Annotated in this window: 41 protein-coding genes (1 of these 41 running past the window's edge); 23 read left to right on the top strand and 18 right to left on the bottom strand. The window is 31.2% G+C overall.

The features are described 5' to 3' along the window. The 4 genes from HY951_10710 to HY951_10695 form a co-directional block, all read right to left on the bottom strand. Positions 1 to 958, bottom strand: the 5' portion of a protein-coding gene (locus HY951_10710; protein ID MBI5540519.1) for a glycoside hydrolase family 16 protein. The gene continues 197 nt to the left of window position 1, outside the view; the window shows 958 of its 1,155 coding nt (coding positions 1–958); the start codon lies at positions 956 to 958; the stop codon falls past the left edge of the window. A gap of 20 nt (positions 959 to 978) precedes the next feature. Then, a complete protein-coding gene (locus HY951_10705; protein ID MBI5540518.1) occupies positions 979 to 2,277 on the bottom strand; it encodes a tail fiber domain-containing protein in 1,299 nt (432 codons plus the stop codon). Positions 2,278 to 2,695: 418 nt separating this feature from the next. Beyond that, complete coding sequence (locus HY951_10700; protein MBI5540517.1) at positions 2,696 to 3,757, bottom strand: amidohydrolase family protein; 1,062 nt, start codon at positions 3,755 to 3,757, stop codon at positions 2,696 to 2,698. A gap of 77 nt (positions 3,758 to 3,834) precedes the next feature. Then, positions 3,835 to 4,158 (bottom strand): hypothetical protein, encoded by a 324-nt coding sequence (locus tag HY951_10695; GenBank protein ID MBI5540516.1) that lies wholly within the window; start codon positions 4,156 to 4,158, stop codon positions 3,835 to 3,837. 150 nt (positions 4,159 to 4,308) lie between these two features. Here HY951_10695 and HY951_10690 point away from each other — a divergent pair, with 150 nt between their 5' ends. The 3 genes from HY951_10690 (at position 4,309) to HY951_10680 (ending at position 7,529) form a co-directional block, all read left to right on the top strand. Beyond that, positions 4,309 to 4,923 (top strand): sigma-70 family RNA polymerase sigma factor, encoded by a 615-nt coding sequence (locus HY951_10690; protein MBI5540515.1) that lies wholly within the window; start codon positions 4,309 to 4,311, stop codon positions 4,921 to 4,923. Next, positions 4,883 to 5,635, top strand: coding sequence for a hypothetical protein (locus HY951_10685; protein MBI5540514.1), 753 nt, complete (start codon positions 4,883 to 4,885; stop codon positions 5,633 to 5,635). The genes HY951_10690 and HY951_10685 overlap by 41 nt, the downstream gene beginning before the upstream one ends. A 667-nt stretch (positions 5,636 to 6,302) precedes the next feature. Next, positions 6,303 to 7,529: a membrane dipeptidase gene (locus HY951_10680; GenBank protein MBI5540513.1), complete on the top strand. Its 1,227-nt coding sequence runs from the start codon at positions 6,303 to 6,305 to the stop codon at positions 7,527 to 7,529. 301 nt (positions 7,530 to 7,830) lie between these two features. Here HY951_10680 and HY951_10675 read toward each other — a convergent pair whose 3' ends face one another. Continuing rightward, the gene (locus HY951_10675) at positions 7,831 to 11,061 is read right to left on the bottom strand and encodes a CHAT domain-containing protein (GenBank protein ID MBI5540512.1); all 3,231 of its coding nucleotides are present in this window, start codon (positions 11,059 to 11,061) and stop codon (positions 7,831 to 7,833) included. 134 nt (positions 11,062 to 11,195) lie between these two features. Between HY951_10675 and HY951_10670 the strand changes: the two genes are divergently transcribed. Continuing rightward, positions 11,196 to 11,363: a hypothetical protein gene (locus tag HY951_10670; GenBank protein MBI5540511.1), complete on the top strand. Its 168-nt coding sequence runs from the start codon at positions 11,196 to 11,198 to the stop codon at positions 11,361 to 11,363. Between the two features lie 128 nt (positions 11,364 to 11,491). Then, on the top strand, positions 11,492 to 13,360 hold the full coding sequence (locus tag HY951_10665; GenBank protein ID MBI5540510.1) for a T9SS type A sorting domain-containing protein: 1,869 nt from the start codon (positions 11,492 to 11,494) through the stop codon (positions 13,358 to 13,360). Between the two features lie 101 nt (positions 13,361 to 13,461). On the opposite strand, the gene HY951_10660 is transcribed toward HY951_10665, so the two are convergent. The 6 genes from HY951_10660 to secA form a co-directional block, all read right to left on the bottom strand. Next, positions 13,462 to 14,511, bottom strand: a complete 1,050-nt coding sequence (locus tag HY951_10660) for a hypothetical protein (protein MBI5540509.1) — start codon at positions 14,509 to 14,511, stop codon at positions 13,462 to 13,464. 3 nt (positions 14,512 to 14,514) lie between these two features. Beyond that, positions 14,515 to 16,662, bottom strand: a complete 2,148-nt coding sequence (locus HY951_10655; GenBank protein ID MBI5540508.1) for a PDZ domain-containing protein — start codon at positions 16,660 to 16,662, stop codon at positions 14,515 to 14,517. Between the two features lie 179 nt (positions 16,663 to 16,841). Further along, entirely contained in the window at positions 16,842 to 17,246 is a 405-nt protein-coding gene (locus HY951_10650; protein MBI5540507.1) for a hypothetical protein, read from the bottom strand. A 134-nt stretch (positions 17,247 to 17,380) separates the two neighbouring features. Further along, complete coding sequence (locus tag HY951_10645) at positions 17,381 to 18,373, bottom strand: aspartate-semialdehyde dehydrogenase (protein MBI5540506.1); 993 nt, start codon at positions 18,371 to 18,373, stop codon at positions 17,381 to 17,383. A gap of 10 nt (positions 18,374 to 18,383) precedes the next feature. After that, positions 18,384 to 19,157 (bottom strand): toxin-antitoxin system YwqK family antitoxin, encoded by a 774-nt coding sequence (locus HY951_10640; GenBank protein MBI5540505.1) that lies wholly within the window; start codon positions 19,155 to 19,157, stop codon positions 18,384 to 18,386. Positions 19,158 to 19,163: 6 nt separating this feature from the next. Beyond that, complete coding sequence (gene secA / locus HY951_10635) at positions 19,164 to 22,466, bottom strand: preprotein translocase subunit SecA (protein ID MBI5540504.1); 3,303 nt, start codon at positions 22,464 to 22,466, stop codon at positions 19,164 to 19,166. Positions 22,467 to 22,586: 120 nt separating this feature from the next. On the opposite strand from secA, the gene HY951_10630 reads away from it, so the two are divergent. After that, positions 22,587 to 23,111 (top strand): hypothetical protein, encoded by a 525-nt coding sequence (locus tag HY951_10630; protein ID MBI5540503.1) that lies wholly within the window; start codon positions 22,587 to 22,589, stop codon positions 23,109 to 23,111. A 12-nt stretch (positions 23,112 to 23,123) separates the two neighbouring features. Here HY951_10630 and HY951_10625 read toward each other — a convergent pair whose 3' ends face one another. Next, a complete protein-coding gene (locus tag HY951_10625) occupies positions 23,124 to 23,612 on the bottom strand; it encodes a 6,7-dimethyl-8-ribityllumazine synthase (GenBank protein ID MBI5540502.1) in 489 nt (162 codons plus the stop codon). 44 nt (positions 23,613 to 23,656) lie between these two features. Beyond that, positions 23,657 to 24,352: a tetratricopeptide repeat protein gene (locus tag HY951_10620; protein ID MBI5540501.1), complete on the bottom strand. Its 696-nt coding sequence runs from the start codon at positions 24,350 to 24,352 to the stop codon at positions 23,657 to 23,659. 175 nt (positions 24,353 to 24,527) lie between these two features. Between HY951_10620 and recF the strand changes: the two genes are divergently transcribed. The 4 genes from recF (at position 24,528) to rplS (ending at position 28,267) form a co-directional block, all read left to right on the top strand. After that, a complete protein-coding gene (recF, locus tag HY951_10615) occupies positions 24,528 to 25,631 on the top strand; it encodes a DNA replication and repair protein RecF (protein MBI5540500.1) in 1,104 nt (367 codons plus the stop codon). Continuing rightward, entirely contained in the window at positions 25,628 to 25,918 is a 291-nt protein-coding gene (locus tag HY951_10610) for a DUF721 domain-containing protein (protein ID MBI5540499.1), read from the top strand. The genes recF and HY951_10610 overlap by 4 nt, the downstream gene beginning before the upstream one ends. Before the next feature lie 117 nt (positions 25,919 to 26,035). Beyond that, entirely contained in the window at positions 26,036 to 27,721 is a 1,686-nt protein-coding gene (locus tag HY951_10605; GenBank protein MBI5540498.1) for a C69 family dipeptidase, read from the top strand. A 165-nt stretch (positions 27,722 to 27,886) separates the two neighbouring features. After that, the gene (rplS, locus tag HY951_10600) at positions 27,887 to 28,267 is read left to right on the top strand and encodes a 50S ribosomal protein L19 (protein MBI5540497.1); all 381 of its coding nucleotides are present in this window, start codon (positions 27,887 to 27,889) and stop codon (positions 28,265 to 28,267) included. Between the two features lie 81 nt (positions 28,268 to 28,348). Here rplS and HY951_10595 read toward each other — a convergent pair whose 3' ends face one another. The 4 genes from HY951_10595 to HY951_10580 all read right to left on the bottom strand — a co-directional run bounded on the left by HY951_10595 (position 28,349) and on the right by HY951_10580 (position 37,203). Then, the gene (locus HY951_10595; GenBank protein ID MBI5540496.1) at positions 28,349 to 30,391 is read right to left on the bottom strand and encodes an OmpA family protein; all 2,043 of its coding nucleotides are present in this window, start codon (positions 30,389 to 30,391) and stop codon (positions 28,349 to 28,351) included. Further along, the gene (locus HY951_10590; protein MBI5540495.1) at positions 30,391 to 33,270 is read right to left on the bottom strand and encodes an AsmA family protein; all 2,880 of its coding nucleotides are present in this window, start codon (positions 33,268 to 33,270) and stop codon (positions 30,391 to 30,393) included. The genes HY951_10595 and HY951_10590 overlap by 1 nt, the downstream gene beginning before the upstream one ends. A gap of 97 nt (positions 33,271 to 33,367) precedes the next feature. Then, positions 33,368 to 34,528 carry a SpoIIE family protein phosphatase gene (locus tag HY951_10585; protein ID MBI5540494.1) on the bottom strand — a complete coding sequence of 387 codons (1,161 nt, stop codon included), beginning with the start codon at positions 34,526 to 34,528 and terminating at the stop codon, positions 33,368 to 33,370. 287 nt (positions 34,529 to 34,815) lie between these two features. Next, positions 34,816 to 37,203: an MMPL family transporter gene (locus tag HY951_10580; protein ID MBI5540493.1), complete on the bottom strand. Its 2,388-nt coding sequence runs from the start codon at positions 37,201 to 37,203 to the stop codon at positions 34,816 to 34,818. A 259-nt stretch (positions 37,204 to 37,462) separates the two neighbouring features. Here HY951_10580 and HY951_10575 point away from each other — a divergent pair, with 259 nt between their 5' ends. From HY951_10575 to HY951_10535, 9 genes are all read left to right on the top strand, one after another. Next, on the top strand, positions 37,463 to 40,003 hold the full coding sequence (locus HY951_10575) for a PAS domain-containing protein (GenBank protein ID MBI5540492.1): 2,541 nt from the start codon (positions 37,463 to 37,465) through the stop codon (positions 40,001 to 40,003). A gap of 15 nt (positions 40,004 to 40,018) precedes the next feature. Further along, positions 40,019 to 41,134, top strand: coding sequence for a serine hydrolase (locus HY951_10570; protein MBI5540491.1), 1,116 nt, complete (start codon positions 40,019 to 40,021; stop codon positions 41,132 to 41,134). Positions 41,135 to 41,311: 177 nt separating this feature from the next. After that, positions 41,312 to 41,542 carry a 4Fe-4S dicluster domain-containing protein gene (locus tag HY951_10565; protein ID MBI5540490.1) on the top strand — a complete coding sequence of 77 codons (231 nt, stop codon included), beginning with the start codon at positions 41,312 to 41,314 and terminating at the stop codon, positions 41,540 to 41,542. A 25-nt stretch (positions 41,543 to 41,567) separates the two neighbouring features. Next, positions 41,568 to 42,650 (top strand): 3-methyl-2-oxobutanoate dehydrogenase subunit VorB, encoded by a 1,083-nt coding sequence (locus HY951_10560; GenBank protein ID MBI5540489.1) that lies wholly within the window; start codon positions 41,568 to 41,570, stop codon positions 42,648 to 42,650. 4 nt (positions 42,651 to 42,654) lie between these two features. Further along, on the top strand, positions 42,655 to 43,431 hold the full coding sequence (locus HY951_10555; GenBank protein MBI5540488.1) for a 2-oxoglutarate oxidoreductase: 777 nt from the start codon (positions 42,655 to 42,657) through the stop codon (positions 43,429 to 43,431). A 21-nt stretch (positions 43,432 to 43,452) separates the two neighbouring features. Then, complete coding sequence (locus tag HY951_10550) at positions 43,453 to 43,995, top strand: 2-oxoacid:acceptor oxidoreductase family protein (GenBank protein ID MBI5540487.1); 543 nt, start codon at positions 43,453 to 43,455, stop codon at positions 43,993 to 43,995. A gap of 82 nt (positions 43,996 to 44,077) precedes the next feature. Then, positions 44,078 to 45,142, top strand: a complete 1,065-nt coding sequence (locus tag HY951_10545; GenBank protein MBI5540486.1) for a TerC/Alx family metal homeostasis membrane protein — start codon at positions 44,078 to 44,080, stop codon at positions 45,140 to 45,142. 52 nt (positions 45,143 to 45,194) lie between these two features. Further along, complete coding sequence (locus HY951_10540; protein MBI5540485.1) at positions 45,195 to 46,067, top strand: lysophospholipid acyltransferase family protein; 873 nt, start codon at positions 45,195 to 45,197, stop codon at positions 46,065 to 46,067. A 115-nt stretch (positions 46,068 to 46,182) separates the two neighbouring features. Beyond that, positions 46,183 to 47,463 (top strand): replication-associated recombination protein A, encoded by a 1,281-nt coding sequence (locus HY951_10535; protein MBI5540484.1) that lies wholly within the window; start codon positions 46,183 to 46,185, stop codon positions 47,461 to 47,463. A 156-nt stretch (positions 47,464 to 47,619) separates the two neighbouring features. Here the strand turns inward: HY951_10535 and HY951_10530 are convergent, their stop codons facing one another. After that, positions 47,620 to 50,298, bottom strand: a complete 2,679-nt coding sequence (locus HY951_10530) for a T9SS type A sorting domain-containing protein (GenBank protein ID MBI5540483.1) — start codon at positions 50,296 to 50,298, stop codon at positions 47,620 to 47,622. A 197-nt stretch (positions 50,299 to 50,495) separates the two neighbouring features. Here HY951_10530 and HY951_10525 point away from each other — a divergent pair, with 197 nt between their 5' ends. The 4 genes from HY951_10525 (at position 50,496) to HY951_10510 (ending at position 57,420) form a co-directional block, all read left to right on the top strand. Further along, entirely contained in the window at positions 50,496 to 51,995 is a 1,500-nt protein-coding gene (locus tag HY951_10525; GenBank protein MBI5540482.1) for a glycosyltransferase family 39 protein, read from the top strand. Between the two features lie 89 nt (positions 51,996 to 52,084). Further along, positions 52,085 to 53,803, top strand: a complete 1,719-nt coding sequence (locus HY951_10520) for a SulP family inorganic anion transporter (GenBank protein ID MBI5540481.1) — start codon at positions 52,085 to 52,087, stop codon at positions 53,801 to 53,803. 28 nt (positions 53,804 to 53,831) lie between these two features. After that, positions 53,832 to 54,185, top strand: a complete 354-nt coding sequence (locus HY951_10515; protein ID MBI5540480.1) for a hypothetical protein — start codon at positions 53,832 to 53,834, stop codon at positions 54,183 to 54,185. A gap of 130 nt (positions 54,186 to 54,315) precedes the next feature. Further along, positions 54,316 to 57,420: a T9SS type A sorting domain-containing protein gene (locus tag HY951_10510; protein ID MBI5540479.1), complete on the top strand. Its 3,105-nt coding sequence runs from the start codon at positions 54,316 to 54,318 to the stop codon at positions 57,418 to 57,420. The last annotated feature ends 251 nt before the right edge of the window (positions 57,421 to 57,671 follow it).

Here is a 57,671-nt window from a genome sequence, read left to right as displayed (position 1 = left end):
GAATTACTGCATTTGTATCGCAACCACATTTTAGTTGATTTACATGAACGTAATCAATGGTCATATTATTTGGATATGTGGCAATAACACTTGGAATAGGTATTTTAGTATAATAATCTAAAGCCCAAGCGTCAACTGCATAATTAAGAATTATTTTCATATAATTTTCTGGAACCGAATCACCCAGATATTCTGAAATAACTTTATTATCGAAATACCAGATAACCCTTTTAGGGGACCATTCGGCAGCATAGGTATGCCAACTGTACATGTCGGAATCAGGTGGTGCAACATAATAACAATGGTCGCCATAACGATTAATTACATTAGGAACATTGCTATAATATAATCCACCATTAAAAATACGGGCAGAATCTGATGTCGGATGCTGATATGTAAATAACTGTTCCCATGAATGCTCCATTATGTCAATTTCTCTGTAACAATCGTTACAATACCAGTTAAACAACCAAAAGGCTGGAAATGCACCCCTATTTGAAGGTAATTTGCAACGTGCCTCGAAATAGCCATATTTAAATGTTTGAACAGATGTAAGAGAACCTGACCAATAATAAAGAAGGGTATCTACAGTATCCCGACTATGACCCGGCACTAAATCATATGTTCTCCAAGGGATAAGCCCACCATTGTATTCTGCATGCAATATAGCGTTACCATTTGTTGTATCAATTATAGCATTTGCTTTTCTAAAGACTTCATGTTCCCAAGATGCTTGCATATGTATGGTATTTCCATCATATGCAGCCTGCCACTTATTTTGATAAACAGAATCAACCCAATAATAACTCCATGGAGAGCGCGGTCCATTAAATTCATCACCGAAAACCGGAGTTGTATTCCAGTTTTTATCGTTAGTTATCAATTGCGCTTGCATATTTTTTATTAATGCAGTTAAAGCAAAGGTAATCAATAACAAAAACAAAATCAACTTTTTCATATTCTATTATTTTTAGTTGATTATTCTGTTAAAATCATTTTCTTTGTATCGACCTCTTTGCCATTTGCAATAAGACTGTACATATACATTCCGGGTTGCAGTTCGCCTCCATTTATTTCAATATTTCCATTACCTGTTGAATTAATAGGATATGTTTTAATTAGTTTTCCGTTCATGTCAAAAACAAGGAGTGATGCCATGGTGCTTTCATTTGGCAAATAATATCGTATAGTTGTTTTTTCTTTAAATGGGTTTGGTATATTTTGGTATAGAGATGGATTTGAACTTCCATTTTGTTTTTCTATTGAATTATTTTCACCGTTACCACCAGAAATAATTGTTGATTTTTCAGTACTACTTGGTTTAATGTTACAACAGTTAACAAGGTCGGTTTCCACAGTATTTAAGCGATATTCCTGATTTTTTATTGTAACTTGTTGTTCTTTTATAGCTTCAATCAAAATTGGTATTAATCCATCATAGTTTACAGCAAGATAACCTGTAGAATCGGTCTGAACTAATTCCGGCAATATTGCTTGAACTTCCTGTGCAATTACTCCATAAGTGAAACCTGATGGAAAATTCATTTGAGGAAATGCAGCACTGTTATAAGAATATCTTACACCGTTAAGTTGGTTCAATTTGTCAATTGCTGTTGCAACAGGGGTAATGTTTTGTTTATATTGAATATCAGAACTATAATAACCTTGATAGCTATAAGTAGTCCCCCAAACAGTCAACATATGAGGTGTTGGAGAAAAAACGGCACCAATTTGAGTTTTTCCGTTTCCAAAAACACAGAATTTATCGACTCCTGAAATTTGTGATACTATTGATTTAGTTGCAGTATCTAAAACTTGAGAAACAAAATTGTAACCAAATGTTCCCGTTGCGTTTTTAAAAACTCGCAAACTTGTAGCATTGTAATTGGTTTGTTGGATATAAACTTTTCCCTGATTACTTGAAGATGTTACTCCAATACAAACATCCCCATCAGACTCCACTCTTAATTTTTCGGAACCTCCTATTGTGAAACCTAAAATATTGGTTGCAGGATGAAAAATTCCGGTTGTTGAATCATTTACCCAAGAATATTCAGGCGAAGAAGCGGTTGTTGTACCGTTTTTTCCCCTTATGTATGGAGAAAAAGAACTGATTGTTGTACCTGATGTGAAAACTGCGCTACCAGTTACGTGAAATGGTCTTGAAGGATTAGTATTTTTAATACCAACATTTCCATTTGTTAATACTTTTAATTGTGCAAAAGAAATAGCTGTAGTAGCTAAACAGATAAACGAAATCAAAAATAGTTTTCTCATAGTTTGAAATTTTAGGGTTAATATTAAAGACATAAATAATTTCCTTTCTAACTATAGTCGTTTATGTATTCAAAAAGTAACCCAGTCATTTCATTTTTTTACAAAAAAAAGGGCATGGGAATTACATTAAATGAAATAAAGGCTCTCGCGAAGCCCGCATACAAATAAGCAACCCCACGCCTTTGGCGTGGCGTATTACTTATTATTCCTGTATGCTTGAAAAACTGCGAGATTTTTATTTCAGAATAACAATAAACGCTACAAATATTATTTAAAGAACGTATTCTAACATTTTCATGTTCAAGTTTCAAATTTACAATACTTTTATTTGAAAGACAAAATATTTTAATAAAATATACATAAAAGTATTTGAAAATTGTTATTACATAAAAGTACATTTTAAACTTAATGCTACATTTTAAACAAAAAACACTTTAGGATTATTTACTGCAATAGCTGTAAAGTTTTCTTCGCCTATATATGCACGCAGATCGAGTGCAAAGCGGCGTTCGGTAGCTTCGGTTTCTACCATATAATAATCGGAGCCAAAAAGTATTTTGTTTTTAAGCACAGTATCGCTTAACAATACTTTTAATAATGGGAAATATTCCTGTTCGCTAAGTGTAAAAGAAATATCGGTATATAAATTTTCGTATTTTGGTATCATATCTTTTATTGTAACAAACCAATTATCGTTACTACCGGGGTTTTCTAAATATTCATTCCAGAAATATGAGGAGCCAAAATGTGCCAGACATAATTTAAGAGTTTTAAAATCATTTAAAACATATTCCCAGTTTTTTGGGTTAGTAAAATTGGCACAAAGCTCTTTTCGTTTTTTACCTTTATAATCTATAGGTATTTTAGATTTTGATAACAACGTACGCAATTCTTTATCCTTTCCTTTAAAATGAACAGGATTATAAGGACTGCAATGAGTAATTACAGGCAAATTATTTTTAACACAATATTCGTAAACAGGATAAAGCCTTTCATCGTATGGGAAAATACCAAGTGAAGGATAAATTTTTACTCCCTTTATTCCCCACTCTTCAACAGATTTTTTAAGAAGTTCCATAAATCCCTCTCTACGCGGGTCGATATGAATAAAAGGAATTATCTGAGGATATTTTTTTGTTAAATCAGAAAGCTCTATTATTTGCTCGTCGTATTTTCGTGGTACATCGCCTGCTCCCATAAATGCCATATCCATGGGCAGAATTGCAAATTTTGTGTCATCTGGATAATACCTTCTACATTCGTTAAAAATATTTTCCTGCGAGCCAAGTCGTCCAATCCTAACAAATTTCACATATCTGTCATATGTATCTTTATCCGAAAACGGATTCAGGTAATTTAATGCTTTTGAGATTAAATTAAAACCTACAGTAGTTGAAAGAATTCTAACCAGTCCCAACGGTAAAAATTTACGTGGCACATCGGTATCTTTAAACGTATGAATGTGGCAGTTGTAGAACATAGTTTGTTGTTTTTTTTATTTATTTTTAATTTCTGCAATTTATATATTTTATTTAAAATACTTTAAATATTAAACAATTAGTCTTTATCATTAAAATAAAGATCCATTAATCTTTCATATACAATATTTGCAGTTTTAATATCTTTTGTATACAAAATCTTAAATTTATTGTCGCTATTTTTCTTATTACTAAAAAAATTAATAACAATATCTTTTAGTAAACCTTTGTCGGCAACTGTAATTTTCTGCACTTCATGCAAAATATTTACAATAATAATTACAGCGGTGCCATTTCTGTATTTGCATACTGCATCTACATTAAACCATTCGGTAGTAGTTTCAATTTCTGACTGATACTCCAAATCAGAAATCCATTCTTTTTTGCTGAATACATTTGCCATAACCATATTTTTAAGTTATTAAAATGAATTATACCTATTAAATAATTCCTATAGTCGAAGATGATATCAATTAGTAACCATTAAAATTTAAAAAAAATAAAAAAAAATATTTATTTACTTTTGGGGTTACTATTTCACTTTTCATCGACTATGGGGTACGGAACTGATATGACAAATGACAAAATAATTGAAGGATTAAAGTCTAACAGTTCTGAGGTTCTTAACTTTATATATCAAAACTATTACCCGGTGATTGAAGAGATTATATTATATAAGTATTATGGCAATAAGGATGATGCAAAAGACATCTTCCAAGATGGCCTATTAACGGCTTATTCAGCTTTAATGGCTGATCCTCCTTTAATACTTCAGTATAAATTCATCACTTTTCTGATAGCCGTATGTAAAAGAAGAATGATTGATAAAATAAGAACCACTAAAAGAAAATTAATAATTGATGAGAATATAGAAATTGAATCGGACACTAATATTATAGGTTATATAACTAATGAAGACAGAAAAAGACTAATAGCAAAGCATTTTAGTAAGCTGGGCGAAAAATGTAAAGAACTATTAAGATTATTTATTGAGGGAAATTCAATAACTGAAGTCACTCTAAAATTAAACATGAGTAGTGAACAATTTACAAAAAACAGAAGACTAAGGTGTAAACAAGAATTATTTAAGAAGATTTATAATGATCCACTATTAAAAGAATTAAGCGATGGAAAACCATGGACTATTCGAGAGATACCTAGATGGTAGTATGTCGGAAACAGAAAAAACCGATTTTTTAAAACAATTATCAACCGATAAAGTCTTAGAAAAAGAGTTTGCATTATATAATGAAGTAAACAATGTTATATATGACTATAATAAAAGAGCCGATTTTAAGGAGGCATTAAATAATGCCGAATCAAGATATTTTTACTCAATGGCTCCTGAAAAGAATATAGAAAAATCAAAAAATAACAGGTTCTTCATTTATAAAATTGCAGCTTCTGTTGCATTAATTGTTTCAATTTCGGTATTCGGCTATTACATTTTTTATTCTAAACAATCCAATAAGGAATTATATGCACAGTATTATAAACCTTTAAATATTGATGCAATTTCGCGTTCTGCAGATGATTCGTTATTAAATATAGAAAAAGGATTTATTGCATATCAGAATGGCAAATATGATGAAAGTATAAAACTGCTTTCGCACGAAAACAGCAGTAGCAATATATTGGTAAATCTGGTAAAAGGTTTGTCGTACATGGAACTTGGCAATTTTACCATGGCAGAAAGTTTATTACTTGATGCATCAAAAGATGAAACTAATGGTATGCACGAAGATTGCCTTTGGTATCTTTCTTTGACATATATTCAGCTAAACAAACCTGAAAAAGCAATTCCGGTTTTGCAAAAACTTATTGACAATAAATCAGTTTATGTAAAAGAGGCTGAGAAATTGATTAAGAAGATAGAATAAATAACAATTTTCAAAAATTATGTAATGTGGTCTGTAGCGCACAGACCAGAGGATTCATTTGATGTCGGGTCTTTTGACCCGACATTCAAATATTAAAACAGTCAGGTCGAAAGACCTGACTGCAGATACAAAATCCTGGTTGTTACTTCGTCCGCCGCGGCGGAGCGAAGCGTATCGAGAAGTAACAGAACCAAAATTCCTGAAGTTCTCGATAAACTCTCCACCGCGGCGGACTAGCATAATTGATAATTTCAACCAATAATATTGCTATTTAGCCCACCGCTCCGCCGCTACGGAGAAAGCGAAGCATATCGAGAAGTAACAGAACCAGAATGCATATAGTACTCAACAAACTCGAAAAGCAACACGATAAGCAAAGCAATATGAGATTGCGTGTCGTAGCACGCAATGACGAAAAATGTAGAGTAGAGATCAGTCCTTACACCCAGACCACAGGTACAGAAAAATCCCGGTTGCTACTTCGAGTGCGAAGCATATCGAGAAGTAACGAAACCAGAATACATATAGTGCTCAACAAACTCGAAAAGTAACACATTAAGCAAAGCAATATGAGATTGCGTGTCGTGGCACGCAATGACGAAAAATGGAAATAAGATTTATTTTATACTTTTACATTCAGAAAAGCAATCCTACTAAAAAATTATTTATGACTTCAATTAAATTATCTTCATTTTACGTAATATATTTTCTTATTTCTACACTTGTTTTATTAACATCGTGCAAATCTATAGAAAAAAGAACTGAACTTATTCACAAAAAAGCTTTCACCATCGACTCTCATTGCGACAGTCCATTAGTATTAATGAGTGAAGACTTTGACATTGGGAAATCGCATAATGCAAAAGAAACAGGAACCAAATATGATATTCCACGAATGGAGGCAGGTGATCTGGATGCTTCGTTTTTTGCAGCATTTGTTGGACAGGGAAATCAGGATAGCATAGGATTGGAAAAAGCATTTAATCAGACCAACCAGATTATTGATGCAGTTTATAAAGCAATAAATGCTTATCCTGCCAAAGCTGAAATTGCGATTACTCATGAAGATGGTTATCGTTTAGAAAAAGAAAATAAACGAGCCATTTATTTAGGAATTGAAAACGGCTATGCTTTAGCAGACAAAATTGAGAATATTGATTATTTCTACAAAAAAGGTATTCGCTACATAACATTAGTTCATACAAGAAATAACCACATAGCAGATTCGTCAACAGACACTACTTTATTTAAAGGATTATCCCCATTTGGTGAGCAAGTTGTTAAAAGAATGAACAATCTGGGTATTATGATTGACGTATCACACGCTTCCGACAGCACATTTTACGATGTTCTTAAATTATCAAAGACACCGGTTATTGCTTCTCACTCTTGCTCCCGTGCATTATGTGATAACCCACGAAATCTTTCAGATGAAATGCTCATTGCACTTGCTAAAAATGGTGGTGTAATTCAAATGTGTATTTTAAGTGATTATGTAAAAAAGATGCCTTCTTATCCTGCAAGAGATAGCGCACATGCAGCATTTGAAATTAAACACAGCAATTGGGCAAACTATAACGATGAACAAAGAAGAAACGGGATTAGGGAATGGCATCAGCTTGATGTAAATTATCCACCTATTTTGGCTAATGTTACAGATGTTATTGATCATATTGATCACATGGTGAAGATAGCTGGAATCGATCATGTTGGCATAGGAACTGATTTTGATGGAGGTGGCGATGTTATTGGTTGTTACGACGTATCTGAAATGAAAAACATAACAAAGGAACTTGTAAAACGTGGCTATACCGAAGAACAGATTATTAAAATATGGGGTGGTAATTTTATGAGGGTTTTTAAAGAAGTAGAAAAATTTAAAACAAGTAATTAAGATAATTTATACGAAGTGAGGAGCCTCACTCGCAAGATGCGAGCGAGTGAAAAGAAAATCCCGGTTGCTACTTCGTCCACCGCTCCGCCGCTGCGGAGGAAGCTAAGCATATCGAGAAGTAACAAATGAGATTGCGTGTCGTGGCACGCAATGACGAAAGAAGAACATCATGGCTAGCATGACCCGCCATCTCACTAACAGTGACATGAAGATATAAACCATTTAAAATAATTACAAATACCTAATCGCTTCGCTGCCGCAGCGGATAGAGCAAAGAAAATCGAGAAAGAACTCAGTTTTACTACTTAAATCTTCTTCTAACAAAAACAAAAGCCAGTGCCAATATTGCAAGAGAAACTGACGAAGTATAAAACATTTTGTTTATATGCGAATCGATTTCAACCGGTGACTTATCGCCTATAACAACATATCCTGCCCAATAATAAGGATGAGATTTCATAGGACTGGTTTGAGTAATATATTCAGTTTTCGCTTTCTGCAAGGCCTCCGCTTTATTATCTCCAAGTGACAAATTACTATAAAAATATTTCATCAAATCAGTACTGCTTAAGTCGCTTATAGACCATAGTGTCATTACAACACTTGGGCAACCTGCATAAGAAAAAGATCTTGCTAAACTCATAACACCTTCACCTTTTCTAAGTTTACCAGTTCCAGTATTACATGCACTTAATACTACCATATCAGGGTTTAAATTCATATTATAAATTTCCCATGCATAAAGAAAACCATCATTTCCTTTTCCGCCATTCTCGAATATTAACCTCGAATTACCCGAATCATCAGCATCAGCCTGACCGTGCATTGCCATATGAATAATTGAATAATCATTTGCCCTGTTTTTAAATTCTGTTTCGGTTGCTTCGTTATTAAAAAAATAATCGCCATTTAAAATACCGTTAAAACTATTTACTTCCTCTTTTGCTCCCCTTAACGGTGAATAGAATGAACGTGTTACAACTTCAGCTATTGCCGAATTTGACGAAGTATAACCTGGGGCAAAAGCAAGAATATTTTTAGGTGTTTTATTATCAGTCTTCCCTGAACTGCAGTATAATGTAGCAGAATTAGCATAGCTTACAGATCTTTCCTTTATTAAATATGGCAGATAACGATAATCTACATGTGAGTTGTTATAGTTATTTGTTAGCAAAGTTTCAAAAGGCAATAAATTCAGTACACCATCAGAAACAATAATAAGTGAGTTCTTCTTTATAAGATTCTTTACAGGTTTAAGTATTACTGAATACAAGCTATAAGAATTCTGAATAAAGGAATTAAAACCTTTAATAGTTGTGGCATCAGCACCTGCACAAGAAATCTCATCAATGTATTTATACATATTTTCTTTAAAATTACCGGGTAAAACCGTTTTAATAAAATCTTTTCCGGTTTTACTAATAATTATTGTGTATAATGTTGAATCTGCAAGAATATATTCAACCAGACTTTCAGTATTCAATAACTTTTTTTGTACAGCAGCAATACTCATACATTCAGAAGAAATCCACGAATCGTATAATTTCGGATATTTATCTTTTAACATCGTGAAGAATGCTTCCTGATCATCATACAATTTATAAAGCTGTTCTTTTAATTTTGATGCCTCTATTGAATTTGACATTGGTATTTTACGTTCCAGACTAGAAATTTCTTTTCGTAATTTCTGGTCCTTCTGATATAGTGAGTATTGTTGTGAGCCTTCAGGGAATTTATTTAACAATGAAACTTTTTCACGTAACACAGTTGCTTTATTTCTCTCCGAAATATTAAAAGCGGTGTTTAAATATTCATCTTTGCCAGATATTTTATACAGCTCATATGCAACCTGTACAGCCGAATTATAAATTGAGTTCTCATTTTCTGTTAGCAATAGTTTATCTTCATCAAACTGGTTTGCACTTCTTATCTTTTCTAACAAATAAATAGCTTCATTATAACAAAGAAGGCTTTTTTCAAGTTGTGCTTCCTTTCCTTTACTCATAACAAATAATGCAGAAGCTTTTCCTTTTAATGCTTTTAAATATGCCACAGGGTATACAACAGAAGCCGATTTTGGAAATAATTTTTTCTCGCTTATTAATGATTCTGAACTTGCAGCTAACAAAGCTTTATCAAAATTTATCAGAGCATTGTTATAATCCTTACTATCCAGATAAATATTTGCAATAGATGTTAATGCTATTGAACTAGAACTACTTTTTTGTCCCATTACCTGTTGAATAAGCTTACATGACTTTTTCCCCATTGCAATTGCTTCTTTAGACCTACCCATTTTCATTAGTAGTTCAGAATAATTCTGATAGTCTTTAGAAAGATTATGAATATTTATTGGATTTTGTTTTTGTCTGAAGAAAAGTGCTTTTTTAAAATGTTCATTGCTCTTTGAATATTCACCTAAAGCAGAATATGCTAATGCATAATAATCATACAAGTTTGCCTTTGCGTCAGGAGTAATATTTTTTGAATAAACCAAAGCCGAATCAAGAAATTTAATAGATTCTAAATAATCTTTTTTTAAGAAATAATTAACTCCAACTGAACAAAATAATTCAAAATCATCTATATTATTAGATGATCTCAACCTTTTTTTATACAATAATATTTTATTATAAAACATCTCAGCTTTTGAGAAATCACTTATTTTAGAATAAATATTAAGCAAATTATGACTAAGTGAAATTAAAGAAAGATATTTAGTATCGTCATTAATTGCATTACATTCATCGTAGGCAATTTTAAGATACTTCAAGCTTTTTGAATAATCCTCTAAGTACCTATATACCAAACCCAAACACTGATAATGATATGCTCTAGCTTTATTACTCGAAAAAGTATCCTTTTTTTCTAAAATACTTAAAAAAGGGAGAATGTTAATATCATTATTACAAATATTATTTTTAAAATTCAATTGAGCTATTTCTAATAATGCATAATCAAAACTCATTGAATAAATCAACCACAAAGAATCTGAAATTAAATCAATTTTATTTAAATAAATACTCGCATCTTTTAGTTTATTTTGTTTTAAACAACTTCTTTCCAATTCCAAAATAATTGAGAAATCATTATCTTTTTTATAAAATAATGCTTTCTTATATGCTATTTCTGCTTCAACAAAATCGCCTTTACAATAATTATAATAACCTAATGAAAAAAAGTAATCTGATTTTAATTCATTTTTTACATTAATTGAATTTAAAATAATTAATGAATAATTTAATTCATCTTTTGCTTTATTAAATTCTTTAATCGAAGTATAACAATTTGAAATTATTAAATGAATAGATAATTCCTTTTTGCTTAACTTATTTTGTTTGCTGATTACAAGCGCTTCGGTAAAATAAAACAATGCACTATCTATTTCAAAAACAGATAAACGAATATTTCCTTGTTCTATTAAACTATTAACTTTCTTTTCATTATTAGAATAAATATTTCTCGCAATAATATTCTTAGTATTAATACTAAGAATTAAAAGACAAAAGAATAAAATCATTATTGCTTTCATTCTCAAATAAAAAGTGCAACTCCAAAGATACGGAATTTAGACTTTCAACATAATTTTTTAATAAAAAATAGATTATCGTGGTTACTAATTACATCTCATTCGACTATGGGTTGTAATTAAAAAAATAATCTATTATGAAAAACATTCTTAAAACTTTCAGTATAATAGCAATAGTTGCTATTATAAACTTAGGATTTTCAAACATTATAAAAGCAAACACAGAAGATCCTCCTATTGGAACAGAAAATCCTCCTCCTCCACCTCCTCCACCTATTAAACCTCCTACTCAATTAACTTTCTAATTTATAAAGCCAAAGAAAATTCTTTGGCTTTATTGTTTACAACAAAAATAAAATGCTAATAAACATTTGAAAAAGAAGTTAAAACAAAGTATTTTTATAAATATTTATTTACTTCTTAATTAAAAATCATGAAAATCAGACAATTCATATTTACGTTAATAATGCTATTGTTTGCAACAAATATTTTTGCAGGTACTCAATACTACAGGCTTTCTTTTCGAGATGACCCATCAACAACTATGGTAATTGGCTGGAGTGATCTTGGAACTTCTACAAATGCAATAGTTTATTATGGTACAACAGACTTTGGAACAAATTACCTAAGCTACCCTTTAAATAAAATGATTGACAGATCTGTTAATTATAAAGGCTTAAACAATAGGTTTGCAAGACTTACAGGATTGTCGCCAAATACAGTTTACTACTTTGTTATACACGATGATGAAGGCACAAGCACAAGAATGATTTTTAAAACCTTACCCGATAATGCAAATACTCCTATAACCTTTGTTTCAGGTGGCGATAGCAGAACTGGAATAATTGGCGAATTTGAATATAGTCAGTGCAGAACAAGAAGACAGGATGCAAACAGACTTGTATCAAAAATACGCCCTTCATTTATTGCATTTAGCGGAGATTATGTTTTTTCTATTCCTGACATTTATATTTCATCAACAAATGCAGCATGGGCAGATTGGTTTGCCGACTGGCAGCTCACTTTGACAACAGACGGTCAGCTGACACCACTTGTTCCTGCTTTTGGTAATCATGAACTAACAGATGATGTTTATAATATGTTTGATGTACCAAATAACAACACATACTATTCTTTAAGTATTGGCGGTAAATTACTTCGTTTATATACATTAAATACAGAACTAAATTGTGATGTGTCGCAACAATCATGGCTTTCAACCGATTTACAATTGCATACAAATAACAGCAGTGAACCATATTGGAAATATGTTCAGTACCATTATCCATTTGTTCCACATGCATATTACACTCCAAACACAACACTAATTAATTGCTGGGCTTCATTATTCCAGTTAAATAAAGTAAGACTTATATCAGAATCACATGCTCATATCATTAAAGTTACATGGCCAATTGTTACATCTTCTGCTACCGGAAACGACAATGGATTTATAAGAGATGATGCTAATGGCATTGTATACATCGGAGAAGGAAGCTGGGGTGCTCCGTTAAGAGATTTATACACTAATTTTTCAGCTGATGCAGCATTCAACTGGACAAGAAATCAGGAAAAAATGCCGGGCTTTCAGATTATTTGTGTAACAAAGCAAAAAATTGAAATAAGAGTTGCCAAACTTGAAAATGTAATTAATGTTGGACAGGTTCAATTAAATGATCCACCATGTACACTACCACCAAATATTGTATTATGGGCTCCAACTAATGGAAGTGTTGTAACAATTTACAACAATAATTTATCATCTGATGCTTCTTTAATGACACTGCAAACAAGTTCAGGCACATTAAACCCTGTTTTTAATTCATCAGTATTAAGTTATAATGTTAACCTTCCTGCAGGAACAACAATTGTGCCTACTGTTACTGCTACAATAAGTAATCCAAATGCCACACTACAAATAACTCAGGCAAATAACTTAACCGGAACAATTGCAGACAGAACAGCCACAGTTCAGGTTATTGCAGAAGACGGTATAACAATTAACACATATAGTGTACTGTTTAACGTTAACCAATCAGGAATTAACGAAATTACTGCAGGGAAATATGCAATAGTATATCCTAATCCGGGTAAAGACATTTTCAATATTGAGTTTTTTGAAAAACAACATAAAATTGATATAGAAGTATACAACTCAATGGGAAGATTAATAAAATCCGATAAAGTTTCTAAAATTTCTAATTATAAACTGAATCTTTCAAATGAAGAAACAGGTACTTATTTTATTATTATTAAAAATGAAAAATTATTAGATAAGTTCAAGATAATTCTGATTAAATAAATAATTCATAACATTTTGTTATTACTGTAACAAAGTATATAGAGATTAACAAATGGAATTCCAGTAGTTCTCGAAAACTCTGCACTGCGGCAGACTAACGGTTATTTTTTCGGAACATGCTTATCTAAAAATGCCTGAGCTACTTTATTCCAATTTTCATTATTCTGGGAACGGGAATTATTAAGTTCGTTATTAATAACATTTGAGTCTGCTGCAGCTTTATTAAATGCATTTACAGCAGCATTAAACTGATCAACATCCTGCTTGGTTCTTGAACTTTGTGACTTTGCATCAAATGCAGATTTAATTTTATCAAACTTTTCTTTCTCTAGATAGTAATTAGTTAATTTTTGCATTTTAACTTCTGACTCATCAATATAAAATTTTAGACTCTGCTTTGTTACATTATTCATAGACAAATCGCCACTATAACTTTTTGCAGCTTCAAGTTTTCCTAATCCTTCTTTTGCATATTTTGCAAGAGTAGTTCTATTTTGTTCAATTGAATTTAAGTCAGCTTTATTCAGCGCCTCCATAAGATATGCCTCCTGTTTTGAGCTTTTAAAATAAATAAGATAAATTACATTATAATATTTTATTACTTCACTAGCCTTCTTCATTTTTATTGCAAGTGGATCTTTATTCTCTAATAATGTTATATTATGAGCAGCAGCAAAGTTTTTTTGCTCCTGAACCATCATTTCTTCAGCTAAATCCATTTTTTGATTAGCAATTTCCTGTGCCAGAAGATATGCCTCCATAGCATCATATGACTGTTCTGCAATGGCTTCCATATCTACAATTTTACCATAATTTTCGGTTAATACAATATGGCTTATGTTCAAATATGACAAAACTGAATCGCGATAACTAGCATCGTTACCAAAGGGTTTTAATTTACCTACTGTTTTTTGTGCATCTTCAACTGCTTTAATTACTTCTTTTCTACGTTTCTCTACCTTTCTGGCACTTTTACCATGTGATACAGAACTGGTATAATCCCAGATATTCTCCATTATTATCTGATGCTGATTTCCTATTTGTCCCATATATTCCGAGGCAGATTTAGAATCCTGAGAATATACCCATGATGTTGTAAAAATAAAAAATAACAACATGCAATTTTTAACAATTTTAGATATTTTTTTCATATTTTATTTTTGTTTCATGAAGTTAATTAAATCCGAAATAATATTATAAGCTTCATCCAGCAGAGCATCTTTTTCGAGAGACTCTGTAAATTGCTTATTCATCTCTCTGTTATAATCATCAATTTTAAATATTTCTTTATTCTGTTCGTAATTTATTAGTTTAACATTATTATTATAGGAAGTCTCTAAAGTATCAATTGCATTTGTAAAATTATAAATTTTTCTTTTAAGCTTAATATATGAATTAATATCTAAAGGAATTTTTTTAATATCAAGACACGAATTAAGTGAATCTAAAAATGTACCCATTTGCTTAATAAATACATTATTTTCACAACGCTTTTTACTTAAAACTGCAAGTTGTGTAACCGGTAGGGATGGTAAAGTAGTTAAATATACTTTCTTTACAACAGAATCATTTGACAGTGCATTTTTATTTGAAATCTCACGATCGTTATTGGTACGATAAAAATCAGGTAAAGCAATATCAGGGATGACTCCGGTAAGTTGATTCGAATTTCCTTTTACACGATAAAACTTGAAAGTTGTTGTTATAACATAGCCATATTTAGGATCGGAATTTGGAAAAATATTATTTGCAACATTTGTAGCAGTATCATTTGGAAGAACAATCTGACCTGATCCTTTGCCATAGGTTGGATTTCCAATAATTAATGCACGGTTATAATCCTGTAAACTACCCGAAATAAATTCTGAAGCTGATGCACTACCAGCATTTACCATTACTACCAAAGGGCCATCATATATTGTTCCTCTGTTCATATCTTTCATTGTAACCGGCTTTGCTCCTCTTGAATAATATATTCCTAATGGACCTTCATCAATAAATATTCCGGCAAGATTTAAGGCTTCTGTCATTGATCCACCTCCATTAGAACGGATATCCAGGATTAAACCATCAATACCATTTTGTTTAAGCTTAATAACTTCTTTAGCAACATCATTTGCACATCCGGGATCATTTTGATTATTCCATTCTGTATAAAAACCTGGAAGAGAAATATAACCTATCTTTTTCTCGCCACTTAAAATAATTCCTCTTACAAGATTTTCTTCTGACTTAATTTTTTCTTTTGTTAAAACAACCTCTTCCACAAGTTCGTTTGACATTCTAATTTTTAAAGTTAACTTATCGGTATTTGACTCATTAAGCATCAGGTAAACTTCCTCTTCTGAAGCACCTGTTAAATCTATAGGCTTTTTATCACCCCATTTCAATTCAAGTAAGACATCACCTGTGTGAATTAAATTTGATTTCCAGGCAGGACCACCAGGAATAAGACTTGCAATCTCAATTTCATAATCAGTAGTTTCTTTAATTGTAAAACCAAAAGAAAGAGAATTGGGAGATATTGCAGATTCAAAATTCTTTTTATCATTGGGAGTAAAGAAAAATGTGTGAGGATCAAAACATGTAGCAAAAGCATTCATATAAATAGAAGCAATAACACTTTCATAACCTGACGGATGTAAAAGCATGCGTTGAAAAAATCGTTTTTGCGACTTCTTAACTTTTTCTCTGAAAACAGGTTCTTTTTTTAATAAAGAGTCTATTTGATTATCAGAATATTCTTTCCCCTCACCAATCATTAACTTAAGCTCCCTATGCTTAATATACTTAACCCATCTTCTTTTTTGCTCATCACGGTTTTTAGGATATGATAAAGTATCATTAAAATAATAAATTATGTAATCTTTCTCATTAAAATTTGGAGCAGTACTACAAATAACATTTATCAAAGAATCTGTTTCATTTAATCTTTTTTCGTAAACAGAAGTAACCTTTGACAAAAAATCGGAACGTTGATTCATCGTCTCTTTGCAAAGAGATGTTTTAAATTCTGAGAATGCTGCAATATCATTATCAAGAAAAACGAAATGATAAGGATCTAAATAGTTAATAAATTTCAGCCATACTTTCTTTGAAAGTTCATCATCTATTTGTTGTGGACTAAAATGATTTTTCTCAAGAAGTGTAAGCATATTAAATGCCGTTTTGCCATACAAATTCTCTTTTTGACAGTATGCCTGATTATAGTTTGTTAAAAGAGATGTAATTGATAATACAAAAACAAATTTCAATAGTTTATTTACACAAATAATTATTTTCTGGTGCTTTAGATTACACATTTAGTATGAAGTATTATCTAATAAAAGTAATGAAAGAAAAATTTTAATTTCTATATATAATTTAAAACTAAAAAAAATAAAGTTTATAAAACTATAACAAATTAATGAATACACAAAAAATATTACCTGTATTAGAGTAAATTCTGTTGAATAATACTCATTTTATATAGAAAGTTATATTAGAAAGTTGTACACTTAAAAAACTTGAACTCACGATCGATTAAATCATCAGGATGTACAGTAACAAAATTATCATCAGAGACATAAAACATTGTATCTGGCATTATATAATAACTTCCCGGAGGAACCAGTAAAGAGAATCCACCATTTTTAGCTTCTGTAACATATGACAATGTTTTAAGTGAGTCATAATGATTTTCATCAAAAGCAAGCGCTAAACTTCTTTCAACAACGTACACATTACCATTGTATAAATCAAAAGTTCTGGCAGCAACATTTACCGGAGGCATACAATCTCCTTCGCCATAATAAACTATACTGCTTATACCACTTGGCGCACGATTATCGATACAGGACGATACCAATACAGTTAAGAAAATAAATATGAGAAATTTGTTATACATTCTTTAATTAAAAAACACTTTTAAAATTATGAGAATAGCGAAGAACTATTTTCTTACTCTACAACATCGGAGTAAAATCTAGTTTGAGCATTAGGTACCAGATGTTTCGCTTCTCTCAACATGACAATTAAATTTTATTTAACCCATTCCTGTTTATAAAGAAATTCGGCAATCTGGATTGCATTTGTTGCTGCACCTTTTCTTAAATTATCAGCAACAATCCACAAATTTAAACACTTCTCACGCGACAAATCTCTTCGGATTCTACCAACAAAAACCTCATCTTTTCCTTCTGCGTTTATTGGCATTGGATACTCATTAGCATTAGGGTTATCAATAACTACAATACCCGGCATTGATTTTAACAAAGAATTTACTTCTGCTAAATCAAAATCATTTTCAAATTCTATATTTACAGCTTCTGAGTGTCCGCCAATTACAGGAACTCTAACAACAGTTGCCGTAATCTGTATAGTTTTATCGCCAAGAATCTTTTGAGTTTCTTTTACCAGTTTTTGCTCTTCTGTTGTACAACCATCAGCTAAAAATGTTCCTCCATGTGGGAAACAGTTTAAATCAATCTGATGAGGATAAGCCATTTCACCTGCAATTCCTGCTCTTTCATTTTTAAGTTGCTGAACTGCCTTTACACCAGTGCCTGTAACCGACTGGTATGTTGAAACCACCAATCTTTTAATTTTATATTTTTTATGCAAAGGCGCTAAAGCTAAAACCATTTGAATTGTTGAACAATTCGGATTTGCAATAATTTTATTTTCGTGCCTTAAAACGTGTGAATTTACTTCAGGAACTATCAATGGGACATTTGGAAACATTCTCCATTGCGAAGAGTTATCAATAACTGTTGTTCCCAATTTCGCAAACTCCGGTGCAAATGTTGAAGAGGTTGAAGAACCTGCTGAAAAGATAGCTATAGCAGGATGCGCATTTATCGCTTCTTTTACGCCAATAACAGAAATTTCCTGACCTTTAAAAAGCACTTTTTTCCCAACAGATTTTTCTGAAGCAACAGGTAATAATTCGGTCAAAGGAAAATTATGCTCTTCTAAAACTTTAAGCATTACACCTCCAACTAGTCCGGTAGCACCAACTACAGCAACTTTCATATTTTAGTCTTTATTCGGCCGAAAATGAATTTATAAGTTTTCCGTTTTCGTCCCATTCTTTATTTTGTTTTACAAGTTCATCTTTAAATATAACTTCTGACTTTTGTTTTCCATTGTCATAATAATATTTCCATATACCTGTTTTCTTTCCAAGTTTATAGGTTTCGTCAGAAATCACCTGATCGTTTTCATTCCAAACTTTCCAGTTTCCGTCAAGCTGTCCATCCACATAATTTCCTTCAATTTTCACTTTTCCACTTTCGAAAAAAACCTTAAACTGACCTACCCGCTTATCATTTTTGTAAGTTGATGTTAATTCCAATTTACCATTTTTATACCATTGCTCAGATTTACCAGTAAGAACATTATCTTCCATATGTTGTTCTCCACTTTTAGTTCCATCTTCAAACCAACGGGTAACAACCTGCTTTTTGCCATCATCTGTTTTCTGAGCTTTTAGTTTTCCGCTTTCATAGTATTGTTTATAGCCACCAATGGGTTTACCTTTAGAATAAATAACTTCAACACTTTTCTGTCCGTTTTCATAAAACCTTAAAAAACTTCCATCAGCCAATCCATCAACAAATGTCTTTTCAGACTGAACATCTCCGTTATCATATAAATCGCGACAAATACCAGTAAATGGAACACTATCATTTATTGTGCAGGTTATTCCAGAAATATTAGTTAGTTCTTTACTTGTAACAGTTTCCTGAGAACAACTTAAAGTAAAATATACTAAAGCTGCAAACAAAAAATATATAAAGTAATTTTTCTGTAACATAGTTTCTTATTGAGGTACTCCTACACCATGACAACTTTTAAATTTTTTACCACTACCGCAAGGACATGGATCATTACGTCCTACTTTTTTCTCAACTCTTATTGGTTGAACCTTTTGCTCTTCTGGTTTTGGTTGCCCACCACCGGAATTTTCAACAGCATCAGGTCTGCTGGTATCAAACTTACTCATATCAAGTTTTCGTGGAGCTTTTGCCTCACGTACCTGCTCAGGATCCTGAATTGGAATATGTCCTTTTGTAAGTAATGATACAATCTCACGATTTGCTTTATCAATCATACTTCTGAATAACTCAAATGATTCAAATTTATAAATCAATAAAGGATCTTTCTGTTCGTATGCAGCATTCTGTACAGATTGTTTTAATTCATCCATTTCACGAAGATGCTCTTTCCATGCTTCATCAATAGTAATAAGTATTGCCATCTTTTCGAATGAACGAATAAGTTCCTTACCCTTTGATTCGGTAGATTTTCTTAAATTAGTAACAATTTGAAAAACTCTAACTCCATCACTAACTGGCACTACAATATTTTCATAAACCTGACCGCTCTTTTCAAACACATCTTTTATTACAGGATAAGCCTGATTTGCCATTTGCTGACATTTACGAATATAATTATCATAAACCTGTTCGTAAATTTTCTCAGTAAGCACATTTGGCGACAATGCTTTATATTCTGCTTCAGAAAATGGTGCTTCAGTAGCAAGATATCTTATTAAATCAAGATTAAAATTATCAAATGTTGTACTACCATGATTCTGACCTACTATAGATTCGCAAACATCATACATAGTATTTGAAATATCCACACTCACTTTTTCACCAAAAAGTGCATTTCTTCTACGGCTGTATACAACTTCACGTTGTGAATTCATAACATCATCATACTCCAATAAACGCTTTCTGATTCCAAAGTTATTTTCTTCAACTTTTCTTTGTGCACGTTCAATGGATTTTGTTATCATTGAATGCTGAATAACTTCACCTTCTTTAATACCTAATCTATCCATCATTCTAGCAATACGATCTGATCCAAAAAGGCGCATTAAATCATCTTCTAGACAAACATAAAATTGTGATGAACCAGGGTCACCCTGTCGTCCTGCACGACCACGCAACTGTCTGTCAACACGACGGGACTCGTGACGTTCAGTACCAATAATAGCCAAACCTCCCGCAGCTTTAACTTCAGGACTAAGTTTAATATCGGTACCACGACCTGCCATATTTGTAGCAATTGTTACAACACTACTTCTACCTGCATCAGCAACAATATCAGCCTCACGTTGATGCAATTTCGCATTTAAAACAGAGTGTTTTATTCCACGAAGTTTTAACATTCTGCTTAATAATTCAGAAATCTCAACAGAAGTTGTACCTACAAGTATTGGTCTTCCTGCATTTGTTAACTCTACAATTTCTTCGATTACTGCATTATATTTTTCGCGCTTTGTTTTATAAACCTTATCCTGCATATCCTTACGAACCATTGCACGATTTGTAGGAATTACTACAACATCAAGTTTATAAATATTCCACAACTCACCTGCTTCGGTTTCAGCAGTACCAGTCATACCGGCAAGTTTATGGTACATTCTGAAATAATTCTGAAGAGTAATTGTTGCAAAGGTTTGTGTAGCTGCTTCAACTTTTACATTCTCTTTTGCTTCAATAGCCTGATGCAAACCATCAGAATAACGACGACCTTCTAAAATACGACCTGTTTGCTCATCTACAATTTTAACCGCATTGTTCATAACAACATATTCTACATCCTTTTCGAACATTGAATAAGCTTTTAGTAACTGGTTAATTGTATGAACCCTTTCAGATTTTACAGAATAATCGCGAATCATTTCATCTTTAGCAACTATTTTTTGTTCGGCTGTTAATCCTGATTTTTCTATTTCTGCAATTCTGCTTCCGATATCTGGAAGAACAAACATTTGAGTATCATCAGTGGTATTTGTTATTAAGTCGATACCCTTTTCTGTAAGCTCAACAGAGTTGTTTCTTTCATCAATCACAAAAAATAATTCCTCAGTAATTTCAGGCATCCTTTTAGCATTTTCCTGAAGATATACATTTTCAGTTTTATGCATTAAGGTTTTCATTCCAAGCTCACTTAAGAATTTAATAAGTGCTTTATTTTTAGGGAAACCTTTATGAGCTTTTAATAACAATATACCTCCTTTTTCGGTATCGCCAGCCTGAATAAGTTTTTTTGCCTGGTTCAGAAAATCATTAACAAGATTTTTTTGAGCATTTGAAAGTTTTTCAACTTTTGATTTATACTCATTAAAAAGTTGATCTTCACCCTTAGGAGTTGGACCACTGATAATAAGTGGTGTTCTTGCGTCATCAATCAAAACGGAGTCAACCTCATCAACAATAGAATAATGATGTGTTCTTTGAACAAGATCTTCTGGTCCGATTGCCATGTTATCACGAAGATAATCGAAACCAAATTCGTTATTTGTACCAAATGTTATATCGGCCAAATATGCGTTACGTCGGGCAACAGAATTTGGTTGATGTTTATCAATACAGTCAACTGATAATCCATGGAACTCATAAATTGGTCCCATCCACTCACTATCACGACGAGCAAGATAATCGTTTACTGTTACTATATGAACACCCTTACCGGCAAGTGCATTTAAAAATACAGGAAGTGTTGCAACTAAAGTTTTTCCTTCACCTGTGGCCATCTCAGAAATCTTTCCCTGATGTAGTACCATACCTCCAATAAGCTGCACATCGTAATGAACCATGTCCCATGTAATTTCATTTCCTCCTGCAAGCCATTTATTTAACCAGATTGCTTTAGAACCTTCTATAACAACACTACTTCTTTGAGCTGCGATGTTTCTGTCAAATTCAGAAGCAGTAACTTCTACTCTTTCATTTTCTACAAACCTTCTTGCAGTATCTTTTACAATTGCAAAAGCTTCTGGCAAAACTTCCAATAAAATTTCTTCAATTTTATTATTTATTTCTTTCTTAATCTTATCAATCTGATTATAAAGATTTTCTTTTTCATCAACCTTAATATCATCGCCTTCAACTTTTGCTTTAAGTTCCTGAATTTCCTCTTCCTCAGCTTTATAATAATTATGAATCTTCTCTTTTAAAGCAGCAGATTTCTGACGTAACTCATCATTTGAAAGTTGTTGCAATGTCACATAAACCTGTCTAACCTGTTCAACTACAGGGAAAATAATTTTAATATCTTTATCGGACTTTGTACCGAAAAATTTCTTCAATAAATCGTTAAATGATGCCATTATATATTTTTTAAAAAGCTAACAAAGTTAGTGTCTATTTCGGCAATCACAAAATTTGAAATCTTAATAATAAAATTTTGGCAAATAACTTGTATAACTTACATTTGTAAAAAAGAACAAATGGCTAATAAAATATTATTTTTTTCGGTTTTTATTATTGTTTTTAATTTTTGCAGTAATAAATCATTTTCACAGGATAGTACAAAAATCGCAAAAAGATATTTTGGATTAAGTCTTCAACCTAATTTTCAGAGTATAATTACTTTTGCGATTATAGAAATTTCAGATAAAGGTGTTGTTACACGAACATTTTTAAGTCGTCGCGACTGGCTTCATCAAATTGTCGGTATTCAACAATCGTCAGCAAATGCTGAAGGAAAAAATCTTTTAAAAGATGCAGGTATTGAAGGACCGGAAATTTTGGATGAATTGTGGAAATTAAGATACTCTGAACCTCCTTACGATGGTTCACCACCCGAAAAAGGTTGGGCAGCAAAACCCAGAATGGCATCAGAGGGACAAATGGATATGTTAAGACAATTTGGAATAAAAACTATTAATGATTATTTCTTCGGTGAAAATTTGTATAAGCTTTTAAATTCAATGGAAGACCCAGGCTGGGTTGCAGATTATATGAATAAATAATTACGAATTATTTTAAAAGCTTCTTCTCATTTCTACCATTTTAACAGCAGTAAGCGCACATTCTGCACCTTTGTTACCATGTTTCCCTCCAGCCCGGTCAATTGCCTGCTGAAAATTATTTGTTGTTAAAACAGCAAAAATAAAAGGGATAGGATATTTAATATTTAATTCGGTAATTCCGTGTGTCACACTTTGACAAACATAATCGAAATGCTTGGTATCTCCTTGAATAACACAACCAATACTAATAACTGCATCAACATTTGCTAATTCTGCAAGAATTTTAGCACCTGCTGTTAGCTCTATACTACCCGGAACATACCTTACAATAATATTTTCATCAGGAGTATTACATTTTTTTAATGTTTCTAATGCACCTTCTAATAACGCATCTGTTATTTTACTATTCCATTCTGCTACTACAATCCCGATTCTCATTGAGCTTGCATCAGGAAATATATTTTCGTCGATATTTGACTGAGCTTTTAAATTTGTTACCATAATTTTTTATCAAAAAAAATCCCGATATAATCGGGATTAGATTTTTATAATTTATTTAATTTTAGTTTCGCACGGGTAATATACTTTTCAATTTTCCTACCCTCATTTGTACGATTATATTCTTTTTCAATTCTTTCATAAATAGCAAGTGCTTCTTCCCATTTATTTAATTTTTCTAACACAAAGCCAACTTTCATTAAATAAACTGGTGAAGTAAATTCGTTTGGTTGCTCGTCAGCCGCTTTTTTATAAAATGCTAAAGCTTCTTCTGTTTTTCCAAGCTCCATATTTGCATCACCAATAGCACCTTGCGAAATAGGATATAATAATTTATCATCTGTGCTAAAATCGCTTAAATATTCTATCGCCTTATCAAATTTGCCAGTATTTAAATAACAAACTCCTGCATAATAATAAGATAAATTTCCTGCTTTAGTTGAACCATACTGTTCAATAATTTTTAAAAATCCTGGATATTGAACATCGCCATTTAAAGCCAGATTAAAAGAATCTTTTGCAAAATACTGTTCAGCCATAAACATTTCTTCATGAGCTTCAGCTTCCATTGGAGCAATATAAAGTTTTTTATATCCTAAATAACCACCAACAATAAGAATAATTGCACCAACAACTATCATCAGAACCTTACGGTTTTTCTCAATATACAACTCAGTTTTGGTAAGAACATTTCCAACCTGATCGATGTCATTTCCGAGAACTTCTTTATCTTTGTTTGCCATACACTTATAGTATTCTACGTTTTTTTGAAACCGCAAACCTACACAAAATTTTCAACTTTAGAAAATTTTAGAAAAAGTTATTATATAATCTTTACTAAAGTTAAACTAACTTAAGCTACTGCAATATTTACTAAAGCTTAATTACAGCTTTTTTACTAATTTTGCATTAACAAAAATGAATCTTTTTTTAAAACATATAGATTTAATTGGATTTAAAAATCTGAAAGAAATTTCAGTTGATTTTTCGACTAAAATAAACTGTTTTGCCGGAAATAACGGTGCCGGAAAAACTAATCTGTTAGACTCTATTTATTATCTGTCATTTTGCAAAAGTTATTTTAATAACACTGATCATGAAAACATTCATCACGGTGATAATCTTTTTTTAATTAATGGCATTTATGAACGCAATGAAGTAGATGAGAATATTTTATGCGGAGTAAAACAAAATGATAAAAAGCAATTTAAGAGAAATAAAAAAGAGTACCAAAGATTATCTGATCACATAGGATTATTACCGCTTGTAATAGTATCTCCATACGATGCAAATCTTATCTCGGAAGGAAGTGAAGAGCGCAGAAAATTTATTAACGGAGTTATATCTCAATACGACAAAACATACTTGAATGATGTAATTAATTATAACAAAGTCCTTAAACAACGTAATGCATTACTTAAAGAATTTATAAGAAGAAATAATTCTGATAGAGAAACTCTTGAAATTTACGACGAAAAATTATCGCAGCTAGGTATTCCTATTTACAATAAACGTAAAGATTTTTTGGAAAAACTTAGCCCTGTTTTTGAAAGTTTTTACCGTCACATATCCGGAGGAAATGAAGTTGTAGAGCTATTATATCAATCACAATTAGAACAAGAAGATTTTAAGTTACTTTTAAATAAATCATTTGAAAAAGATAATTTAGTTCAATATACAACATGCGGAATTCATAAAGATGATTTGGTGTTTAAAATCAATGGATTTCCTGTTAAAACTAATGGCTCGCAAGGTCAGCAAAAAAGCTTTTTACTTTCATTAAAATTAGCTCAGTTTGATTTTATTAAAGAAAAAAATGATTTTACACCATTGCTTTTATTAGATGACATTTTTGATAAACTTGATAATACACGTGTTTCCTTATTGATGAAACTTGTAGGAGAACAGCACTTTGGTCAGATTTTTATTTCGGATACTGATAAAAACAGAATTGAGAAAGTACTTGAACCTGTAAAATCTGATTACTCTATTTACAATTTAGAGAAAGGAGCAATACTATGAGACGCAATAACACACGCTCAATCAGCGAAGTAATTAGCGAATATGTAGAAGCCTACAAATTAAAAGGTAAGATATCAGAAATTACACTTATTAAATCATGGCCCGAGATTGTTGGCGAAAAAATTGCAGCAAAAACAATTGAATTAAGAATTCAACACAGGAAATTATTTGTAAAAATTCATTCTTCAATTCTTCGTCAGGAATTAATGATGATTCGTACTGAGCTGGTAAAACGACTAAACGAAAAAGCCGGAGAATCAGTAATTGATGAAATGGTTTTGTTTTAAATTACACTAAATCTCATTTTAAAAACATACTTTATAAGCTATTTTGAGTTAGCTAATGCCAAAACATTTTTTATAACTTTGTCAATCTTATTTAAAAAATAATCAACAATAAATATCATGAAGAAAATTATTTTAGTTTTATCGCTGGTTGTAGGATTAGGATTTTCGCAATCATCATTTTCATGTACTAACCTTCTTATTACAAAAGGTGCATCTACAGACGGCTCTACAATGGTAACATACCATGCAGACAGTCACGTATTATATGGCGAATTATATTACAGACCAGCTGCCGATTACCCAGAAGGCACATTAGTTGACATTTACGAATGGGATACCGGTAAATATCTGGGAAAAATGAAACAGGTAAAACACACTTTCTCTGTAGTTGGTAATCAAAACGAATATCAGGTTTCTATTGGTGAAACAACTTACACAGGAAGAGAAGAATTACAAGACACTACAGGATTAATTGACTATGGTACATTAATTTACACAACATTACAACGAGCTAAAACTGCACGTGAGGCTATTAAAATATTTTCAGAGTTAATTAGCGAATATGGTTATTACAGCACAGGTGAATCTTTCTCTATTGCTGACCCTAATGAAGTTTGGATATTAGAAATGATTGGTAAAGGTCCTGGTAAAAAAGATGCTAAAGGTAAATTGGATTACAGCAAAGGTGCAGTATGGGTAGCTATTCAAATTCCAGATGGATATATATCAGGTCACGCAAACCATGCACGTATAACAACATTCCCTTTCCAGAAAAAAAATAATTTCTTCGATCCAAAACAAACAGTATTTCATTCTGCTGATGTAATAACATTTGCAAAAAAGATGGGTTACTATACCGGAGAAGATAAAGACTTTAGTTTTTCTGATACATATGCACCTTTAGATTTTGGTGGTGCTCGTTTTTGTGAAGCTCGCGTTTGGGCCGCCTTTAACAGAGTTAATAAAGAAATGGGAAAATACGAAGAATATGCAATGGGGCATGACCTTAAAAATCGTATGCCATTATATATTAAACCAGACAAAAAATTATCCGTTCACGATGTAATGGAACTAATGCGCGATTATTATCAGGGAACAAAAATGGATATGACACAAGATATTGGTGCTGGTCCATTTAAATGTATTGTTCGCTGGAGACCAATGACATGGAAAGTTGATAGCACTAGTTATTTACACGAAAGAGCTATAAGTACTCAACAAACCGGATTTACATTTGTTGCTCAAAACCGTTCATGGTTACCTAATCCTATTGGTGGCATATTATGGTTTGGTGTTGATGACAGTTATACATGCGTTTACACACCAATGTATTGTGGTATTACAAAAGTTCCTGAATCATTTGCAGTAGGTAATGGATCTATGATGGAATTTAGCGACAATGCTGCATTCTGGGTTTTTAATCAGGTTTCAAATTTTGCATATACACGCTATAGCGATATGATACAAGATATTCAACAGGTACAACGCGAACTTGAATCAAAATATATTGATAATACACCTAATATTGATAAACAAGCTGCCGATCTTTATAAAACTGATCCTAAAAAAGCTATAGAATTTATTACTAATTATAGCGTTGATGCTGGAAACGGAACTGTAAAAAGATGGAAACAGCTTTATGCATTTTTATTTACAAAATATATGGACGGCAATATTAAAACTGTTGTTCCCGGACAAAGAAATCCTAAAGTAAAACAGCCAGGATATAACGACGAATACTATCGTCAGATAGTAAAAGATAAAGGCGAAAAATTTAAAATGCCAAGTGGCGGATCACATTAAAATAAAAAGGAGCTTCGGCTCCTTTTTTGTTCATTAGATCTAACAAGCCTTCGAGTCCTGTTAGGTCTGAATAAATATTTTTTATCCATATAGTATTTTGAATTAAAATTTTTTGTAATATTGCAGTCCGTTTGAAAAAGTATCACAATTAGAAATTAACGCAAGATGGACTTAGTTAAAGTATTTGAAAATGAAATGTTAACAGCTGTTGAGTTACCACAATTTAAAAGTGGCGACACTATCACTGTTCACTATAAAATTAAAGAAGGAAATAAAGAACGTATTCAGCAGTTTCGCGGAGTAGTAATTCAGCGCAAAGCTTCTGGTGTAAAATCAACCTTTACAGTTCGCAAAATTTCCAATGGAGTTGGTGTAGAAAGAATTTTCCCTGATAATTCTCCATTTATTGATAAAATTGAATTAAACAAAAGTGGAAAAGTACGCCGTGCTAAATTATTTTATCTACGCGGACTTACAGGTAAAAAAGCAAGAATTAAAGAAAGAAGAGTTAATACAGGAAAAGCTGTTGTTGTTCCTGCAGAATAATAAAATTCACGTTATAATAAAAAATCCCGCTAATTGCGGGATTTTTTATTATAAGTCTAGTTCTCGAGATAAGAAAACTATTTACTTCGCTTCTATTACAAACTCTGTTCTACGATTTAAAGCTCTTCCATCAGGTGTATCATTTGAGGCTACGGGTTTAGTTTCTCCATAACCACGAGCAGAAACTATTCTAACTTTATCCAAACCCATTAAAATAAGATATTCGCCAACTGCTTTAGCTCTTTGCTCACTAAGTGCCTGGTTACTCTTATCATCACCTTCGCTATCGGTATGTCCATGAATAGAAATTTTAATCTGAGGATTCTCTTGTAAATACTCCAAAAAATTATCAAGAACAATAAGGCTGGATTTCTCGAAAACAGCATCACTTGATGCAAAATAAATATTATTAAGCTTAACTGTTGTTCCAACCTCTACCGGTTTTACTTCAAAATTAACTTTAACAGGTTCTTCCTTTTTAATATCTTTTACTTTTATATATTCTGAAGTAAATGCGTATTCTTTTTTCTTAACTGTCATAATTAACTCATCATCGGGTTTGGCAACAGAAATTGCAACAGCATATTTTCCTGTCATTTTATCTACAACCCCTTCAGTTACCCTGTTAGTTTTAACATCTTTAATTTCAACTTTTGCATCCTGAACTGCTTCGCCCTGATCGTCTTTTATTTCACCCTTAATAATTGCAATTTCTTTTGGACGGGCTTCTTCATATAAGTCGAAAGAATATATATCCCAACCTTCTGAACCTTGTAACTTATTAGATGAAAAATATGCTTTCTTTCCAAAAGTACTAACAATAAACCCAAGTTCATCACCTTCTGTATTTATAGGATATCCGATATTTTTCGGCTCAGTCCATTTACCATCAGGTTTCATTTTTGAATAATAAATATCATACCCTCCTATTCCATCTCGTCCATCTGACGAAAAATATAAAGTCTGACTATCACTATGAATAAATGGAGATTTTTCGTTTCCATGGCTATTTATAACATTACCCAGATTAACAGCAGGTTTCCAATTTCCATCATCGCCCATTTTTGACATCCATATATCACTTGTTTGGGTGGACTGATCGTCTAAATCAAATCCAAGATTACCAGGACGAATACTTGAAAAATAAATAGTTTTTCCATCAGATGATATTGACGGCTGACTTTCCCATGAACGCCGACCATTTATTGCAGCTCCCATATTCTTTAATGCAGACCATTCGTCATCTACATAATCAGACACCCATATATCACAATACAAATTATTTTCGCATATTGTTAAATACAAGTGATTATTATCAATCGAAATAGAAATTGCTCCCTGACTGTTGTTTTTATCATTAAATGGAGCAGTCATAGCCTTTATACTACCAAATGACTCTTCAAGAGCTCCGGTTTTACTTGTCCTTTCAGCCATTGAGAATTCATCAGTACGTAATGTTGTACCTAAATCATTTCTCTTATTAAATCGATGTGTAAAAAAAGCAATTTCACCATCAGGACTTATTAATGGTAAAAACTCATCATCAGGAGAATTCAGTCCTTTAACCTTTACAGGATTAAAAGGAACTGGTTTTGCCATTAATTCATTATAAGTTTTTACATGCTTGCTTATTACTTCTGCTTCAGGTTTAAATGGCGATTGCTTACTATTAGCAATAAATTTATCAATATAAATCTGAGCGTTTTTAAAATCTTTTGAAATGTAATATCGTTTACCAACTTCAAAGCTTGCTCTGTAGTTATCAATTGCAGGACAATATTCGGCTGCCTTTTTAAAATAGTCTATAGCTCTGTTTCTAAATTGCAAAGACTGTGAAGCATCATTTGTCCTTTCCGACTTGGAATTATTAATATCTGCTAACATTAAGTAAGCAGCAGCATAGCTTTCATCAAGTTTTGTTGATTCAATTAATAATTTATAGCCTAAATCGGGATTACCTTTTTTAAAATTATCACGAGCTTGTTCAAATGTTTTTCTTGCTTTCTTATCAACCTCAGGACAAACATCTTCTTCGTCCTGGGCTAACAAATTGCCGGTAAATAATAAAAATAATACCGTAACAATAAACAAAACACTTTTTAATAATTTTAAAAATAATAACATTATTTCTTTTTTGCTTCTTCAATTAATTTATCACCCTCAGCTTTTGCTTTTGCTTTTAACTTATCTGATTCCTGTTGTGCCTGCTGTAATTTTAAGTCAGATTCGGATTTAGCTTTATCCTGAATACCCTGAGCTTTCTTTTCGGCTTCTTCACGAAGTTTTTTCGCAGGTTCTTTTGCAAGCTTTTCGGCAATAGGTCCCTTTGCTTTAGCTTCACTTATTAATTTATCAGCTGCTGCATTTCCTTCTGCACGAACCTTATCTGCAGCTACTTTTGCAGCATCATTAACTTGCTTTGCTGCTGTCTGAGCAGTTGCCATTAATTTTTGCGATTGCTCATCTGCTGCTTTCAATAGTTTATCTGCTTGCTCCTGCGCTTTTTTAATTGCTTCAGCTTTTGCTTTATCAACTTCTTCATTTACTTTATCAATCACCTGATCTTTTACATTATCAACAGCGCCCTTTGCCTGATCCTTTAAATTGAATTTTATTTCAGGCTTTGTTATTAAACCTGTAATTAATCCTTTTATATCAATAAATTCAGGAACTTTAATATTTATTCCTAAACCTCCTGCCTGAGCAGATAAGTTTCCTAACAACTCATTTGCTGTACTACCTAATTCTGATGTAGGAATTTTAAAATTCATAATATAATCAACTACCTGATCTAAACCTTGTTTTCCACCAAACTCCATTTCAGTCTTTCCAATCTTAGTAACGAAAGGTTCTATTTCAATATTGCCATTTACAATTTTAAATTTTAAATTAGTATTCTGTAATGTGAGTTTTTTATATTTATCAGTTTTAAGCACCTGTGATAGTTTATCAAGAACCTCAGTATTACTAACTGTCAGAGCTTTGGTATTAAGAACACCCGAACCATTAATTGTTTTCATCTCGGGAGACATTGCCTGTGTTAATTTTCCTCCAAAACTAATTCCAATAGAAATCTTACCTGAACATTTTTCAGCTATCGGTGCAATTTTCTGAACAGTGTTAAAAGCAGTAAATGTTTTTTGAACATCAAAATCTTTTATATCCATTTTAAGATCAATATCCGGATTTGGTGTTCCCTTTGTTGAATAATATCCAGACAATGACATTGAGCCATCAAGTAATTGCATATTTAATCCGTTTAAATCAACTTTTCCATCACGTATTATTATTGACCCTTTTGTATTTTTAATTTCCAGCTTATCATATAACATATTGCCAATAGATGAGTTCAAAACAAAATCAATATTCTCAGGAACTTCAAATACAGTTAATGATGATGTATCAGCAGAAGCAGCCTCAGTTGTTGTAGTAGTTTCACTTCCCATTAACTGATTAATGTTAAGATTTGTTGAACTAAAATTAAATACCCCTTTTAAAAGTTCATCTCTGAAAACATATGCTAAGAAATTCTCAATTTTTCCGTTCATTGCAAAATCACTGCTTCCCATTTTAGCATTGAAACTTTTTAAATCAAAATATTTTGGAGATACTTCCATAGATGCAGTTTCAATATTTACAGGTGCCGATAAATCTTTACTTGTATAATTAATTCCTAAAAGATCAATTTTACCTACAGCTTTAAAATCTTCATATTTTTCCTGTTCTATTTGCGACATACGTCCGGCAAAATCAACATCAGCCTTAATTACTCCGGCTAATGAAGCATCTTCAACTGGCATAAAAGATTTAACTGAATTTAAATCCAAAGTGCCTTTTACCATTCCATCCATATTAGCATCGCTAACCGGTGTTGAAACGTGCAAACGCATATCAAACGGACTGCCTGCCATTTCTACGTGAAATTTTTTAACATCGATTACAGTATTATCAGGCTGTCCATCTTTATTGTCAACAACCAAATCAACATTGATATTCTGAACAGAAGCAGGAAGAGTCGGGTATTTAAAACTACCATTTTCAATTAATAATTTCACTCCAAATCCTGGCATAATGCTGTCGTTATAAATTCCTTTAACATTACCACTAAATCCGATTTTACCTGTAGTTTTAACATTTGAAAAATCGTTCATATAAACTGCAGGAACCATTGACAAAAGATTTCTGAAATCAGTTTTCTTTGCTTCAAAAGTTAAATCCATAACAATATCATCAGCAGGCATTGACACTGAACCATTCAAGCCTAATTCAAGTTCGTTTAATTTTATAATGTTATCCTTTAAAGTATATTTTGATTTCTCGAGATCTGCTTCAATCCCACAAGAAATGTTAACTTTTGATTTATTAATGTATTTCATACCATCATATGCAACAGATAAAGAATCGATACTGGCTGTTGTTTCAAGTGTTGTTAAAACATCAGTTAAATCACCCTTCAATAGAAACTGCATATTTTGTAATTCCATCCAAAAACCCAAATCATTATCATCATAAACTACATTACCATTTATAATTTCAAACTTTTTTAATGCAAGTTTAAAATGAGTTGCCGATGTATCTGTTGTTCCGGTAGTATCAGTTGAAGGCTTCATTATATCCCAGTTTGCCTTTCCACCTTTCAATACTTTAACATGAATATTAGGATTCTTTAATTCAATTCCTTTAATTTTTATCTGATCTCCAAACACACTGAATAAATCAAGTTCTGTAGAAAGACAATCAAAGGTAACCAAGGTATCTTTCTGAAAATCATCAACTCCAATCACACTAAGTTTATTTAGATCTAGTGTAAGATTTGGAAAACTACTGAATATACCTAAATCTATTTCGCCAAAATCAACTTTAGCATTAAGATTATTGTTTATTTCTGTTTTGGCAAATTCAATTATTTTATCTTTAAAAATAAAAGGCAATGCTATTAACAGTGCAAGTAATATTAAGAAAGTTATTCCGGTAATTTTTAAAATCTTTTTCAGGATTTTCATAGGATTAATCTTTTTATGTTTTGACTGTAAAAATAATATTTAATTAAAAGAATAAAACTGAAATTTGAAATAAAATATTAGAAGTTTAGCATTTATATTAAATTCTAATTCCTATCACAACAATATCATCTGTCTGTTCGCAATCTTGCTTCCAGTTGTTAATTGAATATTCTAAAAATGCTTCCTGTTCCGACATATCCATTGTTTCCATTGTTAGTAACAACTCTTTAAAGCGTCTTCTATTTAACTTCTTTAATTTTTCGCCTCCGAACTGATCAATATAACCATCAGAAAACATATAAAATGTATCGTTTGCACACAAATCAATTTCAGTTTGTTCAAAAAGTTTTTCTGCACCACCATAAAACCCTATCGGGTTCCTGTTTCCTTTAAACTCTGTTATGCAACCCTCTCTAATCATTATCATAGGTCGGAATGCACCTGAAAAAACTGCTTTCGATTTATCTTTTAAAATTTTGCATAGAGAAATATCCATGCCATCAGAAGCCATAAATTCTTTTCCTGAATTTAATTCTCTGTGTAATTCCAAATCAAGCTCATAAAGTATTTGAGCAGGTTCACACAAATTACTGCCTTCAATTACTTTTTTTAATAAAGAATGAGCAAGTACAGACAATAATGCTCCCGGCACACCATGTCCTGTGCAATCAATTGCAGCGATATAATAGGCATCGGGTTTTTCATAAAACCAGTAAAAATCGCCACTCACAATATCTTTTGGTTTGTACAAAACAAAGCCACCATTAAAAAGTTGTTCGATTTTACATTTAGCCGGCAAAATCGACTGTTGAATTCGTTTAGCATAATTAATACTTTCAAGCATTTCTGCATTATGTTGTGCTAAACTAACATTTGCTTTTAAAAGTTTCTGCTCTGAAGTTTTTCTGTCTGTTATATCATATCCTATAGCAACCATAGTATTTGAAGGCCCTACAGTTGTATTCCAAAGTATCCATTTATTTTTTCCAGAGGAAGTTTTAAGTAACCGCTCATAAGGCTGTGGATACAATCCTTTCTGACATTGAGAAAACATTTTTCTTGTAATATTTTTTACAATCTCAGTTTCTTCTTCACTGTTACGTGTTAAATTCCACCATGCATCGCCCAATAATTGTTTTGACTCAAAACCAAGAATTTTTAATGACGATGAACTTACATAGTCAACACTACCCTGATCATTAACAACGATCACAAGTGTATTTAATTTCTCCAATATTAATTCAGATAATTCTTCCATAAAATAATTTGATTAAGAAAATTGAAAACCTGAGAGGTTTCAGTAAAAAAGAGATAAAAACTCTTTTAATTACCAGTTACGATAAGAATGATATCGCTTATTATGGTGAATTGTAAAAATATGCCATCCCTTGCAATTCGGTTGAATGCAAAGGAACACACGGGTATTATTTATTAATAATTGTGGCATAATAATCAGCAAAGGTAAAATTTTATTTATAAATAAAAAAAACTTTAGGTTGAATAAACAATATTCAAAGAAAATTAAATATAAGAGAAAAAAGCGAATTAACTTACAACAGCTGCCTGAGGCTCTTCAACAATATCACCTTCCTCATCTTCTGCATCAAGATCGATAGCATCTTTAAGCATATTCTTGGTATTAACCCTCTTCTCAAGAGTTAATAAAATTGAAGGCAACAAAATTAAATTTGTTACAAGTGAACTTAACAGAGTAATTGAAATTAATGTACCCATAGCTGCCGTTCCACCAAAACTAGAAACAATGAATATTGCAAATCCAAAAAACAAAATAATATTAGTATAAATCATACTAAGACCAACCTCTTTCACGGTGTTACGAATAGAATCAGATCCTGAACCTTTTTTTAACTGTTGCCTGTATTCAGTTAATATATAAATAGTACCATCCGATGCTAAGCCAAATGCGATACTAAAAATTAATATTGTTGATGGTTTAAATGGTATATTAAAATAACCCATTATTCCTGCTGTAACAACAAGTGGAATTAAGCATGGTATTTTGGATAAAACAATAATTAATACAGAACGGAAAAGTACCATTCCGATAAGCAATATTAATCCTATAGCGATTAAAAGGCTTATAAAAAGATGACGGAATAAATAATCATTACCTTTTAAAAAAACTGCGCTTTGACCAGTAAAACTTACATTATATTCTTTTGGATCAAAAATACTATCCACTTGTGGCCTTAACTCGTTTATTAATTCTTTTATTCGAACTGAACCAACATCAGCCATCTGAAAGCTGACTCTTGTATAACGCTTAGTACTATCAAGAAAAGCTTTAAATTTACTATCATTACCAGATACTGTTGATATATATTTTTTCATTTTATTCAGTTCCATTGGAGGAGGCAACTGATAAAATTTAGGTTTTCCATCATTGTAAGCCTGATATGCAAATCTTAATGCCTCAACAACAGAAAGTGGTTTAGAAAATTCGGAATGCTCGTTAACAACTTTCTGAAGTTTTTTAATTTTATAAAGTGTTTTAGCATCATCAGCAAAAACACCTTTTTCCTTTTTAGTATCAATTAAAACTTCAAAAGGTAAAACTCCATTAAAATTCTTTTCAAAGAAACGTAAATCAGTATATATAGGATCTTTTTTCGGAAGATCGTCAACAACATAACCGATTTTTTTAATATTAAACATTCCAAGTCCGCCAATAACAGTAATAACAGCAATAACAATATAAATTGCAGTTCTTCGGTTATGAACTAAAAAATTTACTTTATCAATAATATAATTAATTCGTTTTCCGGATAAATGATTCTTCTTTTTTAATGATGGAGCTGGTAAAAAACTTAAAATAATAGTTAAAAATGTTAACGCCACAAAATAAGATGCTATAACATTTATTGCAGCAACAACACCAAATTCAACAAGTAAAGAGCTGTTTGTAAAATAAAAAACTCCAAAACCAACCGCAGTAGTAATATTAGCTAAAAAATTAGACAGTCCAACTTTTCTTACCATCATGCTTAATGCACGCATTTTATTACCATGCCTGCGAAGTTCATCCTGATATTTATTTGTAAAAAAGATACAATTAGGTAACCCAATAACTGTAATCAGTGGCGGAATCATTGAAGATAAAATCGTTATTTGATAGCCAAACAAATGTATTGTTCCAAGTGACCATATCAATCCAATTGCAACTACCACTAAAGAATACCCAACAACCCTGAATGAACGGAAAAATAAATAAAGAATTAATGCCGTAACAACAATTGCAAGAATTAAAAATAGTTCCATTTCATTCGAAACGGTTTTCATGAATTTTGTTCGAATATACGGTAGTCCAGAAAAATGCAAATTCGTTTTATACTTTGCAGAAAATTTATCAGCTTTTTCTTTAATACTTTCTACAATGCTTATTCGTTCCTTTGAATTCAATTTTTTATCATCAAAGGTTATTGCCATTAAAGTAGAGTTTGTTTCTTTATTAATAACCAATCCATCATAAAATGGCAATGAATAAATTAACTCTTTAATACTGTCTAATTCTAATTGTGTTTTAGGTTTCTCTTTAATAAGCTGATTAAATTCAAACTTATTCAGGCTATCATTTTTAGTAATATTGTATATGTTAGTAACAGACAGTACTTCTTTTATTCCAACAATATTTTTAATCTCTTTCCCTAAATCATATAAATCATTAAACTTAGAAAGTTCAAATAAATTAGAATCCTGAAGACCAATAACCATTACATTACCATCTTCACCAAACATTCTTTTAAAAGATGAGTAATCTACCATTGCCTGATCATCGCTTGGCAAGGGCTTTACAAATGTATATGAAAGTTCAATTTTACTAGCCTGCCAAGCCATAAAAACAGTTATAGCAAGTAGTACCAAAAGAATGGCTACCCTATTACGTAAAATTAAACTAGCTATAGCACCCCACATTTTATCTTATTATTATAAGGGCTGCAAAGTTAGAACATTTTTATTGTCAACTATAGTATTGCAAGCAAGTTTTTTTAGACTGCTAATCAGTATATTACACTTATATTTTTGAATTATAACCGATTAAATTATTTTTTTAGTTAATTTTTTATTTAAATAATTGAATTTTAAAACATTTAATTTTATTAAATTTGTATAATTAAGTTATTTATTTCTTGCTTTTTTAATTTCTACTTAACTATTTAATAATTAGTGATACGTGAAGAATATTGAAGAAGAACTAAAAGAAAAAGAATATTTACTAAATGAAGCTCAAAAAATTGCAAAACTTGGAAGCTATTCATTAGATATTGCAACTGGTATTTGGAATAGTTCAGAAATTCTTGATGACATTTTTGGAATAGATAAAAATTATGTCAGATCTATTGACGGCTGGGCAAATATTGTTCATCCAGATCATAGAAAAATGATGACCGATTATTTTACAAATGATGTTTTAGCTAAAAAAGGCTCATTCAATAAAGAGTATAAAATTATAAAGCAAAATAATGGCAAAATTCTTTGGGTTCATGGTTTAGGTGAACTTCGTTTCGATTCAAAAGGCAATGTCATTAAAATGTTAGGTACTATTACAGATATTACAGAAAGAAAATTAATTGAATTATTGCTTAAAGAAAAAACCGAAGAAATAGAATCTCAAAACGAGGAATACAAACAATTAAATGAAGAGTTAAATATTATAAAATTAGATACTGAAGAAAATGAAGCTAGACTAAAAGAAGCGCAAAGAATTGCACATATAGGGCATTGGGTTTTAGATTTAGAAAACAATGTTCTTCATTGGTCTGATGAAGTTTACAGAATATTTAATTTAAAACCTCAGGAATTTGCTGCCACATACGAAGCATTTATAAATGCTATTCATCCTGATGACAGAATTAAAGTTAACATTGCTTATACTTCCTCTTTGGAAACTAAAAGCCCATATGAAATAATTCATAGATTACTAATGTCTGACGGAAAAGTTAAACATGTAAAAGAACGTTGCGAAACATTTTATAACAAAGAAGAAAAACCATATAGATCAGTTGGTACTATACAAGACATTACTGAACAAATAATATACGAAGAAGAACTTAAACAAAAAAATGAGGAGATTGAAAAACAAAATGAAGAATATAAACAATTAATAGAAGAATTACAATTAGCAAAAGATAAAATTGAATTAAGCGAAAATAAATTCAGAAATCTTGTTGAAACATCAAGTGATATTATATGGGAAACAAATATTGACGGCGTATACACATATATAAGTCCGCAAGTTGAAAACATTTTAGGTTTTAAACAGTCAGAATTAATTGGCAAATCGCCATTTTACATTATGCCTCAAGATGATGCTAAAAGAATTTCAATAATATCAGATAATATTGTAAAATCTAAGCAACCTTTCAGTGGATTAGAAACACCAGCTATTGACAAAAATGGCAATTTATTTACCTTTGAGACTAATGGGGTACCTGTTTTTGATAGTAAAAGAAATATAATAGGGTACAGAGGTATAAACAGAAATATAACAAAGAGAAAACAAGCAGAAAAATTATTAGCTCAAAAAAATGACGAGATAGAAGCTCAAAACGAAGAATACAAGCAGCTTAACGAAGAATTAAATTGTGCAAAAGAAAAAGCAGAAGAAAGTGACAGATTAAAATCTGCATTTCTTGCAAATATGAGCCACGAAATACGCACTCCAATGAATGGCATAATTGGATTTTCGCAATTACTTTTAAAGAAAAATTTACCTGAAGACAAAAAACAGAAATTTGTAGAGATAATAAATACTAATGGGTATCAATTATTAGGTATTATAAATGACATTATTGATATATCAAAAATTGAATTAGGCATTGTTACCCCTTATTTTAGTAACATTAGTCTAGATAATATTCTTGAAGATATTGAAACAATGATTAAACCTTCTGCAAATTCAAAAAACATTAGATTATCATTAAATAAATCAACTACAAGTTCAGTTAAAGACATATATACAGACGATATTAAACTTCGTCAGATTTTAACAAATCTTCTTACAAATGCAGTAAAATTTACAAATAAAGGAACAATTGAATTTGGTTATGAAATAAAATCAGATAAAATTGAATTTTATGTTAAAGATGAAGGCTGTGGAATACCTGAAGATAAAATTAATTTGATTTTTGAAAGGTTTAGGCAATTAGATAATCAACCAGATGACAGCAGAACTGGAACAGGGTTAGGATTGGCAATAACAAAAGCATTTGTAGGATTACTTGGTGGCGAGATATGGCTTAAATCTGAACTAAACAAAGGAACTACATTTTATTTTACAATAAAATACCAACCTTCAAAATCTGAACTTGTGAGCGATTTTAATACTAAAGAAGAACATTTTAACTGGTACAATAAAACAATTTTAGTAGCTGAAGATGATCTTTCAAATTTTAAATTAATAGAAGAAATTTTTGCAGCAACAAATGCGAAAATTATTTATGCAAGTAACGGTCAGAAAGCCATTGATGAATTCAATAACAATGAGCATATTGATATTATTTTAATGGACATTAAACTTCCTGTAAAAAATGGCTATGTAGCAACTGCTGAGATTAGAAAAATTAATAAAACAGTTCCTATAATTGCAATTACTGCGTATGCGTTTTCTGAAGACAAAGAAAAAGCGATGTTAGCCGGGTGCTCTGATTACCTTTCAAAGCCGATTAATGACAAAGAATTATGCAAATTAATAAACAAATATTTTGAGCCATAATTAAATCTTTATTTAATGACAAAAAGGCATATTTACTTTGTTATAACATATTGTACATTACTATTATTTATATTTAGTTCCTGTCAGGTAAGTCGCTTTATTTTTTACAATTTCGCAGATATAAAGGATTATAAGAAATTCCCTTCACGGGAATTAAAAAATGATTCTGTAATTTTTTATTTTCCAAATTCAAAAAATGAAAAAGTACCAGATTTAATAACAATAGCTAATGAAAATAATATTTCATTTGACAAATATCTGGAAGCCAATAAAACGGTAGCTTTTCTAATTATTCAAAACGATACAATAAAATATGAAAAGTATTTTAATGGTTATAATAAATCATCAATAACAACTTCCTTTTCAATAGCAAAATCAATAACTTCAATTTTAATAGGTTGTGCAATTAAAGAAGGTTTTATAAAATCTATTGATGAACCTATAATAAATTACATACCAGAATTAAAAAATAAAAATCTGGATAATGTTACGATAAAGCATTTATTACAAATGACATCAGGAATAAAATTTAATGAAAGCTATTTTAACCCGGTAAGCGATGCTGCAATTTTTTATTATGGAAGAAATCTAAGAAGAGCTATTTCCCATATGCGAATGGAATCCGAACCAGGTAAAAAATTTGAATATAAAAGCGGTAATGCACAATTACTTGGATTAATTTTAGAAAGGTCGCTGAAAACAAAAACTGTAACGGAATACTTTCAGGAAAAACTATGGAAACCATTGGGAATGGAATATGATGGAAGTTGGAGCATCGATAAAAATAACAACGGTTTAGAAAAAACATTTTGTTGCATAAATGCACGAGCAAACGATTTTGCTAAAATCGGCAGATTGTATTTAAATAAAGGCAACTGGAATGGAAAGCAAATTGTACCTGAAAATTGGATATATGAATCTACAAAAATCGATACTACAAACGGAAGCAAATGGTACTATCAATACCAATGGTGGATAACAAATAAAAAAGGAAATTACTTGGCTCAGGGATTCCTCGGACAGTTTATTTATGTATGCCCTTCAAAAAATCTTATTATAGTTAGAATGGGGAAAAAAGAAGGCAAAATTGAATGGTGGAAATTTCTTAACTCAATCGCCGACAACTATTAAATTTTTCGTTTTCAACTTTCAACTTTAAGTATTTTAGACACTTTCAATTAATATGTTATTTAGAATCTATCTGTATAATATTTTTTTATAAACACTGTCATTAAACATATTTGCCTTTTAAAGCGAAATATTAATTTTGAGGAAAATTAAATCATAATATTCAATAAGAATAAGAATATGGCAAAAGTGAAAGGAGCAATAGTAGTTGACATTGAAAAATGCAAAGGCTGTAGCGTTTGTATTCCTGCATGTCCACAGGAGGTTATACTACTTGCAAAAGAAGTAAATGGCAAAGGGTATCAATATGCTTATATGGAAAAACCTGATGCTTGCACAGGTTGTATAAACTGTGCTATTGTATGTCCGGACGGAGTAATAACAGTTTATCGCACAAAAGTTGAAGCTTAAAAATTAATCGAAAAAAAAGAAAGCAATGGGCGAATTAAAATTAATGAAAGGCAATGAGGCAGTAGCCGAAGCTGCTATTAGAGCTGGTGCCGATGGTTATTTCGGTTATCCTATAACTCCACAATCGGAAATTATGGAATATTTAATGACCGAAAAACCTTACGAAACAACAGGTATGGTTGTGTTACAAGCAGAAAGTGAAGTTGCTGCTATAAATATGGTATATGGTGGAGCATCTTGCGGAAGAATGGTAATGACATCATCTTCTAGTCCCGGTATTAGTTTAAAAATGGAAGGCATTTCATATCTGGCAGGTGCTGAATTACCTGCTGTAATTGTAAATGTAGTTAGAGGTGGTCCCGGTTTAGGAACTATTCAGCCTTCTCAATCAGATTATTTTCAAGCTACTAAAGGTGGTGGTCATGGCGATTACAGAATGTATGTACTTGCACCCTCTTCAGTTCAGGAAATGTGCGATTTTGTAAAAATCGGATTCGATATGGCTTTTAAATATCGTAACCCTGTTATGATTTTAAGTGATGGTGCTATTGGTCAGATGATGGAAAAAGTTGTGCTTTTTGATCCTATTCCTAGACGTACACCTGAGGAAATTGAAAAACAATGTCCATGGGCTACAGTTGGAAAAAAAGCCAACCGCGAACGTAATATTATAACATCTCTTCTTTTAGATTCTCATGAGCAGGAACAACATGTTTTCAAACTCAGAGATAAATATAAAAGAATGCAACAAGAAGATGTTAAATTTGAAAAAATACAATGCGATGATGCAGAATATCTTTTTGTAGCTTATGGTTCAAGTGCACGTATTTGTCAAAAAGCTGTTGATATGGCTCGTGCACAAGGAATAAAAGTTGGACTTTTCCGTCCTATCACTTTATTTCCATTCCCATCAGAAGAATTAAAAAAACTAAGCTCACAAATAAAAGGTATCTTATCTGTAGAGATGAGCCTTGGTCAAATGATTGAAGACATTAAACTTGCTGTTGAATGCAAAGTTCCGGTAAATCATTTTGGAAGAACTGGTGGCGTTATTCATTCACCGGGTGAAGTATTTGAAGCATTAAAATCTACTTATTTAGGAGGATAAACATATGGATATTAAAGATATTATAAAACCAGAAAACATCGTTTACAAGAAAACGAAACTTTTTACAGAAAAGCCTCTTTCGTACTGTCCTGGCTGCGGACACGGTACTGCACATCGTATGTTGCTAGAAGTGTTGGAAGAAATGAATATTTATTCTGATACTGTTGGTATTGCTCCTGTTGGTTGCTCTGTATTAGCGTATGAATTTTTAGATATTGATATGCAACAAGCAGCTCATGGTCGTGCACCGGCACTTGCAACTGCTGTAAAAAGATTAATGCCTGATAAATTTGTTTTTACTTATCAAGGTGATGGTGATTTAGCAGCAATTGGCACAGCTGAAACAATTCATGCTTGTAACCGAGGTGAAAACTTTACTATGATTTTCATAAATAATGGTATTTATGGAATGACTGGAGGACAAATGGCTCCAACAACACTTCCCGGAATGAGAGCATCAACATGCCCTTTTGGTCGTAATACAGAAATAATGGGAAATCCATTAAAAATCACTGAACTTTTAGCACAATTACCAGGTGTATATTATGCAACTCGTCAGGCTGTTCATACGCCAAATGCGGTTCGTAAAACTAAAAAAGCTTTAAGAAATGCATTTGAATACCAAAAACTAAAAAAAGGAATTTCTTTTGTTGAAATAGTTTCAAATTGTAATTCGGGATGGAAAATGACTCCAAACCAATCTAATAAATGGATGGAAGATAATATGTTCCCATTCTACCCTTTAGGTGACATTAAAGTTCCTCAGTTAGAAAAAGTTTAGTAACATTAAACAAAAAGAATCATGACAGAAGAAATTATTATAGCCGGATTTGGAGGACAGGGTGTGCTTTCAATGGGTAAAATTCTTGCATATTCAGGTATTATGCAAAATCAAGAAGTTAGCTGGATGCCTTCATACGGACCAGAAATGCGTGGAGGAACTGCTAATGTTACAGTTATTCTAAGTAATGAAATGATAAGTTCCCCGATTGTTAATGAGTTTGATACAGCTATCATACTAAATCAACAATCAATGGATAAATTTGAAAAAACTGTTAAACCTGGTGGTATATTAGTATATGATCCTAATGGAATTACTCGTCATCCAACCAGAAAAGACATTACAATTTATTCAATAGATGCAACTGACGAAGCAAATCGAATGGGAAATGTGAAAATATTCAATATGATAGTGCTTGGTGGTTATTTAAAGATTAAACCAGTAATTTTAGTTGAAAATATTGTAAAAGGATTAGAAAAATCACTACCAAAAAGACACCACGGACTAATTCCAGAGAATAAAAATGGAGTTATGCGGGGCATGGAAATTATTAAACAAAAATAAAATAAAGCTGCTTCGGCAGCTTTTTTTATTAATAATATTTAAATCGTTTTAAAAAATCGTTTTAAATAATCAATTTTGTAATATGAATTATAACGAAATACTTTTCTTCTCTGGATTTATATTATTTATTATACTAATCCTATATGCTGATTTAGGTTTGATTGGCAGAAAAAGCCATGTTGTATCTTTTAAAGAAGCTTCTTTATGGAGCGTTGTTTGGATAAGCCTGTCACTAATATTTTGGATTACATTAAGATATTACGGACATGTAATTCATGGAATTGACAACTATGATGAACTGCAACAAAAGGTAATACAAAACTCGCATCCTATAACATTAGTTGCAGGTAACTTCGCAGAAAGTTTATCCATTTATAATAATAATTTATCTCTTGAATATATAACCGGCTACCTTATTGAATATGCGTTATCGATTGATAATGTTTTTGTTATGGTTATGATTTTTTATTCATTCTCTGTTAAAGAAAAATTCTATAAACGAGTTTTATTCTGGGGAATTCTTGGTGCCATTGTTATGCGCTTCTTATTTATTTTTCTAAGTGCTGCATTAATTCAAAAATTTAACTGGACACTTTATATTTTTGGTGGATTATTAATATTCACAGCAGTTAAAATGTTTTTAAACCGCAACAAAGAAGAGAAAATAGATACAGAGAAACACCCTGTTGTAAGATTTGCTTCAAAATATTTTAATGTATTTCCAAGATATGTAGGACAGAATTTCTTCATCAGAAGAAAAAAAGTTTTACAAATGACTCCATTGTTTCTTGTTTTATTAGTTATTGAATTTTCTGATGTTATTTTTGCCGTTGATTCTGTTCCTGCAATTTTCTCTATAACAAAAGACCCATATATTGTTTTCTTTTCAAACATATTCGCAATCTTAGGATTAAGATCACTGTTTTTTCTGGTAGTACATGTAATTAACCTATTTCATTATTTAAAAACCGGATTGTCATTTTTACTAGCTTTTATTGGAACAAAAATGTTTCTTCATTCATGGCTTAAAGAAATTGGGTTTACTACAGAACATTCTTTATATGTAGTATTAGGAATTTTAGTAATTAGCATTTTAGCATCTGTAATTTTTCCTCCAAAGAAATCAGAAGAAATTCATTTGGAATAAGATTTTACTTGTCTTTAGATTTTAAAATCTCTTATTTATTACCTTTGTATAAATGAACTTCATAATTTATATAATATTCCTTTTTTTCGTTCTGGTTTTTGCCATTACACCTTTCTTTGTTTTGTATTTATTTTCTTCATTTTTAGCATTCCTAATTGGTTCAGTATTTAAATACAGATATAAAGTAATTTATCAAAATCTTTCAAATTCTTTTCAAGGGTTAACTGAAAAAGAAAAAAAGAAAATCATAAAAAAAGTTTACCTTAATATTTCTGATTTAGCAGTTGAGTCTATTAAGAGTTTTACAATGTCTAAAAAACAAATTAAACAAAGGTTAGTTGTTTTAAATCCGGAATTTTTAGACTTGCTTTATAAATCAAATCGCGGAGTAATTGGAGTTACCGGGCATTATGCCAATTGGGAGTGGGCTGCTCTTGCATCAAGTATGTATCTAAAACATAGTCCGGTTGGCTTTTACAAACCATTATCTAACAAACATATTGACCAATACATGAAAAGAAACAGAGGAAGAAATGGAATGCACCTTTGTTCAATTTATGTAACTGCTATATCATTTGAAAGCTATAAGAATAAACCAGCATTCTTTGCAATGGTTGGCGATCAAAGTCCGTCAAACGCAAATAAAGCATATTGGCTTGATTTTCTAAATCAAAAAACAGCATGCTTACATGGACCAGAAAACTATGCAAAACTATATAATCTGCCTGTTGTTTTTCTGGACATTCAAAGAATTAAACGTGGTCATTACACAGTTGAACTTTCAAAAATTACTGATGAACCACTTAATGAAAAAAATGGAGAAATCACTCGAGTTTACATGCAAAAGCTGGAAGCAGTAATTCGCAAAAAGCCAGAAGATTGGTTATGGTCACATCGAAGGTGGAAAATTAAACCTAAAATCTAATTACGAATAACAAATCAATTGATATTTTCAAAGAATTAATAATTTGTAATCCATAATTATAATATTCGTAATTTTACATTCATAATTCGTTATCAGAACATCAGTAATTGAATATATGTCAAACAAGCCACTAGCAGAGCGAATGCGGCCAATTAATTTTGACTCATACATAGGTCAAAAACATTTAATTGGAGAGAATGCTGTTTTACGCAAAATGGTAGAAAGCGGGAATATTCATTCAATGATATTCTGGGGACCTCCCGGTGTTGGAAAAACTACTCTGGCAAATATTATTTCAAATATTTTAAATCGTCCTTTTTTTAGTTTAAGTGCAATAAATTCGGGAGTAAAAGATGTTCGTGAAGTAATTGAGAAAGCAAAATCAAAGCATTTTTTTGATAGCCCAGCTCCTATCCTATTTATTGATGAAATTCACAGATTCAGTAAATCACAGCAGGATTCGTTACTTGGTGCTGTAGAAAAAGGAACAGTTGTACTTATTGGCGCGACAACAGAAAATCCATCATTCGAAGTAATTACTCCATTATTATCACGCTGTCAGGTTTATATTTTAAAATCATTAGAAGAAGAAGACTTGCTTAATCTTGCAAAAAGAGCCATAGAAAATGATTCAGTACTAAAAAAACAAAAAATAAATTTAGAAGAAACCGAGGCACTTCTAAGATTTTCAGGTGGTGATGCAAGAAAATTATTAAATATTATCGATTTAGTTTCAAATGCATTTGAAAAGGATGTTGTTATAATAAATAACAAAAATGTAGTAGATGTACTTCAACAGAATATTGCAATCTATGATAAAGGCGGAGAACAACATTATGATATAATTTCTGCATTTATTAAATCAATACGTGGAAGCGATCCCAATGCTGCAGTATATTATCTCGCACGAATGCTTGCCGGTGGCGAGGACATTAAATTTATTGCACGAAGAATGATAATTCTGGCTTCTGAGGATATTGGAATTGCAAATCCAAATGCACTTTTGTTAGCAACAAATTGTTTTGAAGCAGTAAGTATGATAGGAATGCCAGAATCAAGAATTATACTTTCTGAAGTGGCTGTATATCTTGCAACCTCACCAAAAAGCAACTCAACGTATTCTGCTATTGACGCTGCATTAGCATTAGTTGAGAAAACTGGGGATTTGCCAGTCCCACTTCACTTGCGTAATGCACCAACAAAGCTAATGAAAAATATTGGCTATGGTAAAGAATATAAATATGCTCATAGCTTCGAAAATAATTTTGTTGATTTGGAATTTCTACCGGATAAAATTTCCGGAACCTGCTTATACAACCCACAAACAACAGCTAAAGAAAAAGAAATTTTAGCTTTTCTTGCTCAAAGGTGGAAAGGGAAATACGGGTATAAATAAGACTAAAAACAAGCTGTGTGTTTTGTCATCCTGAATGTAGCATTGCGGAATGAAGGATCTATTTCGCAATACTACACTAGATTCTTCACTACTCCGCCGCGGCGGACAGAATGACAAAATGGATGAAATAAAAATTACCTGTAATTTGAGAATTCTCTAATATTTCACAATCTTTCTATTAAGAATACCTTTCGATCTACTAATCTTAACATAATACAACCCAGAAGCTAATTTGTTTGTTGGAATAAGAACTTTAGACTTCTGAATTATATTAATATTTTTAAGAATAACGGTTTCTCCCTGAACATTGTTTATTTCTATAACACAGTTCCCAATTCCTCCCATCAATTCAACATTTAATTCATCTTTAACAGGATTAGGATATAGGTTAACCATACTTTCAATTTGATTATCAGTTATACCAACATATTTTGGGTGAACCCACTTTTTAATAGTATCAGATCCACATGAATTATACACTATTAAAGTCACCAAAACAGTATCAGAACTGGCATATGGATGTACCGGGTTTATTTCAGTTGAAAATGATCCATCATTAAAATCCCATTTACAAGAATCCATTAGTGTTGACGTATTATTAAACTTTACCTGCCAACCTTTATTATTTATTTCTGTAAATGAAGCTAATGGGGCATCACAAATAACTATACTGTCAAAAGCAAAACCTTTATTTTGTACAGTCCCTTCAAAATAAAACTGCAATCTAACATCTTGCACACTAATATAGTTTTTTAAAGAATGCTTTACCTGCTTCCATCCTAATGATGAATATGTCCATGAATATCCGGCATTATACCAATCTGGATCGCTTGCTGAACCTAATGCAGAATAAACATTTCCACCATCAGTTGAAATTTTTAACTGACAATATGTAGGGTATGTTTCTTTATACCATATCATCATCTTTAACATAGGGTTTTGCATTGACGTTAAATCAATACACGGACTTGTAACATAAGATCTTTCAGCAAGATTATGATAACCTGTTAAATTAGTTGCCCATGCATGTGTTCCGGATGATGCTGTAGTTAAAGCCGTATCTGCTACAACACCCCATTGCCATGAAGAATTTAATCCAGTTGCATACCAATTACCATTATTTGTTTCAAAATTTTCAACATATGGATAATTAGAAATCAACGAATAATGCATTACATCTGCATAAGCGGTATCATTTGAAGTGTTTTGCTCGGATGGCAAAGCAGTTGTTGCAATTACTTTATATAAACCATCTGCACCAAAATTGAATGTAGAATTAAACTTATAAATCATTGATTCCTGAAAGTCTAAAGTATCTGCAATTGTTTCCGTAACATAAGTAATACCACCATCAACAGAGCATTTTACATCAAAATCGTGAATAGAATTCATTCCATGATTTATTATTTTAACTTTTACAGAATCCGTAACAGTCAATCTGCAACTTCCAATTGGTTCAATAATCTGGTCAACTGACAAATCATTCAATGGTGATTCTGATATCTTAATATTATCTATTGCAATTCCTTCATCAACACCATTAACACCACCTCTAAAAACAATTCTAAAAATCACAAATGGCTTTCCAATTAATGAATCAAGTGCATGTCGGGCATGCAACCATCCTCCACTTGATCCATTCCAACCAGAACTTGAATACCCTGATGGTGTATTATACCAATTATTTCCGTCACCGGTATTACCTAATCTATGCCAGTTCATATTTTGAAAAAAAACATTATCAGTTGTGTATTCAATCTGTGCAATATCCGCAGTTGCAGTTTTATACCATAAATCAAATTCTAAAACAGGCAGAGTTAATGAACTAAAATCAAAACAGGGACCTATGACATATGAATTCTCATTAGACAAATAATTTCCAATTGTATCTGTTACCCAGCACTTAGTACCTGAAGCAGCTGAATTAATTGTAGTCTTTGCAGGTGTTCCCCATTGCCAACTTGAACCTGGATGAGTTTGATCTATCCAAGCTGTAGTCCAACCAACAGTATTGGATTCAAAATCCTGAAAATATGGAAATGTACTTACACTATTGTTATTTGTTATTGGAAAATAAATGGTGTCATTAGAGCTATTTACATCACCAACATAGGCAGTAAATATTTTAAAATTATATGTTTTATTTGAAATTGTAAGATCAGCACGAGTATTAAATGTGTAGTAATAGCTCTGATATGGTAAAATCTGATCTGAATGGGTCTCTATTACCGGTGGGTTATTGTCAATTTGATAACCTACAGGAACATTATACAAAGTATCGTTTCCCATATTTTTGTATAACAAAACAACTCCTGCAGTATCAGTTAAAGAACAACTAGTTCTTGGTGCACGTAACATTACTGCCTCCAGGTCGATGCTAAATGCTTCAACAACATTAATATTAAAAGTAGTTGATGGAAATAAATTTGCAACATTATAAGTATCAATTATTATATAATATACTGTATCGCTATAAACTGCAATATTATACAGAGATGGGTTACCACTGGCAGCTTCTACATATGAAACGCAATGTACACCAGGAGCATCAGGACAATTATTAAATAAGAACAAACCACATAATGAATTTGTATTTAATAAATTGATTGAGATATTCATATTTGTAGCTGGATGAAATTGCAATACATAATCATTACCTGACATATACGTAGTATTATTTGGTCCAACCTGATAATCCATTCCATAACCGCTTGTAGTTCCAGTAAATGAAAAAGGTAATGAATTAATAATATTGGGATTTGCACAATCTTTACCTACTTGAGAAAATGCACTAAGAATAATAAGATTAAAACAAAAGAATAATGCTGCTTTCATATTTTAGTTTTAAATTAGACAGTTACAAATGCATAAAAGTTGCACAAAGATAATTTTAATGAATAAATTATTTAAACAGTAATATTGAATCTAAAAATAAATACAAAATACTAAATATAAAATGATAAACTAGTTTGAGAATTAATTTATTTAATACATTTGAACAAATTAATTATTTTTAGAATTAATAAAAAAATATGAGTAAAGGAAATTTAATAATTAATAATTCCAAACAAATTGAAAAACAATTTTATTTTAATGACACTTTTAAAAGGCTTATTCTATTTAGCATATCATTGCTAATCGTTAAACTTTGCTTGTTGCCTTTGATTCATACAGTTGATTCAGATGGTGTTTCAAGAATTTTTATTTCATTAGGCTGGTTAAAAAATCCATATTGGATAAAAGGTGGAAATTGGGGTCCTTTTCATTTTTATCTTATGGGTAGCGCACTTAAAATATTAAACAATCAATTTTATACTCCGTTAATTTTAAATATTGTTTTGAGCAGTGCTACACTTTTCCCATTATATTTCTTTTTCAAGAGATTACACAATGAAAGCACTGCTCTAATTCTTTGTTTTTTATTCTCACTTTCACCAATTATTTTTAGACTTAGCTTATTAACTTTAGCTGAGACACCTTATCTATTCTTTGTTATATTATCAGCTAATTTACTATACAAAGGACTTGATGAAAAAAAAATACTATATGTTTTTTTAGGAGGTTTAATAACAAGTATAGCCGGTGGTTTTAGATATGAAATATGGATACTTTCAACATTATTTTCAATTTTAATATTAATAAAATATTCTAAAAAAGATTTTCTTGTTTTTAATTCCACAGCTTTAATTTTTCCATGCATATGGCTTATATCAAACTATTTAGATAGCGGATATTTTTTAAATAGTTTTAAATGGGCAGACTTAGCAACTGAAACAAATAAAATTGATTCTATAGAAAGTTTCTTAAGAAGAATTTGGTTTTACCCTTTGTCATTAATATTTGCATTTGGACCTATCGCATTTTTTTATTTTATCAAAACGATAATAAAAACATATAAAAATATTGAATATAAAAAAACAATAATAACATTTAGCATTGTATTTTCGATAGTATTTATTATTTTCTTATTTAATACATTAAGAGGCTCGCTATTATTACAGCATCGATTTACAATTACCTTATTCATAATATGTTTTCCAATGTTTGGGTATTATTTTAATACATTAAATAAAAAGAAAATTATAATGGCGTTAGTTTTTGGCTTTACAGGTTTTATTTTAGCTTTTGCATATAGCTCAAAAGGAGCAAGACCCATCCCCAGATTATTAAGTAAAGAAGCTAATGAAATAAATAATATTGTAAAATCAAATGTTAGCATAAAATCAGGGTTAATTATTGATTTTTGGAATTGGGAAAGTACTTATTGCATTGCTTTTATGTCTAACTTACCAAGAAATAACATAGTATTAGTTGATCAAAACAGTGATTTAAATTTTATTTCTGATGAAATAAAAAGAATTGTTACTGAAAAACCAAATGGTTATTTATTAATTTGTAGTAAAGGACTTTTAAACAATGTAGTTACAATTAAACAAGATACAATAATACTCATAAAAGATAACATACATTTTCCAATTAAAATGGTAAAAAACTATCCAGACGCTTCATTATATGAATACACTTTTAATTAATAATTTTATAATTATTATAAGCAAATCCTTCTTAAGTTTAACATTTAAATAATAATTTTGAATTAAGAACACATTGTTAAAAACAAATTATGATTAACATAAAAAAGCTTTTCCCAGCACTTGAATGGTTACCATCATATACTTTAAAACTTTTAGGATACGATGCGGTAGCTGGGATAACTTTAGCAGCATACGCAATTCCGGTTTCGCTGGCTTATGCAACACTAGCAGGTTTACCACCTCAGTATGGAATTTTCGGATATTTATTAGGCGGATTATTTTACGCTATGTTAGGAACCGGAAAACAACTCGCAATTGGTCCAACTTCTGCAATTTCTATGTTAATTGGTGTAACCCTTGCAACTTTATCCAATGGCGATACACAAAGATGGCTTGATCTTTCTTCACTTACTGCACTTGTTTTTGCAGCTATGAGTTTTTTAGCTTATATTTTACATTTAAGTAGTATTATAAATTTCATTAGCGAAACCGTACTTGTTGGTTTTAAGGCCGGTGCTGCTATCACAATAGGATTAACACAGGTGCCCAAATTATTAGGAATATCTGGTGGGGGCGACGATTTTTTCAATAGGGTTATTAATATTTATCATCAAATTCCTGATACAAATATTTATGTTTTAATTTTCGGTTTAGTTGCAATAGGATTGATGATTCTTGGTAAAAAATTTCTACCTGGTAAGCCTGTCACTTTAGTTGTAGTTGTGCTTTCAATAATTGTAATAACATTAACATCTATTGGCGGATTAGGATTTAAAACAGTTGGAGATATACCAGCAGGATTACCTCAATTACATATTCCTAATTTTAATTGGGAAGATATTAATAGCGTGCTTCCACTTGCATTTGCATGTTTTCTTTTAGCATATATTGAAAGTGTTTCGGCTGCCAAAGCTATTGCACAAAAAAATGGTTACGATATTGACGCACGTCAGGAATTACTTGCTTTAGGCCTCTCGAATTTAGCTACATCTTTTGGTCATGGTTACCCGGTAAGTGGCGGATTATCACAATCTGCAGTAAACGAAAAAGCCGGAGCTAAAACTCCGATGGCACTTGTGTTTGCATCAATTTGTATTGGTATTTGCTTATTGTTTTTTACAGGATTGTTAAAAAATTTACCAACAGTAATACTCGCATCAATTGTACTTATTGCTGTATCTGGGCTTATAGATTTTAAAGAGCTTAACAGAATGCGTAAAGTAAATAAGTTTGATTTTATTATTGCTTTACTTGCATTGTTAAGTGTTATAAGTTTCGGTATTTTAAACGGTGTTTTAATTGCAGCACTTGCTTCCTTATTATTAATAATCAGAACCGTATCAAGTCCACATATTGCAATACTAGGTAGAATACCTGGTACAAATCGTTATACCGATATAAAAAGACATCCTGATAATGAGATCTTACCTGGTGTTTTGTTATTCAGAGTAGAATCTCCTTTAGTTTATTTTAATGTCTCAAATGTATATAATGTTATTTGGGAAAGAATACTTAAAGAAGAATCAATAATTAAAGTTGTAATTTTTGATTTAAGTACATCTGCATATATTGATTCTAGTGGCGCAAGACTTATTAAAAGATTTTATGAAAATCTTGCTGCTAAGGGTATTTCATTTAAAGTAGCCGAAGCCCATTCCGAGGTTCGTGATATTTTAAGATTCGAAGATGTCGAACATTTATTAGGACATGTTAGCAGAAGAGATTCTATACATGATGTAATTGTTCATACATTAACAGATGCAGAAATGCAGGAAAAATTAAAATTCGAAAATTCTGATTCTAAATAAATTTCTAAACACTTTAAACAACAAAACAATGAAAAAATCATTCTTCTTAACATCAGCAATTATTGTAGCTATCTGTATTAACAGTTTTGCACAGGTTACAAAACTTGATTTCGAAACCTCAATGACAAAAGCAGGAGTTACCAAATTTGATAATGTATATTTAAATAACTCAAAAACTTTCTATACTGATGGCACCAGCAGATATACTTATGCTACATATAGTGGTGATAAAACAAAAGTAGAATTAACAGCCACTTCAATTTTTCTGTATTATTATACTGATAACACAAAAGCTACTGTATCAGGAATTACAGTAATACCATTTTCTTCTATAAAATCATATGTTATGAGTAAAGAACTCACTATTGATTTGAAGGAATAATAAAATATACTTCTGAAAAACAATAATTTAATATATTATTGTTTTTCACAGGCAACCATTTACCTTTTTATTTGTTTTATATAATAAAGAAATTAAATATTAATAATATTTTATTACCAACCTTATTTATATGAAATCACTACTACATTTTTTAAAAAGCACAACGGTTATTCTAATAATTGTTGTAACATTTTATGCAAATAATAGTGCAAAAGCTCAAACAGGTTTCTGTACTGTATTACAACAGCCATGTAATAGCGATGGAATATTAGTTACTACAATAACTTCTGGACTAACTCCCCCCCTTACTTTTGAATATGGAAATGGGACGCATTCAAATGTATTAATTTTAACAGATACAATGTATAATATCTCAAGTGGGGCATATGTTTATATTCATGATAATTTCGGTAACGATCTTTTACTTAATACAGGTATAGTACGTCCATTCTTAACGGATTACCCTCTTGTTATAACAAATCCTGTTTGCCCAAATACAAGTGGAACCATAAACATAACTATTGATGGCGGAAATATGCCTGCATCTGTAACCTGGTATGAAGGACATAATTGGAGCCCGGGTCCATTGGTTGGAAGCGGTAATCCTATGACTTTATCTCTAGGTACTTATTGTGCATATGTTACAGACATTAATGGTTGTGGCTATTTTTATCCTGATACTAATATTTCAATTTACCAAACAACTCCAATTCATTATAATGTAAATACTACGGATGCAAATTGCACAAATGGTACAGCTACTATAACAAATATTACTGGTGGAATAGCACCATACAGCACTCTTTGGTCAAATGGCTTAAGTACTTCTACAATTAGTAATTTAACCTCCGGATATTATAACCTGACTGTTACTGATGCTCAAAATTGCACTTCATCTCAATATTTTAGCGTTAATCAGTCTACAATAATTAACGCAAATACAAGTATAACCCATGCAACTTGTACTAATAATAATGGTAGTGTAATTACTTTTGGTTCGGGAGGAACTCCACCATATACATATATTTATAGCAATGGAGCAACTTCACAATCAATAAACAACTTAGCTGGAAACACAAATCTGCAAGTAACCGTGACAGATGCTAATCAATGCACAAAAAATAATTACATTTATATTGGAATAAATACTCCAATAATTGTAAATTATAGTGCGACTCCCAGCTCATGCACTACTCCTACCGGAAGTGTAACGTTAAACATCAATGGTGGAACTTTACCATATTCAATTGTATGGTTTACATCACCTCTACAAACAGGAAGTTCAATTATTAATATGCCAGCAGGTAATTATTCATTTAAAGTAACAGACGCTGTTGGTTGTGAAAGAACCGGAACTGCAATAATTTATCCTTTGAGTGATTTTTATAGTAATCCAAGTGCAATTTCCCCAACTTGTCCGATAAATAATAATGGAAGTATTACATTATTTGGTAATGGTACCGAACCTCCTTTTACATATTTATGGAGTAATGGAGCAAATACTTCTACTATTTCAAATTTATCTCCAGGCTACTATATATGTACAATTACAGACAATATTGGATGTACGTTTACAAGATGTCAGAATCTGATTTTATTAAGTCCTGTTCATATTGGGTTTAATGTTACAGCAGCAACATGTTTGTACAATCATGATGGAAGCATTACTGCAAATCCTACCGGAGGTACTCCCCCTTATAGTTTTTCATGGTCAAATGGTCAGAATACTGCAACTATTAACGGACTAGAAAAAGGGTTTTACTGGTGCAATGTTATAGATGCAAATGGTTGTAGTAAATGGGAACAAACTTATGTTGACTATAACCATAATAATGATAGCTGTTATTGCACAATTACAGGAAGAGTATTTGTTGATAATAATACAAATTGTATTTATAATACTGGCGAAGATTCTGTTCAAAATATTATGGTACATTGTTCACCTTTTGGATATAGTTTTACCAATAACCAAGGGTATTATTCATTTAAAGTTCCTACAGGAAGTTATACAATATCCGAAGTAGTACAATATATTTATCCACTGGCATCATGTCAAAATAATTCAATTCCATTAACAGTTACTGCAAGCTCTGGCTGTGCTGACACCATAAATTTTGCGAATTATATAAATCCATTACATGATATTCATATAAGAACTACCAATTTTAATCCTGCAATACCCGGAAACAATTATTACCATTCTATAATTGTTGAAAATGATGGAACAGTTCCTGAGTCTAATATTCAATTATCAAACAGTAATGATGGACAGCTTCAATATCTCTCAACAAGCCCAGTAGCTTTAAACCAACCCGATCCTATAAACGAACCTAATTGGTATAATATTACTTCAGGATTCCCAACCCTTTTACCAGGTCAAGGTACAATGTTACTTTCAAATTATTTTGTTCCAACAAATATTCCTATAAATACTACAGTTAATTTCTGGGATACTACAGCATATAATCCACCTATGAATAATTGGCTCTCAGATTATTCCCCATGGAATAATGTTAATGACACACAAATTGTTGTTATTGGTCCATTTGACCCCAACTACAAAGAAGTATTTCCAAAAGGAGTTGGTAGCCAAGGTTACATAAGCAATTCAGATTCTGTTCTTGACTATATAATACATTTTCAAAATATAGGAAATTATTTTGCACAAAATGTTGTTATAATTGATACAATAGATAGTGATCTTGATTTATCAACATTAAGACTTGGGTTTTCAAATAAAAATTACATTGCAGAAATGAACGAGAACAGGGTACTAAAATTTACTTTTAATAATATTCATTTATATCCTGAAAACTGGGAGCCATTATTAAGCTGTGGTCTAGTATGTTATTCTATTAACCAAAACCCATTATTAAACGATGGAGCACAGATAAAAAATTCTGCAGATATTTATTTTGATTATAATGCACCAGTAAAAACAAATACTACAATAAATACGATCAAAATTTTGGGTTCACCTTATCAAGGATTAAATAACCAAATTTCGTTATACCCCAACCCTGCTTCAACTGAAATATTTGTTATGGCTTCAGAAAATAATATTTTAGAAACTATATATATTCAAGATATGACAGGTAGGTTATTAATAATCAAGAATATTTCCAATTCTTCAACTCAGCAAATTAATATTGAAAAATTAACAAGTGGAATTTACTTTATAACTGCTGAAAATCAAAAGAGAGAAAAATTTGTAAAAAAGTTTATAAAAGACTAAAAAAAATAGTTGAAAACTTTTGTGTAAAAGCAAAAGGACACCCACAAACAAAAAACCCCAGAAAAACAGATGTTTTTCTGGGGTTTTTCACAATTTTAATTCTCTTATCCGCGGAGAGAGAGGCTCAAGAACCAAGCTCTCCTGTATATTGTTTTTCAAGCTATTACAAAGAGGTTATATCCTTAACCAGCCGGAAAACCAGCCAAAATTCCATAACACACTTTCAAACTCAAAAAGAACGGTTAACTGAA

This window comes from Bacteroidia bacterium, assembly GCA_016218155.1.
Taxonomy (GTDB): Bacteria; Bacteroidota; Bacteroidia; order Bacteroidales; family GWA2-32-17; genus GWA2-32-17.
The sequence above is the reverse complement of the archived record's forward strand: the minus strand, read 5'-3'. Positions and strand labels throughout refer to the sequence as shown.

Coding starts and splice junctions, on each gene's coding strand:
- HY951_10580 (MBI5540493.1), bottom strand. CDS start 37,203: ATGTGGGGTGCTATAGCTAGTTTAATTTTACGTAATAGGGTAGCCATT.
- HY951_10610 (MBI5540499.1), top strand. CDS start 25,628: ATGAGACGCAATAACACACGCTCAATCAGCGAAGTAATTAGCGAATAT.
- HY951_10630 (MBI5540503.1), top strand. CDS start 22,587: ATGGCTAATAAAATATTATTTTTTTCGGTTTTTATTATTGTTTTTAAT.
- HY951_10620 (MBI5540501.1), bottom strand. CDS start 24,352: ATGGCAAACAAAGATAAAGAAGTTCTCGGAAATGACATCGATCAGGTT.
- HY951_10590 (MBI5540495.1), bottom strand. CDS start 33,270: ATGAAAATCCTGAAAAAGATTTTAAAAATTACCGGAATAACTTTCTTA.
- HY951_10680 (MBI5540513.1), top strand. CDS start 6,303: ATGACTTCAATTAAATTATCTTCATTTTACGTAATATATTTTCTTATT.
- HY951_10545 (MBI5540486.1), top strand. CDS start 44,078: ATGAATTATAACGAAATACTTTTCTTCTCTGGATTTATATTATTTATT.
- HY951_10640 (MBI5540505.1), bottom strand. CDS start 19,157: ATGTTACAGAAAAATTACTTTATATATTTTTTGTTTGCAGCTTTAGTA.
- HY951_10585 (MBI5540494.1), bottom strand. CDS start 34,528: ATGGAAGAATTATCTGAATTAATATTGGAGAAATTAAATACACTTGTG.
- HY951_10555 (MBI5540488.1), top strand. CDS start 42,655: ATGGATATTAAAGATATTATAAAACCAGAAAACATCGTTTACAAGAAA.
- HY951_10665 (MBI5540510.1), top strand. CDS start 11,492: ATGAAAATCAGACAATTCATATTTACGTTAATAATGCTATTGTTTGCA.
- HY951_10655 (MBI5540508.1), bottom strand. CDS start 16,662: ATGTGTAATCTAAAGCACCAGAAAATAATTATTTGTGTAAATAAACTA.
- secA (MBI5540504.1), bottom strand. CDS start 22,466: ATGGCATCATTTAACGATTTATTGAAGAAATTTTTCGGTACAAAGTCC.
- HY951_10550 (MBI5540487.1), top strand. CDS start 43,453: ATGACAGAAGAAATTATTATAGCCGGATTTGGAGGACAGGGTGTGCTT.
- HY951_10570 (MBI5540491.1), top strand. CDS start 40,019: ATGACAAAAAGGCATATTTACTTTGTTATAACATATTGTACATTACTA.
- HY951_10660 (MBI5540509.1), bottom strand. CDS start 14,511: ATGAAAAAAATATCTAAAATTGTTAAAAATTGCATGTTGTTATTTTTT.
- HY951_10525 (MBI5540482.1), top strand. CDS start 50,496: ATGAGTAAAGGAAATTTAATAATTAATAATTCCAAACAAATTGAAAAA.
- HY951_10700 (MBI5540517.1), bottom strand. CDS start 3,757: ATGTTCTACAACTGCCACATTCATACGTTTAAAGATACCGATGTGCCA.
- HY951_10565 (MBI5540490.1), top strand. CDS start 41,312: ATGGCAAAAGTGAAAGGAGCAATAGTAGTTGACATTGAAAAATGCAAA.
- recF (MBI5540500.1), top strand. CDS start 24,528: ATGAATCTTTTTTTAAAACATATAGATTTAATTGGATTTAAAAATCTG.
- HY951_10540 (MBI5540485.1), top strand. CDS start 45,195: ATGAACTTCATAATTTATATAATATTCCTTTTTTTCGTTCTGGTTTTT.
- HY951_10670 (MBI5540511.1), top strand. CDS start 11,196: ATGAAAAACATTCTTAAAACTTTCAGTATAATAGCAATAGTTGCTATT.
- HY951_10650 (MBI5540507.1), bottom strand. CDS start 17,246: ATGTATAACAAATTTCTCATATTTATTTTCTTAACTGTATTGGTATCG.
- HY951_10675 (MBI5540512.1), bottom strand. CDS start 11,061: ATGAAAGCAATAATGATTTTATTCTTTTGTCTTTTAATTCTTAGTATT.
- HY951_10605 (MBI5540498.1), top strand. CDS start 26,036: ATGAAGAAAATTATTTTAGTTTTATCGCTGGTTGTAGGATTAGGATTT.
- HY951_10530 (MBI5540483.1), bottom strand. CDS start 50,298: ATGAAAGCAGCATTATTCTTTTGTTTTAATCTTATTATTCTTAGTGCA.
- HY951_10520 (MBI5540481.1), top strand. CDS start 52,085: ATGATTAACATAAAAAAGCTTTTCCCAGCACTTGAATGGTTACCATCA.
- HY951_10645 (MBI5540506.1), bottom strand. CDS start 18,373: ATGAAAGTTGCTGTAGTTGGTGCTACCGGACTAGTTGGAGGTGTAATG.
- HY951_10690 (MBI5540515.1), top strand. CDS start 4,309: ATGGGGTACGGAACTGATATGACAAATGACAAAATAATTGAAGGATTA.
- HY951_10515 (MBI5540480.1), top strand. CDS start 53,832: ATGAAAAAATCATTCTTCTTAACATCAGCAATTATTGTAGCTATCTGT.
- HY951_10535 (MBI5540484.1), top strand. CDS start 46,183: ATGTCAAACAAGCCACTAGCAGAGCGAATGCGGCCAATTAATTTTGAC.
- HY951_10510 (MBI5540479.1), top strand. CDS start 54,316: ATGAAATCACTACTACATTTTTTAAAAAGCACAACGGTTATTCTAATA.
- HY951_10560 (MBI5540489.1), top strand. CDS start 41,568: ATGGGCGAATTAAAATTAATGAAAGGCAATGAGGCAGTAGCCGAAGCT.
- HY951_10625 (MBI5540502.1), bottom strand. CDS start 23,612: ATGGTAACAAATTTAAAAGCTCAGTCAAATATCGACGAAAATATATTT.
- rplS (MBI5540497.1), top strand. CDS start 27,887: ATGGACTTAGTTAAAGTATTTGAAAATGAAATGTTAACAGCTGTTGAG.
- HY951_10595 (MBI5540496.1), bottom strand. CDS start 30,391: ATGTTATTATTTTTAAAATTATTAAAAAGTGTTTTGTTTATTGTTACG.
- HY951_10705 (MBI5540518.1), bottom strand. CDS start 2,277: ATGAGAAAACTATTTTTGATTTCGTTTATCTGTTTAGCTACTACAGCT.
- HY951_10685 (MBI5540514.1), top strand. CDS start 4,883: ATGGAAAACCATGGACTATTCGAGAGATACCTAGATGGTAGTATGTCG.
- HY951_10695 (MBI5540516.1), bottom strand. CDS start 4,158: ATGGCAAATGTATTCAGCAAAAAAGAATGGATTTCTGATTTGGAGTAT.